The sequence below is a fragment of the Enterobacter cloacae complex sp. SHL022 genome, assembly GCF_049237785.1.
In the GTDB taxonomy this organism is placed as follows: domain Bacteria; phylum Pseudomonadota; class Gammaproteobacteria; order Enterobacterales; family Enterobacteriaceae; genus Enterobacter; species Enterobacter hormaechei_C.
Map to the genome: position 1 here is coordinate 337,929 of NZ_JBMKJH010000005.1, position 56,036 is coordinate 393,964.

Here is a 56,036-nt window from a genome sequence, read left to right on the forward strand (position 1 = left end):
GCGGTGCTGCTAAGCGCTTCAAAAAAACCGGTAAAGGTGGTTTTAAGCACAAGCACGCTAACCTGCGTCACATTCTGACTAAGAAAGCTACCAAGCGTAAACGTCACCTGCGTCCAAAAGCCATGGTTTCTAAAGGCGATCTGGGCCTGGTCATCGCGTGCCTGCCGTACGCATAAGTCGTTAACGTTTAACTTTTTTAACTTAGAATAGATACAGGAGAGCACACATGGCTCGCGTAAAACGTGGTGTAATTGCACGTGCACGTCACAAGAAAATTTTGAAACAAGCTAAAGGCTACTACGGTGCGCGTTCACGCGTATACCGCGTTGCCTTCCAGGCTGTTATCAAAGCAGGTCAGTACGCTTACCGTGACCGTCGTCAGCGTAAGCGTCAGTTCCGTCAACTGTGGATTGCGCGTATCAACGCAGCAGCACGTCAGAACGGTATTTCTTACAGCAAATTCATCAACGGCCTGAAAAAAGCCTCTGTTGAAATCGACCGTAAGATCCTGGCTGACATCGCAGTATTCGACAAAGTAGCGTTCACCGCTCTGGTCGAAAAAGCGAAAGCAGCACTGGCATAAGCCAGTTGAGAGAGGGGGCTTTGCCTCCTCTTTTCATTTAACACCATCAGAAGATTGACATTTATCCGTGCAGGCTTTTCAATAAGGTCTTAACGGTTTTTACCCTACAAGGTAACGCAAGCATGAATGCTGCTATTTTCCGCTTCTTCTTTTACTTTAGCACCTGACTTCAGGAGGCTAGCGCGTGAAAGATGAAACGAAAAACAGCGCCAGATAAGCCTCCCGATGGAGGCTTTTTTTGTGCCTGAAGTTAAGAGAATACGTCCAACAATTCGGTGTCTGCACCGACATAATGAGGAAAACCATGTCACATCTCGCAGAGCTGGTTGCCAGTGCAACGGCCGCCATTAACCAGGCCTCAGATGTTGCCGCGTTAGACAATGTCCGCGTCGAATATCTGGGCAAGAAAGGGCATTTGACCCTTCAGATGACTACCCTGCGTGAACTGCCAGCAGAGGAGCGCCCGGCAGCCGGTGCAGTGATTAACGAAGCCAAAGAGCAGGTACAGCAGGCGCTGAACGCGCGTAAAGCCGAGCTGGAAAGCGCAGTACTGAATGCGCGTCTGGCGGCAGAAACGATTGACGTTTCTCTGCCGGGTCGTCGTATTGAAAACGGCGGTCTGCATCCGGTTACCCGTACTATCGATCGTATTGAAAGTTTCTTCGGTGAGCTCGGCTTTACCGTGGCGACTGGCCCGGAAATTGAAGATGATTACCATAACTTCGATGCCCTCAACATTCCTGGCCATCATCCGGCACGTGCTGACCACGACACTTTCTGGTTTGACGCTACCCGTCTGCTGCGTACCCAGACTTCCGGCGTTCAGATCCGTACCATGAAGGAACAGGAACCGCCTATCCGCATCATCGCGCCGGGTCGCGTATACCGTAACGACTACGATCAGACCCACACCCCAATGTTCCACCAGATGGAAGGTCTGATTGTTGATAAAAACATCAGCTTCACCAACCTGAAAGGCACGCTGCACGATTTCCTGAACAACTTTTTTGAGGAAGATTTGCAGGTTCGCTTCCGTCCGTCCTACTTCCCGTTCACCGAACCGTCTGCGGAAGTTGACGTGATGGGTAAAAACGGTAAATGGCTGGAAGTGCTGGGCTGCGGCATGGTGCATCCAAACGTGCTGCGCAACGTGGGTATCGATCCAGAAGTGTATTCCGGCTTTGCGTTCGGTATGGGCATGGAGCGTCTGACCATGCTGCGCTACGGCGTAACCGATTTACGTGCGTTCTTCGAAAACGATCTGCGTTTCCTCAAACAGTTTAAATAAGGGCAGGACAGAACAATGAAATTCAGTGAACTGTGGTTACGCGAATGGGTGAACACCACGCTGGACAGCGACGCGCTTTCCAACCAGATCACCATGGCGGGTCTGGAAGTTGACGGTGTAGAGCCGGTTTCTGGCGCCTTCACCGGCGTGGTCGTGGGCGAAGTGGTTGAATGCGGTCAGCACCCTAACGCTGACAAACTGCGCGTAACAAAAGTCAATGTGGGCGGTGATCGTCTGCTGGATATCGTCTGCGGTGCGCCAAACTGCCGTCAGGGCCTGAAAGTGGCCGTGGCGACCGTCGGTGCGGTACTGCCGGGCGATTTCAAAATCAAAGCGGCTAAGCTGCGCGGTGAGCCGTCTGAAGGTATGCTGTGCTCCTTCTCCGAACTGGGTATTTCCGACGATCACTCCGGCATTATTGAACTGCCGCAGGATGCGCCAGTCGGTACCGATATCCGCGAATACCTGAAGCTTGATGACAACACCATCGAAATCAGCGTAACGCCAAACCGTGCCGACTGCTTAGGCATCATCGGTGTGGCCCGCGACGTGGCCGTGCTAAACCAGACCGAACTGAACGTGCCGGAGATCGCGCCGGTTGAGGCAACCATCAGTGACGTGCTGCCGATTCAGGTAGACGCGCCTGAGGCCTGCCCACGCTACCTCGGTCGTGTGGTGAAAGGTATTAACGTTAAAGCGCCAACCCCGCTGTGGATGAAAGAGAAACTGCGTCGCTGCGGTATCCGTTCTATCGACGCCGTGGTTGACGTCACCAACTATGTTCTGCTGGAGCTGGGCCAGCCAATGCACGCCTTTGATAAAGATCGTATCGAAGGTGGGATCGTCGTGCGCATGGCGAAAGAGGGCGAAACCCTGGTTCTGCTGGACGGCAGCGAAGCGAAACTGAACGCCGACACCCTGGTGATTGCCGATCACAACAAAGCGCTGGCGATGGGCGGTATCTTCGGCGGCGAGCACTCTGGCGTTAACGACGAGACGCAAAACGTCCTGCTGGAATGCGCGTTCTTCAGCCCACTCTCCATCACCGGCCGCGCACGCCGTCACGGTCTGCACACTGATGCTTCTCATCGCTACGAGCGTGGCGTGGATCCTGCGCTGCAATACAAAGCGATGGAGCGTGCAACTCGCCTGCTGATCGATATCTGCGGCGGTGAAGCGGGTCCGGTAATTGATGTGACCAACGAAGCGACACTGCCGAAGCGTGCGACCATTACCCTGCGCCGCAGCAAGCTGGATCGCCTGATTGGTCACCACGTTGCCGATGCGCAGGTGACCGACATTTTGACGCGTCTGGGCTGCGAAGTCACTGAAGGTCAGGACGAGTGGAAAGCCGTTGCGCCATCCTGGCGTTTCGACATGGAGATCGAAGAAGATCTGGTGGAAGAAGTGGCCCGCGTTTACGGCTACAACAACATCCCTGACGAGCCGGTGCAGGCGGGTCTGGTGATGGGCAGCCATCGCGAGGCCGATCTGTCTCTGAAGCGTGTGAAAACCATGCTGAACGACAAAGGCTACCAGGAAGTGATCACCTACAGCTTCGTTGATCCTAAGCTGCAACAGCTGATCCACCCGGGTCAGGAAGCGCTGATCCTGCCAAGTCCGATTTCCAGCGAGATGTCAGCGATGCGTCTGTCCCTGTGGACGGGACTGCTGGGCACTATCGTTTATAACCAGAACCGTCAGCAAAACCGCGTGCGTATTTTCGAAAGCGGTTTGCGCTTTGTACCGGATACTCAGGCGAATTTAGGCATCCGTCAGGATCTCATGCTGGCCGGCGCCATCAGCGGTAACCGCTATGAAGAGCATTGGGACCTGGCAAAAGGGACAGTTGATTTCTACGATATGAAGGGCGATCTGGAAGCAATTCTCGATCTGACCGGTAAATTATCCGAAATTGAATTCCGCGCAGAAGCGATTCCAGCCCTGCATCCGGGTCAGAGTGCGGCGATCTATTTAGACGGCAAACGTGTTGGTTTCATTGGGGTTGTTCACCCGGAACTGGAACGTAAGCTGGATCTGAATGGCCGTACCATCGTATTCGAACTGGAGTGGAACCCGGTTGCAGACCGCGTCATTCCTCAGGCGCAGGACGTCTCACGCTTCCCGGCAAACCGCCGTGATATCGCGGTTGTGGTCGCTGAAAATGTGCCCGCAGCAGATATTTTGGCCGAATGTAAGAAAGTTGGCGTAAATCAGGTAGTTGGCGTAAACTTATTTGACGTGTACCGCGGCAAGGGCGTAGCAGAAGGTTTCAAGAGCCTCGCTATTAGCCTTATCCTTCAGGATACCAGCCGTACACTCGAAGAAGAGGAGATTGCCGCTACCGTCGCCAAATGTGTAGAGGCATTAAAAGAGCGATTCCAGGCATCATTGAGGGATTGAACCTATGGCGCTTACAAAAGCTGAAATGTCAGAATATCTGTTTGATAAGCTTGGGCTTAGCAAACGGGATGCCAAAGAGCTGGTAGAGCTGTTTTTCGAAGAGATCCGTCGTGCTCTGGAAAATGGTGAGCAGGTTAAACTCTCCGGTTTTGGCAATTTTGATTTGCGAGACAAAAACCAACGTCCGGGCCGTAACCCGAAGACGGGGGAAGATATTCCCATTACAGCCCGCCGCGTGGTGACCTTCAGACCCGGACAGAAGTTAAAAAGCCGTGTCGAAAACGCAACGCCCAAAGCAGAGTAATATGAACTAACTAAAAAGGCCGCTCACGCGGCCTTTTTTCTTTGCGCTATTTGCTAAACCCGCCGTAAAATCAATGATATCTCAACCGGATAACCTATCGTCTATGCTTGATCTTGCCCGTCTTCAGCACCGCTCCGATCTCCGCCGCCTGTGTCTGCTCGGGGTGCTGTTGATTGTCGCCACCACCGTCAGCCTGTGTGCGGGCGATCGGTGGCTGGGGCCGGAAAGCTGGTTTACGCCTGAAGGGCAGCTCTTTGTCTGGCAGATCCGCCTGCCGCGGACGCTGGCTGTCCTTTTGGTCGGCGCTGCGCTGGCGCTGTGCGGTACGATCATGCAGGCATTATTTGAAAACCCTCTGGCGGAACCCGGGCTTCTCGGGGTCTCGAATGGTGCAGGCGTCGGGCTTATCGCCGCCGTGATGCTGGGGGGAGGCGAGCTCTCCGCCTGGGGGATTAGCCTCAGCGCCATCCTTGGCGCGCTGTTGATAACCCTTATCCTTCTGCGCTTTGCTCGTCGCCATTTATCCACCAGCCGGCTGCTGCTTGCCGGGGTAGCGTTGGGGATCATCTGTAGTGCGCTGATGACCTGGGCCGTCTACTTCTCCACCTCCTTCGATCTGCGCCAGTTAATGTACTGGATGATGGGGGGATTTGGTGGCGTCGACTGGCGTCAGGGGTGGCTGATGGTGCTCCTGATCCCGGCTATCCTGTGGATGGTTTTCCAGGCGCAGCCGCTGAATATTCTCGCGCTGGGCGAAACGTCTGCTCGCCAGCTCGGGATGCCGATTGGATTCTGGCGCAACGTGCTGGTTATCGCCATCGGCTGGATGGTGGGCGTAAGCGTGGCGCTGGCGGGGGCGATTGGCTTTATTGGGCTGGTGATCCCGCATATGCTGCGTCTGTGCGGCATGACGGACCACCGAACCCTGCTCCCGGCCTCGGCGGTTGCCGGGGCGGCAACGCTGCTGGTTGCCGATATCATCGCCCGACTCGCCCTGACGGCCGCTGAGTTGCCCATAGGCGTGGTGACCGCAACGCTGGGCGCGCCGGTCTTTATCTGGCTACTATTAAAAGCTGGACGTTAAAACACAACCTGTAAGTCAACCTGAGGGAATGCTATGCAGTCTGATATTCTGAATACCGAAGTGACGACCATTGACGGCGAGAAAACCACGCTGGAAGGCTACAAGGGCAAGGTGCTGCTCATCGTGAACGTGGCGTCGAAATGTGGCCTTACGCCGCAGTATGAACAGCTGGAAAACATTCATAAAGCCTGGGAAAAAGACGGCTTTACCGTACTCGGCTTCCCGTGCAACCAGTTCCTGGGCCAGGAGCCGGGCAGCGAAGAGGAAATTAAGACCTTTTGCAGCACAACCTATGGCGTGACGTTCCCGATGTTCAGCAAAATTGACGTGAACGGGGAAAATCGTCATCCGCTGTATGCCAAACTGGTGGCCGCGGCGCCGACCGCCGTTGCGCCTGAAGAGAGTGGTTTCTATGAACGTATGGCGAGTAAAGGCCGCGCGCCGCTCTATCCGGACGATATTCTGTGGAACTTCGAAAAATTCCTGATTGGACGTGACGGTCAGGTCGTGCAGCGTTTTTCGCCTGACATGACGCCTGAAGATCCTATCGTGATGGAATCAATCAAGCTGGCGCTGGCGAAATAATGACGCTGCTGATGCAGCTCACGAACGTTGCCGGGAAGGGACGTCTTGAGCCTGTGACTGCCGCAGTCAACGCAGGTGAAATCCTTCACCTGGTTGGGCCAAACGGCGCCGGAAAAAGCACGCTGCTGGCTCGCATGGCGGGGCTGACCACCGGGGAAGGAGAGATAACCTTTCTCGGGCAATCGCTCGTCGACTGGCTACCCGCTACACTTGCCTCCCGTCGAAGCTACCTGGTTCAGCAGCAGGTTCCGCCCTTTGCGATGCCCGTCTGGCACTACCTGACGCTGCATCTGTCTGATAAAAATCAGGTGGGCTTGCTCAACGAGGTTGCTGCGGCGCTCGGGTTAGACGATAAGCTCACCCGGCAGGCAAATCAGCTTTCCGGCGGCGAGTGGCAGCGCGTGCGTCTGGCCGCCGTTATCCTTCAGATCCATCCGGCGGGAAATCCTCACGGGCGGATGCTGCTGCTGGACGAGCCGATGAGCGGGCTGGACGTTGCCCAACAGGCAGCGCTGGATACCCTGCTCAGCGCGCTATGTCGCAAGGGGATCGCCATTGTGATGAGCAGCCATGATTTAAACCATACGTTGCGCCACGCGCATCGGGTGTGGTTGCTGGCGCGTGGCAAACTGATTGCCAGCGGAACGCGCGACAACGTGCTGACGGCCGCCAATCTTGCGAGCGCTTACCACATGTCGTTCCGGAGGCTGGATATTGAAGGCCACAAGATGCTCATTTCCACGACGCAGGAATAACCTTTCTTGCACAGTCGCATAGATGCACGCTAAATTACCGAAAGAACAAAAAAAGCAGAGGATTCGTCTGAAATGCGATTCTGGTTTCTCCTTGTTGCGGCGCTATTTCTTGCAGGATGCAGCAGCCATCGTGCACCTCCGCCCAACCCACGGCTTTCCGATTCCATTACGGTCATTGCCAGCCTGAACGATCAGCTCAGCAACTGGCGCGGCACCCCTTATCGCTACGGCGGCATGAGCCGGGGCGGGGTGGATTGCTCAGGATTCGTGCTGATGACCTTCCGCGATAAATTTGACCTCCAGCTTCCGCGAGAAACGCGTATGCAGGCGAAAATCGGCACTGAAATTGATAAAGACGAACTCCTGCCCGGCGATCTGGTCTTTTTTAAAACGGGCTCCGGTGAAAGCGGCCTTCATGTCGGCATTTATGACACCGATAATCAGTTCATTCATGCCTCGACCAGCCGTGGCGTGATGCGCTCCTCTCTGGATAATGTTTACTGGCGTAAAAACTTCTGGCAGGCCAGACGTATTTAACCGCTGCATAAAAATGCAGTGCGGAGGGCCTGGCGGTGAAAATAGACGTCAGGCTTTTCTTACGGGTTGATTAAAGTTAAATTTTTTGCCCAATTATTTATGGCGGCATGTGCCTGTTTTATCTAAAACTGGCTATTATTCAATAACCAGGATAAAATTAATTAAGATTCAGGGAAAAATCTGAAAATTAATACGGAAAGAATGAAATTAATCTTATTAAAATCAAGACAGTGGAATTGTGCCTGCAATTGCTCCAGGATGTTCTCTCTCATCTTTAATGCAGGACAAGCGCGATGATTATTACGCTAGATAATGCTTACCAGTCTGAACTTTTACTCCTTCCGGCGCGTGATAGTGCAGGTTTGCTTAAAGGTTTAGAGATTTTGGTTAACTTTACTGGCGTGGGTGCGGACGTACGGATCCCGACTGAACTGGTTATCCCCCATCTTTCTCAGGAAGATGAATTAGCGCTGTTTCAGGAGAAACTACAATTACTCGATACCTGTAAGCTATTTTTTATTCAGCATCAGTTAATTGCATGGATCAATATTACACCTGCAATTGTTGAGTTTTTATTAACTAATGAGAACGCTGTTTCAATCCTTGAACGATATCCGTTTCTTGAGTTTACTGTTAATGAGAACTATCCAGGTTTAAATAACGGGAAAGACGATCCCTGTCTGGCAAGAATGGCGATCCATTTCCCCCTAGTGCTGGCTAACTTCGGTGCAGGGGCTGCGTCCCTTAAGCCGGTTTATGATGGTCTGTTCAAGCGGGTGGTTCTGGATAAAAACTTTATCCAGCAGCGTGTCTCGGCACTCTCGTTTGAGCCTTTTATGCGCGCTATTCTCTGGCAGATCGCGCCGCACTGTCAGTCGGTCATGGTCTCGGGAATTGACGATCACGGCATCTTACAACGCGTGCTGCCATTCAATTTTGGTGCAATGCAGGGAAGCCTGTGGCCTGCCGTCCCGGCAGAGCGGGTCACGACTCTCGTACAGCAATAACCCCTTTCTTCGCCCGTGTTTACGTCCAGGGAAACCCTCTACACTTAAAGCAGGAGGACTTATGACCCTGTCTTTTACTGCTCACTGGCACGATGAATTACCCGGCTTTTACACCGCGCTTAAGCCAACGCCTTTACAAAACGCGCGTCTTATCTGGCATAACGATGCATTAGCGGATTCGCTTGGCATCCCTTCGACGCTTTTTCAGCCAGAAAAAGGCGCCGGCGTCTGGGGCGGCGAAACGCTGCTTCCGGGCATGAAGCCGCTGGCTCAGGTCTACAGCGGACATCAGTTTGGCGTCTGGGCGGGACAGCTCGGCGATGGCCGCGGTATCCTGCTGGGTGAACAAGTTCTGCCGAATGGCGAAACGCTCGACTGGCACCTGAAAGGGGCAGGGCTAACCCCATACTCACGCATGGGAGATGGCCGCGCGGTGCTGCGTTCAACCATACGTGAAGGTCTGGCTTCCGAGGCGATGCACGCTCTGGGGATCCCTACCTCACGTGCGCTGTCCATTGTCACCAGCGACACGTCGGTGGCCCGCGAAACGATGGAGCAGGGAGCGATGCTGGTCCGCGTGGCGGAAAGCCATCTGCGTTTCGGTCATTTTGAACACTTCTACTATCGCCGCGAGCCGGATAAAGTCCGCCAGCTTGCCGATTACGCTCTTCGTCGTCACTGGCCGCACCTGCAAAACGAGCCGGACCGCTATGTTCTCTGGTTCCGTGATATTGTTGCGCGCACCGCCGCAATGATTGCCCGCTGGCAGGCCGTCGGCTTTGCCCACGGGGTGATGAACACCGACAACATGTCCCTGTTAGGGCTGACGTTTGACTACGGTCCGTACGGCTTCCTTGATGACTATCAGCCGGGTTACATCTGTAACCATTCGGACTATCAGGGGCGTTACCGTTTCGACAACCAGCCTGCGGTGGGGCTGTGGAACCTTCAGCGGCTTGCACAAAGCCTGTCGCCGTTTATCGACGTCGATGCCCTGAACGATGCGCTGGACAGCTATCAGGAGGTCCTGCTGCGGGAATACGGTGTGTTAATGCGCACCAGGCTGGGGCTGATGACGCAGGAAAAAGGCGATAACGCGCTGCTGAATGGGCTGTTTGCCATCATGGCGCGTGAAGGCAGCGACTATACCCGAACCTTCCGTATGCTGAGCCAGACCGCGCAGCAGAGCGCCGCGTCACCGCTGCGCGACGAGTTCGTCGATCGACAGGCGTTTGATGACTGGTTTGCCGCTTACCGGGCGCGTTTACAGCAGGAACAAATTGATGACGATACCCGCCAGGCGCGGATGAAGGCGGTTAACCCGGCGATGGTATTGCGCAATTGGCTGGCGCAGCGGGCCATTGAGCAGGCAGAGCAGGGGGACTATACCGAGTTGCATCGGCTACATATCGCCCTGCGCACGCCGTTTGCCGACCGGGAGGATGACTATGTCAGCCGCCCGCCGGACTGGGGCAAGCGGCTGGAAGTGAGCTGCTCAAGCTAAGGGGCGAGAAAAACCTGCGGCGCGGCGTGCGCCGGATGTCTGCCGACGTGCACCTGCGCACCGTACCAGCGTGCCAGCGCGTCGGCCTGCAAAACCGTCTCCGGTATGCCCTGAGAAACAATCCTGCCGTTGTGTAACAGTAGGATCCGGTCCGACCATAATGCGGCAAGATTGAGATCGTGCAGCACCACGCAGGCGTGAAGATGACCCTGACGGGTCAGCGATTTCAACAGGCGCAGCAGATGCTGCTGGTGGTAGAGATCCAGCGCGGAAGTGGGTTCGTCGAGAAACAGCCAGCCGCGTGGCGTTCCGTCACGCCACAGCTGCGCCAGCGCGCGGGCGAGCTGGACGCGCTGTTGCTCGCCCCCCGAGAGGGCATGATAGCGCCTGCCGGCCAGCGGCAGGCAACCGGTCAGCTGCAACACCTCACGCACAATTGACGGTTCCGGGTGACGCGTCCAGGGCGCACGCCCCATTCCAACGATCTCCTCCACCTGCCAGTCAAATCCAGGCTGAGATTGCTGGCGCATCACCGCCCGATAGCGCGACAGCGTCTGCGGATGCCATTCATCCAGCGCTTTTCCCGCCAGCGAACAGCCTCCGCTGTCGGGTTTCAGATAGCCGGTCAGCAGCCGCAGCAGCGTGGATTTCCCCGCGCCGTTGGGGCCGATCAATGTAACCAGCTCTCCCTGCGACAGTGACAGCGAAACGTTATCTGTCAGCGTGCGGCCAGACCGGGTAAAAGTCAGATTTTCAGCCGTATAACGTTCAGCCATGCTGTTCTCCACGACGAAAAATGAGCCATAAGAACCAGGGAGCGCCAAGGATACTGGTGAGCAGGCCGACCGGCATTTCTGCCGGGGCGACCAGGGTGCGCGCGACCGTATCCGCCACCAGCAGCAGTAAAGCGCCCGCGAGTACCGTGCCGGGGAGGGTTGCCCGGTGATCGGCGCCCAACCACATGCGCATCAGGTGCGGCACCACGAGTCCGACAAAGCCAATCACGCCGCTGACGGCGACAGCCGCAGCGACCAGCAGGGCGCTGCATAACAGTAATATTCGCTGTACAAGAGCAACGTCCACGCCAAGGTAATGCGCTTCCTCTTCACCCAGTTGCAGTAAATTTAACGTACTGGCACAGCGCCAGATCGCCAGAGCGGCAGGCACCATCAGCGAGGTCACGGCGAGCAGCGTGGACCACTGTGCCTGACCAAGACTTCCCATTCCCCAGAGTGAAAGCTGACGCAGCTGGGCGTCATTGCTGACCCACGAAAGCACACCCACTGCCGCACCGCACAGGGCATTGATGGCGATACCCACCAGCAACAGACGTGACAGAGAGGTGTCATGCTGCTTGCTGAGCAGGAAGATCACGCCTGTGGCTGCCAGCGCCCCAAGAAATGCCGCCAGCATAGGGGCGTAAAGCATCACCAGCGCGGGCAGCGCGAGCGGGAGCACAACCCACAGGGCGACGGCCAGCGCCGCACCGCTGCTGATCCCGAGCAGGCCCGGGTCGGCAAGCGGATTGCGGAACAGCCCCTGCATGACGCAGCCGGCGAGCGCCAGCGACCCGCCAATCACCAGCGCCAGCAGCACGCGGGGCAGACGGATGGTGAGCCAGATATGGCGTAGCGTCTCATCGCTGCCGCTCCACAGCACGTTCACCGGCAGGCGTAACGCCCCAAAACCGGTAGCCATGATCGTCATGACGGTAAGCGACCCCGCCAGAAGCCATAACGATAACGTGATGCGCCGGGACATCAGGGCAGTTGCTCCGCTCTGGCACGCAGCTGTTGTATGGCTTTCGGCGTGCGGACGCTGAAGCCCAGCAGGGCCATGTCATCAATAGCCAGCACCTGCTTGCTTCGTCCCGCTGGCGTTTGCGCCAGACCGGGCAGTTTCCACAGATTTTCTTCGCCGCCCAGCGCGTTAAGGCCCTCCTGCGAAATCACCACCAGATCCGGCTGGCTGGCCATCACCCCCTCCTGGGAAAGCGGCTGATAGCGGGTAAAGCCCTGCATGGCGTTCTGCAACCCGGCGGCGCGTATTGCCGCATCCGCGCCGGTCTGTTGCCCGGCCGCCATTGCGGTCATTCCGCCGTGGCTGAGGATAAACAGCACCCGCTTGTTGAGCGGCATTGAGGGCAGTGCCGCCAGCGCCTGACGCAGCGAGCTGCGCAGGGTTTCCCCTTGCGCCTCATGATGCGTCGCCTGAGCTATCACCCTCACTTTTTCGTCAATCGCGCGCAGGTCAGGCGTGCCGGGAACGGTAACCACCCGGACGTGGCTCTGTTCAACCTGCTTCAGCGCCAGAGAGGGCTGCGCCTGGTCGCTTGCCAGCACCAGCGTCGGGCGTACGGACAAAATCCCCTCCGCATTCAGCTGGCGAAGATACCCCACGTCAGGCAGCGCGTTTGTCGCCTGCGGCCACTGGCTGGTACTGTCGCGCGCAACCAGAGAAGACTCCGCGCCGAGGGCGTAGACGATCTCCGTCACGTCGCCGCCGAGGGCGACAATTCTCTCCGGCGCGGCGACGGCAACCAGCGGCAGGGCACAGAGCAGGGCAAACCAGTTTTTCATGCCGCCAGCCCTTCTGGCGTCAGGGCGTCAATCTGGCGACGCCACTGGCTCTGCTCAGGCTCGCCTTCGGTACGCTGCCCATAGAGCTGGGCGATCTGAGTGCCATCCGCAGCAAACAGCTCCAGGCTGGTAACGTGTCCGTCCGCCGTAGGTTTACGCGTTACCCACGTCTCGGCGATAGTCTCCTCCAGCAGATGCAGGGTAAAGGTTGGGTTGAAGATGTTCAGCCAGCCTTTCATGGGCGTCAGTTTTTCCACCACACCGGTGAAAATCTGCACGCAGCCGCGGTTGCCGACGAAGATCATGATTTCGTTTCTGTCCTGTCGCGCCGTCTCCAGCAGCTGTGCCAGCGCGCTGTTATCGACCTTACAGGCCAGATCGTCACTCACCAGACGAAACGCCTGCTGGCGGCTCAGGTTATGGCGCTTCAGTAAGCTAAAGAACTGATGCACGTCGGTCATGGCGCGCCACTCTTTCTCCACCGAGCCTGCATCAGCACCGTCGGAATGCGCAGGGGCCTCGACAGCCTTTAGCGCCAGAGCGGGGTTATCGGCAATGATAAAACGGGTCAGCACGTCGCCCCAGGCGGCAACGTCGGTGTGATCCGTGGTGTAGACCTTAAGTAAAGCGTCGCCCTGATGATCGAAGAACTGAATGCTCTGACGTTCGCCGCGGGAGGTCGTTTCACTTATGTGAAACGCGCTCGCCCACTGGTTGAGGAACAAACGCAGATCCAGCGCACGCGGATTTAGCACCAGCCCGGCGTGGCCGCCGAGGTGCTGGTTAGTAAACGCTCCGATCTGTTCATGAACGGCGTATTCGTTACGGCAGATGCATTTGGTTTCCCCCACCGACTCCAGCGCCGCCAGAATCTCACGGATTTCACCGCGCAGCCGCCAGGCGTCGTGTCCAACACGCGCAAATGCCAGCTCTGCTTCGCTGATGTGCATTAATCCGGCGATATCACGGGCGTACTTACCCGGATGTTCTTCTTTAAGCTCAAGCCAGCGTGTGTAGTGACCCATAATCTTATCCTTCTGAATCGTTGCCCCGAAGGGAATTACCATTGATAACTGACGAAGATCTTGCCGTTGCGGCCATCCTGCGGGATGCCCTGCGGTGACCAGTAGGCTTTGTCGAAGGCGTTCCCCAGCACGAGGGTGGTGGTGATGCCTTTGAACTGCTGCTGACCTTTATAGCTGACGTAGAAATCATTCACTGCGTAGCCAGGCTGCTCGCTGTAGCTGCTGCTGATGTGCGTTGAACGTTCGACGAAGGTGCCGATCCAGCCCACGGAGAATCCGCTTTGCGCCACCGGGATATCCAGCTTGCTGGTGACGGTGTCCGGGTTGATGCTGGAGATGTATTCGCCCGTGTCGGTATCTTTCCCGCGCGTGCGGTTGTAGGCCACGTCCAGGTTGAACAGGCTGGTCGCGTAGGTTGCCATCATGTCCCAGCCCCAGATTTTGGCATTTGGTACGTTATAGGACATGGTGGTGGCCGCCGCAAAATCGACGGTAGTGGAGATGTAATCTTTCGCTTTGGTGTCGAAGTAGCTGGCTTTGAACTCCAGCGCGTCGTTGGCGAGCAGCAGATCGTCAAAACGTAGCCCAAAACCGAACTCCTGGGTTTCGTTAGTTTCCGGACGCAGGTTCGGGTTCGGCACCCAGTAGTTGGTGTAGAAGCTGCCGATAGAGAAGTGCTTCGAGTCGTTATACATCTCGCCCATCGTTGGCGCGCGGAAGGCCTGGGCGTAAGAGCCGAACAGCATCAGCCAGTCGGCTGGACTCACGGTTAACCCGGCGCGTGATGACCACTTATCCGCATCCACGTCATCGTAACCGCTGCTGCTGCCGCGGTAGTTGTCGTAACGCGTCCCGCCGAGAAGCGTTACCGGCAGGTCGCGCAGGGTAATCTCATCCTGCAACCAGCCGGAGCTGAAGTCGATTTTAGCGTCCGGGAAGCCGGTGGTCGCGCCGCCAGGGTGTTGCTCCTGACGATAGTATTCCCCGCCGTAGGTCAGCAGGTGCGAGGCGAAGGAGTCGCTGAACAGGCGGGTGCGGTTTTCGACTTTGCCGCCTTTGGTGGTCTGCTTACGGAACTCACCGCTGGCGTCGATGTTCTGGGCGTTGATCCGCGCTTCGGACCAGTAAATTTTCGCATCGGCGTTCAGCCAGTTGTTTCCGGCTGGCGCAATGCGGTAGCCAAGCTGGGCATCGCGCTGAATGGTGGAACGATCGGTCATCGGGTTACTGCTGCTGGCATCCGTGGTCTGCGGATTTTTCGGCTCCTGCGCGTCGTTATTGTAGTAGCGCAGAGAGCCGCTCAGCGTCTGCGCCGGATCGATTTTCCAGCTGCCTTTCGCCAGCATATTGTTGATGGATTCGTCGTTTGGCGCCCTCGCGCCGTCACTCTGGCGAATGTCGCCGCGATCGCGGCTGGACCATGAGACCAGGCCGTCCAGGGTATCGGTGCGGCCATAGGCGCTGGCGCCCATCCCGATGCTGTGATCGCCCGTTGCACCGGTAGCAAATACGCGATAGCCGCTGTTTTTACCTGCATCCAATAGATCGCTGGCGTCGACGGTGTCATACGAAATTACGCCGCCCAGCGCGCCGCTGCCGTACAGCAAGGCGGAAGGGCCACGTACCACTTCGATACGTTTGATCAGTGCCGGATCGAGGAACGTGCTGTTCAGGTGTCCGGTATCGGTGCCCTGGCGCACGCCATCCACCAGCACCAGCACGCCACGGCGGTCATAGCCACGGAGGTTAACGTCCTGACCGTTGGTGCGCCCGGTGCCGTCCAGCATCAGACCGGGCACCTTGCGCAGCAGGTCGGCGGCGGAGCTGGCGGTCTGGTTTTCCGGCGCGGTGGCGTCAATCACGCTCACCATCATGGGGGCTTCAAAGGCGCTGCGGGCATTGCCGGTGGCGGTGACGGTGATCTCGTCTGCAGCGGCAAACGTAACGCCCGGCAGGGTGCTGACAATCGCCAGCGCCAGAAGAGACGGGCGTAAAGACGCGGATTGCAGGTGTGGCATAGCAACTCTCCATAAGAATTGAAAAGCGCTGGCTGCCTGGGGATCACCTGGGTGGCTGGCGAATGTGTTGTCTGGTTTATTTAGTCAGGATCAGTTTTCCGGCATTGGTCTGGCGCAGCAGGTAGTGCTGGCCGTCATGCTCGATAATGACCCGTCCCTCCTCACCCAACAGGCTTTTACTGTCGATTCGGCGATCGGTGGGAGCAGGGGACGGCGCTGTGTGTGTTTTTGTTGGCGTTGCCGCGCTGTTATCGGTCGGTGACATAATGTTTATAAATAACAATCAATGTAACAATGATAATCATTATCAATAAACTGCAAATTCACAGCAAGCGTTTTTGTGAAAATTGTGTGACGGGATCAAATTTGGGGGAGAGATGCGGTCTGACGCCATCACCCCGACCCTCTCCCACGGGGAGAGGGAGAAGGGCACGTACCGTAGGCCGGGTAAGCGCAGCGTCACCCGGCAGGATTTTAAAAGCGCGTGTCCACGGCTGAAGCCAGCATCTCCAGCAGCCGTTCGCTGTCTTCCCAGTTCAGGCACGGGTCGGTGATTGACTGGCCGTAGACCATTTGCTGTCCGGCAACGATCTTCTGCGTGCCTTCTTTGATAAAGCTCTCCGCCATAATTCCTGCAATGGCGGTCGAGCCGCTGCGGATCTGCTGGCAAACTTCCTCGCAGACGTCCAGCTGGCGGCGGTGCTGTTTCTGACAATTGCCGTGGCTGAAATCCACCACCAGATGCTCCGGCAGGTCAAATTCCGCCAGCGTTTCGCAAGCGGCGGCAATATCTTCTGCATGGTAATTCGGTTTTTTACCGCCACGCATAATGATATGTCCGAACGGGTTGCCGCTGGTCTGGTAGATGGTCATCTGGCCGTTTTTATCCGGGGAGAGGAACATATGGCTGGCGCGTGACGCGCGGATGGCATCTACGGCAATTCGGGTATTGCCGTCCGTTCCGTTTTTGAAGCCCACCGGACAGGAGAGCGCCGACGCCATTTCACGGTGGATCTGACTTTCGGTGGTACGCGCGCCAATCGCGCCCCAGCTTATGAGGTCGGCAATAAACTGTCCGGTCACCATATCCAGAAATTCGGTGGCAGTCGGCACGCCCAGCTCGTTAACCTGTAACAGCAGCTTGCGCGCCAGCGCAATACCGTGATTCACCCGGTAGCTACCGTTCAGATCCGGATCGGAAATCAATCCTTTCCAGCCCACGACGGTACGCGGCTTTTCAAAGTAGGTACGCATCACGATCTCCAGGCGATCCTGATACCTGCCGCGCAGCGTCTGAAGGCGTTGTGCATAATCCATTGCCGCGTCCAGGTCGTGGATGGAGCAGGGGCCAATTACCACCAGAAGACGTTTGTCTTCACCATTGAGAATTTTTTCGATGCGGCGACGGGAGGCCGTCACATGGTCCGCCACCACGGCGGAAACGGGATGCAGCCTGGCCAGTTCAGCCGGTGTGACCAGGCTATCAATGCGCGCGGTGCGCAGTTCGTCGGTTTTGTTCATGGAATGTCTCAGAAATTTTTTGCTTCATCGGCAGACTACCGGGAAGTGATGGGCATCACCTTAAACCAATCCCTGCTGATTTCAAGTTCGGGGCACGTCGCCCCGAGGATGGCATGATAATAACTGAAACTGGATTAATGTACTAGCATATTAGTACATGCGGCGATTTAGCCCCATGATATCGAGGATCTTGGTGGCAATTTCTTCTACTGAATAGTTGGTACTGTTCAGCCAGGGAATTTGATTTTTCCGGTACAGCGCTTCGACTTCAGAGACTTCCATTCGGCACTGGCGCATCGAGGCGTAGCGGCTGTTCTCGCGACGTTCTTCGCGGATCGCCGCCAGTCGTTCCGGGTTGATGGTCAGCCCAAACAGCTTATGCTGGAGCGGCTTGAGCGCGGCGGGCAGCACCAGGTTATCCATATCATCGGCAATAAAGGGGTAGTTGGCGGCGCGAATGCCAAACTGCATTGCCAGGTATAGGCTGGTGGGAGTTTTACCGCAGCGCGACACGCCGAGCAAAATCACCTGCGCCTGGTCGAGATTGCGCAGCGAGATCCCGTCGTCGTGCGCCAGGGTGTAGTCAATAGCGGCAATACGCGCATCGTATTTGGTCAGGTTACCGGGGTTCAGCCCGTGGGTACGGTGGGCGATCGGCGTCGGATCGAGCTTCAGTTCGCTTTGCAAGGGGGCAACCAGCGCCTGCACGATGTCCTGACAGAAGCCCTCGCTTTGCAGAATGATATTGCGGATCTCAGGGATCACAATGGAATAGAACACCAGCGGACGAACGCCGGTCTGCTGGTAAATAGCGTCGATCTGGTCCTTGACCGCTTTGGCCCGGCTCTCATTTTCCACGAACGGCAGCGTGATGCTGTTTATCGATACCGGAAACTGCGACATCACCGCGTGTCCCAGCACCTCGGCGGTAATCGCCGTCCCATCAGAAATATAAAAAACGTGGCGATCGACAGCATTATCCATTTTATCCACCCTGAATAGCGTACGTAATTGCCTGAAAGCATAAATTAAAAAAGTTAATTTCACAGCAAAGAACTTATCTGAATTTAAAATGAAATGGTGTTTTTGATTTTCCTGAAAAGTGGATTTCATTTTCCGAATAGCGGCTTTATTTCTATGGTTTTTGCCGGAATCTATAGGAATCATCGGGTTAGCGAATGCCGGGAAACTGTCCGAAAAGTTGAAAATTTAAATTGCTTACACGATTCACCGTTTTTTTAGCGGAAATAAATATGCCAGTATAAATACGTAGTCAGGTGTTTCTTACTCCGATCAAATATCACAAAAGGATTGTTTCGATGTCCAACAATGGCTCGTCACCGCTGGTGCTTTGGTATAACCAACTCGGCATGAATGATGTAGACAGAGTTGGGGGCAAAAATGCCTCCCTGGGTGAAATGATTACAAATCTGTCCGGTATGGGTGTCTCCGTACCTAACGGGTTTGCCACAACCGCCGATGCGTTTAACCTGTTTTTAGACCAGAGCGGTGTAAACCAGCGCATTTACGACCTGCTGGATAAAACGGATATTGATGATGTCACCGAGCTTGCCAAAGCCGGCGCGCAAATCCGCCAGTGGATTATCGACACACCTTTCCAGCCGGAACTGGAAAAAGCCATCCATGACGCCTACAACCAGCTCTCCGCTGACGACGCGCAGGCCTCCTTTGCCGTGCGCTCTTCCGCTACCGCAGAAGATATGCCGGATGCCTCTTTCGCCGGGCAGCAGGAAACCTTCCTCAACGTCCAGGGTTACGAGGCGGTACTGGTGGCGGTGAAGCATGTGTTTGCTTCCCTGTTCAACGACCGCGCCATCTCCTATCGCGTCCATCAGGGCTATGACCACCGCGGCGTCGCGCTCTCCGCAGGCGTACAGCGCATGGTGCGCTCCGACGTGGGCTCTTCCGGCGTGATGTTCTCTATCGACACTGAATCCGGCTTCGACCAGGTGGTGTTTATCACCTCCGCATGGGGTCTGGGCGAGATGGTGGTGCAGGGGGCGGTGAACCCTGACGAATTCTATGTGCACAAGCCTACGCTGGCGGCTAACCGTCCGGCAGTGGTACGCCGCACCATGGGCTCGAAAAAAATCCGCATGATCTATGCCCCGACGCAAGAACATGGCAAGCAGGTCACCATTGAAGATGTGCCGCAGGAGCAGCGGGATCGCTTCTCCCTGACCGACGCCGAAGTGGAAGAGCTGGCGAAGCAGGCGGTGCAGATTGAAAAACACTATGGCCGTCCGATGGACATCGAGTGGGCCAAAGACGGACACACCGGCAAGCTGTTTATCGTGCAGGCGCGTCCGGAAACCGTCCGTTCACGCGGTCAGGTCATGGAGCGCTACACCCTGCACGCGCAGGGCAAAATTGTCGCGGAAGGCCGCGCAATCGGCCACCGCATCGGTGCCGGTCCGGTGAAAGTGATCCACGACATTAGCGAGATGAACCGCATTCAGCCCGGCGACGTGCTGGTGACCGACATGACCGACCCGGACTGGGAACCGATCATGAAGAAAGCGGCTGCCATCGTCACGAACCGCGGCGGCCGTACCTGTCACGCGGCTATCATTGCCCGTGAGTTGGGGATCCCGGCGGTAGTCGGCTGCGGTGACGCGACCGAACGCATGAAGGACGACCAGAAGGTGACGGTCTCCTGTGCCGAAGGCGATACCGGTTACGTGTATGCCGATATCCTCGACTTCAGCGTGAAAAGCTCCAGCGTGGATACCATGCCGGATCTGCCGCTGAAGATCATGATGAACGTCGGCAACCCGGACCGCGCGTTTGACTTCGCCTGCCTGCCGAACGAAGGCGTGGGCCTGGCGCGTCTGGAATTTATCATTAACCGTATGATCGGGGTGCACCCGCGTGCGCTGCTGGAGTTCGACGACCAGGACGCAAAACTGCAAAACGAAATCCGCGAGATGATGAAGGGTTACGACTCGCCGAGAGAGTTCTATGTTGGTCGTCTGACGGAAGGGATCGCCACGCTCGGCGCGGCCTTCTACCCGAAACGCGTGATCGTGCGTCTGTCGGACTTTAAGTCCAACGAATACGCCAACCTGGTGGGCGGCGAACGCTACGAGCCGGAAGAAGAGAACCCGATGCTGGGCTTCCGCGGCGCCGGACGCTACGTGTCGGAAAGCTTCCGCGACTGCTTCGCGCTGGAGTGCGAGGCGGTAAAACGCGTGCGCAACGACATGGGGCTGACCAACGTGGAAATCATGATCCCGTTCGTCCGTACCGTGGATCAGGCGAAGGCAGTGGTAGATGAGCTGGCGCGTCAGGGGCTGAAGCGCGGCGAGAACGGGCTGAAGATCATCATGATGTGTGAAATTCCGTCCAACGCCCTGCTGGCAGAGCAGTTCCTGGAGCACTTCGACGGCTTCTCCATTGGCTCGAATGACATGACGCAGCTGGCGCTCGGCCTGGACCGCGACTCCGGCGTTGTCTCTGAGCTGTTCGATGAGCGTAACGAGGCGGTGAAAGCGCTGCTCTCCATGGCCATCCGCGCGGCGAAGAAACAGGGTAAATATGTCGGGATTTGCGGCCAGGGTCCTTCTGACCATGAAGACTTTGCGGCCTGGCTGATGGACGAGGGAATTGATAGCCTCTCCCTGAACCCGGACACCGTGGTGCAGACCTGGCTGAGCCTGGCAGAGCTGAACAAGTAAAACCTGCATAATCTGAAAAAGGCGAGGATATCTGTCCTCGCCTTTTTTATTTTCCTGCGAATATGCTCACCATCACAAATAAAGCAAAAAACCAAATATCATAATTTATCTGTTAATTTAGACAATTGTTAGCGGGCAGGGCGTTGCTAATACTTGAGCCTTACCGCGTACATCCGTCGGGATGATGCGCGACTGGTTGAAATACGTTTTAACCTGATAAAAAGGCAAATAACAATGACAATCTCCTCTGTATTACGTACCAAAGATAAAATAGGTTATGGCCTCGGCGATATGGCCAGCGCGCTGGTCTGGCAAACGGCAACGTTATTTCTCGCTTATTTCTATACGGACGTATTCGGTTTGCCTGCCGCCATTATGGGCACCATGTTTTTAGTGGTGCGCGTGGTCGATGCGTTTGTCGACCCGTGCATTGGCGCGCTGGTGGACCGCACTCAGACCCGCCACGGTCGTTTTCGTCCCTGGCTGCTCTGGTTTGCCATTCCGTTTGGCGTGAGCTGCCTGATTACCTTCTACGTACCGGATGCCGGGCAGACGGCGAAAATTGTCTATGCCTGCGTAACCTATGCCATCCTGAGTCTGATCTATTCTGCGATTAACGTCCCTTACTGTGCCATGCCCGGCGCGCTGACGCTCGACCCGCGCGAACGTCACTCGCTGCAATCCTGGCGCTTTGGCCTGTCGTTTATCGGCGGGTTGATTGTAACGGTCATCGCGCTGCCGCTGGTCTCATTATTAGGCCAGGGGAATGTGCAAAAAGGCTATTTCTATGCCATGAGCCTGATGGGGCTGCTGGGCATTGTTTTATTCTTCTGCTGCTTCTTTATGACCCGGGAGCGTTACTCGCCGCGCAATGACACCTCCGGTTCGATGCTGACGGATTTAAAACTGCTGGCCGCCAATAGCCAGTGGCGAATAGTTTTCCTGTTTAATATTTTACTGTTAACCGCCGTCGTGACGCGTGGCTCTGCGACCATGTATTACGTTAACTATGTTCTGTTACGTCCGGAACTGGTTTTTGCCTTTATTGTTTCCGGCATGGTGGCCTCCTTAAGCGGCGCATTATTATCTGAACGCCTGCTGGGGAAATTTGACCGGGTGCGTGCCTATCAGTGGACCATTATTTCTTTCGTTATTTTTGGCGCGCTGATTTTCTTCATTCCGCCTTCGCAGGTGTGGCTGATATTCGGTCTGAATATTGTGTTTAGCTTTATTCAGAACCTGACCACGCCGCTGCAATGGACCATGTTCTCCGATGTGGTGGACTACGAAGAACACCGTAGCGGCCGCCGCCTGGACGGGCTGGTCTTTTCAACCGCCCTGTTTGCCATCAAGTTTGGGCTGGCGCTGGGTGGGGCGGTGGTCGGTTGGGTGCTTGGCATGGTGGATTACGCTCCGGGTCAGGCAAACCAGGCGCCTCATGTTCTTGCAACCATCAATGCCCTGTTCACCCTGATCCCCTGCGTGCTGTTCCTCTGCATGGTGGCGCTCCTTGCCATCTACAAACTTAACAGCCGGCTGGTGGACAGCATCGCCCGCGAGCTGGCCAGCAAACGCGATAGTCGAAACGATGCGGGGCAGCTCAGCCCGGCAACCCAATCCGCACTACAGGAGTAAACCATGACTGCGATCTACAAGGACGCGGGACGTCCCGTACACGAGCGTGTCGCTGATTTACTGGCGCGTATGACGCCGGAAGAGAAATTTGCCCAGATGCACGCGTACTGGCTGATCCTCGATGAACACGGCAACCACCGCGAGCGCAGCGATCTGAGCGATGAATTCGCTGGCGTGAGCGAACAGGCGTCCCTCAACGAAAGGCTGAAGCTCGGCGTCGGGCAGATCACCCGTCCGCTCGGCACGCACATTGTTGATGCAAAAACCGGCGTGCGTGCCGCCAACCGCCTGCAACGCATGATGATGGAGGAAACCCGGCTCGGCATTCCGGCGCTGTTTCATGAGGAGTGTCTGGTGGGGCTGCTGTGCAAAGATGCAACCCTGTTCCCGTCGTCGCTGAACTACGGTTCCACCTGGGACCCGGCGCTGGTGCAGCGCGCGGCGGAGCAGATTGGTAAAGAGGCCCGATCCGTCGGTTGCCAGCAGGGGCTGGCCCCGGTGCTGGATGTCTCGCGCGATGTGCGCTGGGGACGGACGGAAGAGACATTTGGGGAAGATCCGTGGCTGGTAGGGGTGATGGCGACGGCGTACGTGAAGGGGTTGCAGGGCGATAAGCGCGATCTGCTGGCGACCCTGAAACACTACGTCGGCCACTCCTTCAGCGAAGGGGCGCGCAACCATGCGCCGGTCCATCTCGGTTTCAGCGAGCTAAACGATACCTTCCTGCTGCCGTTTGAGATGGCGGTGAAGCTGGCCAACGCCGGTTCGGTGATGCCAGCCTATCACGACATTGATAATCAGCCAGGGCACAGCGACCATTTCCTGCTCACTACCGTGCTGCGTGAACAGTGGGGCTTCGACGGCATTATCGTGGCGGATTACGGCGGCGTCAGCCTGCTGCACCAGCACCACGGAATTTCTCACGATCCAGCGGAATCGGCGGCGCTGGCGTTTAACGCCGGGCTGGACGTGGAATTGCCGAAGGATGACTGCGCGCGTCATCTGGCAGAAGCGGTAGAGCGTGGGCTTATCTCAATGGCGAAAGTGGATGAGATTGTGGCGCGCGTGCTAAGTGAAAAATTCCGTCTCGGGCTGTTTGAAAAACCGTACGCCGCCGAAGACGGTATCGATTTGCAGAATGAGGCGACCCGGCAGGTGGCGCGCGAGGTGGCAACAAAATCGATCACGCTGCTGGAAAATAACGGCATATTACCTCTCGGCGGAAAACCCCGTGTAGCGGTGGTGGGGCCGACGGCTGACGATCCGCTGGCGCTGCTGAGCGGCTACAGCTTCCCGGTTCACCTGATCATCAGCGATATGGTTGAAGAGACCTCGCAGGTGACCACCCCGCGCGCGGCGCTGGAACAGTACCTTGGCGCATCGCTGATACGTTACGCCAAAGGGTGTCACATTATCGAAAAACGGATGGCGGGGGCGCCGGTATTTCCGGGCGACAGCGGCGGTAAACCGATGCAGCAATCGCCGGTTTCACAACGTATGGATCTGATCCCCGACGCCGTGAGCGCGGCAAAAGAGAGTGACGTGGTGGTGGCCTGCGTGGGCGACCTCGCCGGGCTGTTCCAGAGCGGCACCGTGGGGGAAGGATCTGATACCGACTCGCTGGATCTGCCAGGCGTGCAGCAACAGCTGCTGGAGGCGCTGGTAGCAACCGGTAAGCCGGTGATTGTCGTCATGACGGGCGGGCGTCCTTATAACCTTCAGGGGCTGGAAGAGAAGGTGGCCGCGCTGATGATGGCCTGGGCGCCGGGGCAGGAAGGGGGCTGGGCGATTGCAGATGTCTTAACCGGCCGCGCGGAGCCGCAGGGCAGGCTGGTAGTGAGCGTGCCGAAAAACGCCGGGGCGATGCCGTACTACTATAACCACAAGCTGAAAAGCGGCGGCACGCCGTTTGCGTTCCATTTCGGCGCACTTTACCCGTTCGGTTACGGTCTCGGCTGGACGCAGTTTCGCTGGGGCGCGGCCCGCCTGGCTGAAAGCCGCGTCCCGATCGACGGAGAGGTGGCGTTAAGCGTCGATATCACCAACACCGGCGAGCGCAGCGGCAGCGAAGTGGTACAGGTGTACGTACGCGATAAGGTCGCCACGCAGGTGCGTCCGCTTCAGGAGCTGAAAGCGTTCCAGCGCGTGACGCTTTCACCGGGAGAAACCGCCACGCTGACCTTTACCCTGCCGGTGGAGATGTTTAATTTCACCCGCCGGGACGGAAAGCGAATTGTCGAGCCAGGGGAATTTGAGTTACAGGTTGGCGCGTCCTCGGCGGATATTCGCGCGGTGGTGAACGTGCAGGTAAGCGGAAAGACGCGGGTACTGGCGGGGGATTGGCGGATGCTTAGTCGCTGTGACATTACACTGGCGTAAAAAGGATAAAAAAAAGCCCATCGTGGGAGATGGGCAAAGACTACACACAGCAATTCGTTGTTTCACTCAGGGGATTTCCATGCTTATAAATCAAGGTGTTGATTTATAACCGTGTCTTAATAGTAGGCATGCCAGGATTTTGAGTCGATCGGATTCGTCTCAATAGTTAAAGGCAGGTAAAGATTTCTTGAAGAGAATGACGGTTTTAGGCAGGAAAAGGCGGGTCTGACCAGTGTGCAGAGAATAAATAGTTTAGCAACGTTTAAGTATTGCTGTGGAGAGTGTAGGCCGGGTAAGCGTTAGCGCCACCCGGCATCCGTTCTTACTGCGCGTTCTTATCTTCCAGCTCTTCAAGTTCGCTTAAGATGACGTCTGGATCGGTTCCCGGCGGCGGTACTTCATGCACCCAGGCGGAGAAGAGACGCCAGGTCACCGCTAGCAGAACCGGACCGATGAACAGGCCAATCATGCCGAAGGCAATTAACCCCCCGATTACCCCGGACAGGATCAGAATCAGCGGCAGGTCAGCGCCCATGCGGATGAGGAGGGGACGGATCACGTTATCCATGGTGCCCACCACGCAACTCCAGACCAGCAGCACCGTGCCCCAGGTCGTATCCCCCGTCCAGTAAAGCCAGATAATGCAGGGAACCAGCACCAGCAGCGGACCGAGCTGCGCCAGACAGGTCATCAGCATGACGACGGTGAAAATGGTGGCATAAGGTACGCCGGAAATCGCCAGCCCGATTCCGCCAAGTACAGCCTGCACCAGCGCTGTGACCACCACACCGAGCGCCACCGCGCGGACGGCCTGGGCTGCCAGCAGCACGGCCGCATCGCCGCGTTTACCTGCCAGTCGGGTGGCGAAATGACGTACCCCCAGCGCAACCTGCTCGCCGCGCCAGTACAGCAGGGCGCTGAAGACCAGCATCAACGTACAGTGCATCATGAAGCGACCGATGTGCGCAGCCTGCCCCACAAACCAGGTGGTGGTTGTGCCGATGTACGGACGCACTTTGGCCATCAGGGCGCTACCGCCCATCTCCAGCAGGCTGTGCCAGCCGCTGTACAGTTTTGCGCCCACAACAGGAATACTGTTCAGCCACGCGAGATCCGGCAGCGTCATATCACCGCTGGTGACCGCGCGAATAACCGGGCCGCTACTGTCAACCAGGCTGTTAACCAGTAGTGCAATGGGAATAATAAACAGCAGGAACAACAGCAACGTCATCACCAGCACGGCCAGGCCGCGGCGACCAAACAGCAGTTTCTGCAAACGCAAGAGTAAAGGCCAGGTGGCGACGACGACGGTCGCGGCCCAGGCAAATCCGAGCACGAAAGGACGAACGATCCACAGACACGCAATAATCATAATGGCTAAGAACAGCACCGACAGCAGTATCTGCGCGACATCCCTGGGCTGACGAAGATTGACCATAAACGAAACTTTCCTTAAATGAACACCAGCAAGGCTGATGGGAATATAAACCGCATCTCTCTAATCATTAGTGATTTCAGCGATTTTTGACAGGCGGATTTTGCCCGTAATTCTACGAAGCACATAAGAAAAAAATGTGATAAAACTTTCCAGACACAACGCAAACGATTTCACACTATTCTCATTAGGGTCGACAGCAATGATCCCACAGATTTCTCAGGCACCGGGCGTCGTTCAGCTGGTGCTTAATTTTTTGCAGGCACTGGAGCAACAGGGTTTTACAGGTGACACCGCTACCGATTATGCCGACAGGCTGACGATGGCGACCGATAACAGTATTTACCAGCTTCTTCCCGATGCCGTCGTTTTCCCGCGCTCTACCGCCGATGTGGCGCTCATCGCCCGTCTGGCATCGCAGGAGCGTTTCAGCTCCCTGGTCTTCACCCCGCGTGGCGGCGGGACGGGTACCAATGGGCAGGCGCTGAACCAGGGCATCATCATTGATATGTCCCGCTATATGAACCGCATCATTGAGATCAACCCGGAAGAGGGGTGGGTGCGTGTGGAAGCGGGGGTGATCAAAGATCAGTTGAATCAGTTTTTGAAACCTTACGGCTATTTTTTTGCGCCGGAGCTTTCCACCAGTAACCGCGCGACCATTGGCGGGATGATCAACACCGATGCCTCGGGGCAGGGCTCACTGGTGTACGGCAAAACCTCCGACCACGTTATGGGTGTGCGGGCGGTGCTGCTGGGGGGCGATATCCTCGATACCCAACCGATGCCGATCGAGCTGGCCGAAACGCTGGCAGCAGAGAGCACCACCAGCGGACGGATTTATCGCACCGTGCTGGAGCGCTGCCGCGAAAATCGCGAGCTGATCCTTGACAAATTCCCGAAGCTAAACCGCTTCCTGACGGGCTACGATCTGCGACATGTCTTCAATGACGATATGAGCCAGTTTGATCTTACCCGCGTACTGACCGGGTCAGAAGGGACGCTGGCCTTCATCACCGAAGCGCGTCTGGATATCACCCGGTTGCCAAAGGTGCGCCGTCTGGTGAACGTCAAATACAACTCCTTTGACTCGGCGCTGCGTAATGCACCGTTTATGGTGGAGGCGCGGGCGCTGTCGGTGGAAACCGTCGATTCAAAAGTCCTGAACCTGGCCCGGGAGGATATTGTCTGGCATTCGGTGAGCGAACTGATTACCGACGTGCCGGATAAAGAGATGCTCGGCCTGAACATCGTCGAGTTCGCCGGGGATGACGCAGAGCTGATTGAGAGCCAGGTAAGCACGCTCTGCCAGCGTCTGGACGAGCTGATTGCGCAGGGGGAAGGCGGCGTCATTGGCTGGCAGCTGTGTAACGATCTCTCCGGCATCGAGCGAATCTACGCGATGCGTAAAAAGGCGGTGGGGCTGCTCGGCAACGCGAAAGGGGCGGCGAAGCCGATTCCGTTTGCGGAAGATACCTGCGTGCCGCCGGAACATCTGGCGGATTATATCGTGGAGTTTCGCGCGCTGCTCGACAGCCATGGTCTGAGCTATGGCATGTTCGGGCACGTTGACGCGGGCGTGCTGCACGTGCGCCCGGCGCTGGACATGTGCGATCCGCAGCAGGAGATCCTGATGAAGGCGATCTCCGACGAGGTCGTGGCCCTCACGGCCAAATACGGCGGTTTGCTGTGGGGCGAGCACGGCAAGGGGTTCCGCGCCGAGTACAGCCCGGCCTTTTTTGGCGAACAGCTCTACGCCGAGCTGCGTAAGGTGAAGGCCGCGTTCGATCCTGATAACCGCCTCAATCCGGGAAAAATCTGCCCGCCGGAGGGCGTTGATGCGCCGATGTTGCAGGTGGATGCCGTTAAGCGCGGCACCTATGACCGCCAAATTCCGATTGCGGTACGCGCTTCCTGGCGCGGCGCGATGGAGTGTAACGGCAACGGGCTGTGCTTTAACTTCGATGTGAAAAGCCCGATGTGTCCGTCGATGAAAATCACCAGCAACCGCATCCACTCCCCAAAAGGGCGTGCCACGCTGGTGCGCGAATGGCTGCGCCTGCTGGCCGACCGCGGCGTTGACCCGCTCAAGCTGGAACAGGAGCTGCCGGAAAAACGCGCGAGCCTGCGCGGGCTTATCGAACGCACCCGCAACAGCTGGCATGCGAACAAAGGCGAATACGATTTCTCGCATGAGGTGAAAGAGGCGATGTCCGGCTGCCTGGCGTGTAAGGCGTGTTCAACCCAGTGCCCAATTAAAATTGACGTACCGGAATTCCGTTCCCGCTTCCTCCAGCTGTACCACACGCGTTATCTGCGCCCGATGCGCGATCATCTGGTAGCAACGGTGGAGAGTTACGCGCCGCTGATGGCCCGTGCGCCAAAAACCTTTAACTTCTTTATCAACCAGCCACTGGTGCGAAAACTGTCTGAAAAACATATCGGCATGGTGGATCTGCCGCTGCTGTCGGTGCCATCGCTCCAGCGTCGGCTGGTGGGGCACCGCTCGGCGAATATGACCCTGGAACAACTGGAAGCATTAAGCCCTGAGCAGAAAGCGAAGGTGGTGCTGGTGGTGCAGGATCCATTTACTAGCTATTACGATGCGCAGGTGGTGGCCGATTTTGTCCGACTGGCCGAGAAAATCGGCTACCAGCCGGTGGTGCTGCCGTTCTCGCCGAACGGCAAGGCGCAGCACATTAAAGGCTTCCTCACCCGCTTTGCGAAAACCGCGCAGAAAACTTCAGATTTTCTGAATCGCGTGGCGCAGCTCGGCATGCCGATGGTGGGCGTCGATCCGGCGCTGGTGCTCTGTTACCGGGACGAATATAAGCAGACTCTCGGCGATAAGCGCGGTGATTTTCAGGTCTTACTGGTACACGAGTGGCTGCCTGCGGTGCTGACGCAAACGCCCCCTCAGGAGGTCAGCGGAGAATCCTGGTACCTGTTTGGGCACTGCACCGAAGTGACGGCGCTGCCGACGGCGCCTGCCCAGTGGGCTTCTATCTTCTCCCGGTTTGGCGCGAAGCTGGAAAGCGTCAACGTGGGCTGCTGCGGTATGGCCGGAACCTACGGCCATGAAGTCAAAAACCACGCTAATTCGCTCGGCATTTACGAGCTGTCATGGCATCAGGCGATGCAGCGCCTGCCACGCAACCGCTGTCTGGCGACGGGCTACTCCTGCCGCAGCCAGGTGAAACGGGTGGAAGGTAACGGCGTCCGCCATCCATTGCAGGCTTTACTGGAGATTATCGGATGATCTGGAAACGTGCGGTCACGCTGGAGGCCTTAAATGCCATGGGCGCGGAGAACATGGTCGGTTTGCTGGACATCCAGTTCACGCGCATTGGCGACAACGAACTGGAAGCGACGATGCCGGTAGACTGCCGTACTCATCAACCGTTTGGCCTGTTACACGGCGGCGCGTCCGTCGTGCTGGCCGAAACGCTGGGATCGGTGGCGGGCTACCTGTGTACGGAAGGAGAGCAGAAGGTGGTGGGTCTGGAGGTCAATGCCAACCACATCCGCTCCGTTCGCAGCGGGCGCGTGCGCGGCGTCTGCCGGGCGCTGCATGCTGGAAGCCGCCATCAGGTGTGGCAGATTGATATCCTGGACGAGCAGGATCGCCTGTGTTGTTCATCAAGGCTGACGACGGCCGTTGTGTAAAGTTTCCGGATGTCTTGCTTTTGGTCAAAAATTAGCCGCCTGATTGTGATATACTGGTCACGTTTTGAACATAAGCGAGGACATCATGGATACTGAAATAACCCCAACACAGCTGGCAATTGAATATTTACGTCGCGATAAAAGCAATCTGTCTCCAGCGCAGTACCTGAAAAAGCTGAAACAGCTTGAGCTGGAATTTACGGATTTGCTGGCGCTCTCTTCAAACGAACTGAAAGAAGAGATCTACTTTGCCTGGCGGTTGGGCGTTCACGTCCATTAAGCAGTGAAGAAAAGGCCGCAAGCGCGGCCTTTTTTGTGTCTGACAGTCAGTATCTGGCAGGCAGTTTGTTAATTTTAATCAGCCGGCCTTCTTCCATTTCGATGAACCCGCCCGTTTTCAGGTCAGCCAGGATCCGCATTACGCCGCTGCGGGAAAGCTGGGTTTTATCCCTGATATACCTTTCCGCCGTCACGCTACGTCGGTAGCTGTCATCTTCCTGCATCAGCAGCACGAGCTGCTGGCGAATCATCTCGTACGCGGTTGGCGCGCCTTTCGGCATGACGTTGTGATAAAGCCGGTTATAGACAAACATCAGATGATTAGAAAGCAGCCCCCACAGCGCCTTCTCTTTGATAATTTCAGCCACCCGCTCGGTCGTGAGCACACCAATCAGGCAAGGCGTTACCGTTCGAAGGTAGTCGGTAAAATAGATGTCCGTCAGGTTAGCGAGGCCAAACAGGGCGGGACTGCGCGCCGTCGAAAGCATCATGTCGTCGCTTCTTCTGTATATGGCGACCGTGCCGTCAAGAATTAAATAACACATGCTCTGCCCGTTTACCTGGAGATCAAGTTGCTCGCAGGGATCGGTTTTATGCGTGGTGCAGTGCGGCTGTAAATGAGAAATCAGTTCCTGAGCATAGGGAGATCCGCGATGCGATGGTTTGTCAGAAGACATAGCGTTAACCTGGAAAGAGACTGTACTCTCTATAGTGTCGCTCTTCTTTTCCACCTTCTCCAGAGATAAATACAGCCTCAGTATTTACGGGGTAAGTGATGGATCTCTACTAGAACGCCACGCTCCATGGTGATGTATTTCCCCGTCCGCAACTCCGCGAGGATCCGCATAATGCCACTGCGTGAAAGATAGGTGCGGCTTTTGATATAGGCTGCGGCGGTAATGTTTTGTCTAATGGCTTCCGGCTCCTGCATCAACTCAACCAGCTGAAAGCGGATAATGTCATAAGCCGACATTTGCGATATCTGGGCGCAATGTTCGTAAACGCGCGATGCGGTATAGATCAGCAGGTTTGAGAAGTGCTCCCATAAATTCTGTTGTGCGACAACATGATTGAAACGCGCCAGCGAAACGCTGGCCACCTCTGAGGTTTCCAGCGCTCTGACGTACAGGTGCTCAGACGATAACTGGCTGCTCACGCCGAGTATAAATGGCGCAGATTCAGAATTTAAGACGATACCGTCCCCGCGACGGTGCAACGCCACGCTGCCATGCAACAGTAAAAAGCATTGACGGGTATCGCCGGAGCAATAATGGATAATTTCTCCTCTGGCAATAATGCCTCTCTCCGCATGCGGCAAAACATTATCGATTATTTTTTCAATGTGCTTAAAAGGCTTAGCGCCGAGCACTGTTGATTTATCAATTTCTGACTCAGGCGCGAATCGGGTATTCATTTGAGACCTCACTGACTGATGCGATCATTTTTTGATCGGCATAAAGAATTATCTTAAAAAACAGCAGGTCAGGGAATGTTAGCAGCGAGTCTAATTATAGACTTATCTTTTTTTAAGTGTTAATTAATTGAAATTGCAACTTTTTTTGTTCAGGTCTAAAAGTAGACTGTGGACATTATTCTTAAGCTATTCCCGAGTGAATATGTTTTTTATTTGTTAAAAGAGGGTCTACAGCTAGACCTCAAAATTGATTGTATGCGGAAAAGGAGTTGTATAAATTTTGACTCGTCGGAAGGGGTTTAATTTCTGCAACTGAATGTCGGTAATAAATAGAGTAATACGGGATATAAAATTATGAATAAAAAATTGATGATGGCAATGTTAGCGGCAGGTTCTGTACTCACTATGACCAATGCATTGGCAGCGGCCGGTACCGTTAATTTTAACGGAAATATTCTGGATTCTGCCTGCGACGTTGATGTGGCATCCCAGCATCAGGTGGTGGTATTGGGCGATTATTATAAAACGGAATTCCCGACAACCGGGGCGAGAACGGCTGCGACGCAGTTTAATATTATTTTGAAAAACTGTCCGGTAACGGTCACCAATGCAAAAGTCCGTTTTGATGGCACGCCGGATTTAACCAACGCCAGCCTGCTGGCGATTGATACGTCCGTGGCGGGAGCGGCTACCGGGGTGGCGATTAACCTGATGACGGCAGATAAAGCCGATCTGCCGCTGCACGGCAGCAACAGCTATACCTACGCACTCAGCAGTACGGCTGATAATACGTTGAGCTTCTACGCGCAGTATATTTCCACCGCGGCATCCGTTACCGCGGGCCCGGCTAACTCGGTCGCGAACTTCTCTGTGGTGTACAACTAAGTCAATGGCAGTAATTAGCAGGGGGCCGCCTGGCCCCTTGTTTTATGAGGTAAAAAAATGCGTTTTATCACCACAACGGGCCTGGTTATGGCGCTGTTACCGCTGACGTTAACATCCGCCAGTGCAGGAGTAATTATTGGCGGCACCCGTGTTATTTTTGATGGGGCTAAAAAAGAAGCGTCAATAAATATTACGAATCCTGATAACGGTCCTTATTTAATTCAGTCGTGGATAGATGTTCAGGATGAACAATCGGGTAAAGCGCCTTTTATTATTACTCCTCCGCTGTATCGGCTGGACGGCGGACAAAAAAACCTCGAGCGTATTGTCATGACAGGCTCTCTGCCTCAAGGGCAGGAGAGTTTATTCTGGCTGAACATCAAAGCTATTCCGTCAGCCTCTAAGCAGATGAACTCGCTGCAAATTGCCGTCAAAACGCGCATCAAATTAATTTATCGACCAGAGGCTCTTCGTGCGTCTACCCCCGAGGAGCAGGCCAATAAATTAACCTGGCGTCGTGCGGGAAATACCCTTCTGGTTAATAATCCAACGCCGTACGTTATCAATTTCAATGAAATTACGTTGGGTAATAAGAAACTTGACGATGTCACGTATGTGATGCCTTCGGGCACAGCCCGTTTCCCGTTACCGAATGGAACCAGTGGCAATACGCTGACGTTTAAAGTCATTAACGATTATGGCAGCCCTGGTGAATTACACCGGGCCAGTTTGTGATCCTTACGCGTTAATCAGGTGCTCGTCATGACAACGGCATTGAATACAATGCAGCCTGCGCGCCTGGCAATATTTATTGCCCTCGCGCTTGCTGGTGTCTCTCCCACACTGTATGCCAGTGAGACGTTTAATACGGAACTGGTAGAGCTGGATAATCCCGGAATGGGGAAAGCGGATTTATCTGCCTTTGAATCCGGCTCGCAGGCGCCCGGGACATACCATGTTGATATTATTCTTGACGATCGGCTGCTGGAAACGCGGGATATTCGTTTCATGGCAGTGAAGGATGCTAACGGCAGTGAAACGTTGCAGCCGTGCCTGAGTATCGGGCAGTTAAAAGCGTGGGGCGTGAAAACGGCGCTTTTCCCGCAGCTCGACGCCGGGGAAGGAGAATGCGCCGATCTCAGGGCGATTCCACAGGCCAGCGCGGATTTCCAGTTTGGCGCCCAGCGCCTGGCGATCAGCATCCCACAGGCGGCCATAGACCTGCCAGCGAGAGGTTACGTTCCGCCGGATATGTGGGATGAAGGCATTACCGCGGCCATGCTCAACTACAGCCTGAGCGGGGCAAACAGCCGGGCAAGAAGCGGGGCAGGCACCCGCAGCGACAGCCAGTATGCAAACCTGCGGCCGGGGATCAACGTCGGTCCCTGGCGGTTACGCAACTACACCACCTGGTCCCGCGATGCGTCCGGCCAGGATAAGTGGGACAACGTCTACACCTTGATGCAGCGCGCGATTATTCCCCTGCAAGCCCAGCTTACGCTCGGAGACAGTTCCGCGCCTGCCGATGTCTTTGACAGCATGCCGTTTCGCGGCGTCCAGCTGGCGTCCGACGACGATATGCTGCCGGATTCCCTGAAAGGCTATGCGCCGGTGGTGCGCGGTATTGCGCGAACTAACGCGCAGGTCGTGGTGCGTCAGAATGGCTATCAAATCTACCAAAGCTACGTGGCGCCGGGCGCGTTTGAGATCGCGGATATGTATCCCACCGGCGGCGCGGGCGATCTTGATGTCACGATCGTCGAAGCCGATGGCAGTGAGCAACATTTCACCCTGCCGTACGCTTCGCTGCCGGTCCTGCAACGGGAGGGGCGACTGAAATATGCCCTTACCGCCGGGCAATATCGCTCGTATAACCGTAGCGTGGAGAAAACCCCCTTCGGGCAACTGACCGGAATTTACGGCCTCCCTCACGGGATCACGCTCTATGGCGGCGTCCAGGGGGCAGATAAGTACCAGTCGGCGGCTCTGGGGATGGGCAAGAACATGGGCGATCTCGGGGCTGTATCCGCAGACGTCACTCAGGGCTGGTCAACGCCGGAGCATACCGCGAAAACAAGCGGTCAGTCGTGGCGGGCCAGATACAGCAAGAATTTTATCACTACCGGGACCAACTTTTCGATTGCCGGGTATCGCTACTCGACCCGCGGCTATTACGGGATGCAGGACGTCCTCGGTTCGTACGGAGACAGCAGCGCGCTTCAGGACAGGCGACGTAACCGTGCCGAGCTGACGATGAGCCAGACGCTGGGGGACAACCTGGGCGCGCTTACCCTCAGTGCGGCGCGGGAAGATTACTGGAATGACGGTAAGTCGATGGCTTCGTGGAGCGTCGGCTATAGCAACTACTGGCACAACATCAGCTATGGCCTGACATGGACCTACAGCAAAAATGTCCGCTCAGCGTCAGAAAACCGCAAAAGCCAAAAAAACGCTGACCACGACCAGCTTCTGTCGTTCAACGTCAGCATTCCGCTGGATAAATTTTTGCCGCAGACATGGGCTAACTATGGCATGAACGCCAGCAGCAATAACGGGACGACGCATAACGTCGGCCTGAACGGGGTGGCACTCGAGAACCGTGCCCTGAGCTGGAACGTTCAGCAGGGATATGGCACAGAGGGCGTGGGGAATATCGGCAACGTGAACGCGGACTATAAAGGCACCTATGGCGAAGTCACGGCAGGTTATGGTTATGATAAAAACAGTGAACGCCTGAATTACGGGCTGCAAGGCGGCATTCTCGCCCATGCTGACGGCATCACGCTTTCCCAGCCGCTGGGGGAGACCAGCGTCTTAATCAAAGCCCCAGGCGCCCACGACGTGGATATCCGCAATCAGCCCGGTGTACGGACAGATTTTCGCGGATATACGGTCGTGAGCAACCTTTCTGTCTACCGGAAAAACGATCTCACCCTCGACCCGGAAACGATGCCGGACGATGTCGAGCTGGAGATCAACACCCGCACGGTGACGCCGACGCGGGGAGCGGTGGTGAGAGCCGATTATCTGCCGAAGTCAGGTCGCCGGGTGCTGATGACCTTGACCGACAACGACCGCGCCGTTCCGTTTGGGGCGGTGGTCACCCTTGTGGGTGATGACAGCGGCAGTTTTATTGTCGGCGATCGCGGTCAGGTCTATTTAACCGGGATGCGCGAGCAGGGAACGTTAGTCGCCACATGGGGAAGTCAATCCAGCCAGCAATGCCGCGCTGATTTCACGCTGCCGAATCACTCAATGTACGGTGGGATCGCTGATATGCGCGCCACCTGCCGTCAGGAACGCTAACATGAAATGTCTTAACTCGATGCTGCTGCTCTGTTTGCTCGCGGCGGGAAGTATCGCTCGTGCCGGTACCTGCACCACCATCATCCCGCAGCTTTCCACCCTGTCCGTGGGGACGATCAACGTGCAGCGCGATGCGCCTGTCGGCACGGTGGTATTTTCCGGCGCGGCGTCAGCCACAGGCTCCTATCTTACCGGGTGTACGAATCCGCTGATGCTGGGATTCAGCATGCGCTACAACAGCGCCACGTTGAGCAGCTACGGCAACCATGTTTACAACACGAACGTCAGCGGGATAGGGATACGCTTTTCCTCCAACGGCTATTTTGAAAACCCGAGCAATACGTTCTCGTACAATGCGCAGACCTCCTATGTGGACTGGTACGGCGGGAGGATTGAGCTGGTGGTGACCGGCCCGGTCTCATCGGGGGCATTAACCCCGGGGGTGATTGGCGTCGTGACGCTTCAGGGAAGCGACGGCCTCTACCGTGACGGTCTGACCACGCAGCTCACCTCCGGCAACATCAATGCCCTGGCGTGCACGGTGAATACGGCCCAGCTGACGTTTCCGATAGGGGATATTCCCGCTTCGGCGTTCGGCACCGTGGTGGGCACCACGCCAGCGGGAGCACAGAACACGCAAAACCTGGGCTTAACCTGCGCCGCCGGAACCAATATTACGGTCTCGCTCAGTGGAATACAGAATCCGGACAGCGCCAATACCAGCGTGATGGCCTTAACCGGGCAGGGAAATGCCGGCACTGCAAAAGGGGTGGGGGTGCAGCTAATCTATAACGGTGCACCGCTGGCGATGAACAGCCGACTATTTTTGCGACAGTCTGCCGGGGGGCAAGAGACGTTGCCATTAACGGCCCGATATTACCAGACGTTAACCCGCGTGGAGTCAGGTTCAGCGAATGCCTCCGCCACCCTGAATTTGACCTACCAGTAGCAGGTAAGAAGATGAAAATAAGATGCAGGACACTGCTGTTACTTGCCTTACTCAGCGGGAAGGTATGCTCCGCTGATAGCGTCAACATCGGTGTGACGGGAAATATCGTGGCGTCGCCATGCATATTCAATGGCGGCAATAACAATCTCGATGTCAATCTGGGCAATATTCAGGCAACCAATATGGCGACGCCGGGCTCAACATCGGATCCGGTGCCTTTCAGTCTGCTGTTTACCCAGTGCCCAACGGGAACGCAGAGTGTGACCGTCGCTTTCACCGGCAGCCCCGATCCTGAGGCGGGCGCGGACTATTTTATGAACAGCGGTTCGGCCACACATGTGGCGATAGCCATGCGCGATGCCCAAACCGGTGCGCTTAAAGGAACAGGCTCCAGCATGACCCAGACCATTGCCGCGGACAGAACCGCGACATTAGCTATGCTGGCCTCGGTAAAATCCATGACGGGGGGCGCCACGCCGGGAAGCATCCGCGCGGTTGTGGTGATGACGATGCAGTACAACTGAATGCCGGTGATAAGCCTTTTTTAAAGACGTTGGTGTGAACTATGTTAAATATTCTGATTCAGGAAACGGATCTGTTTTTTCAGGCTGGGCTACAGAGCTTTTTCGAAGATTTTTTTAAGCATAACTTTCATCGCTCCATCACTTTTCACCTGGCGCTGACCAATGAAAACGTCAGCCAGGCCGATATTATTGTTCTTTCATTATGTCAGGGGGAAACGCTGACCTGTTTTCCGGAGTTACTGGCCCGACAAAAAGGAATTGTGATAGGTCTCGTCGACGATGAGCTGCGCTTTTCGGCGCTGCCTTCCTGCTTTCAGGACATTATTTTTCTTCCTCGCCGGGCATCGCTTGATCGTATTAGCGGCGTTCTGTTTATTGCGTGGTTCACGACGCAATTACCGGGTTACACCTGGAATAAAAAGACCTGTTTCGACTGCCAGCATAAAGGGTTATCCCGGCAACAAATTCGTATTCTGGTCAATTTTTACCGAGGGCTGTCGGTAGTGCAGACCGCTCAGGCGCTGGAGATGAGCGAAAAAACGGTCTTTACCCATAAATATATGATGATGCAAAAATTTAATCTGCGAAGCGATTACGAGCTGATCGTACTGTTGAGAAGGCTGATGGAGAAAAAGAGCCGGCCGAACCTGCTTCGCGATTACCTGGAAAATAATTATGCACAACAAATAGCCTGAAACGGCAGCGGATAGCTGGCCGGGCAGCGATAGCCGCCACCCGGCAAGCATTTAAACGTTAACCGCAGCGATCAACCGCGTCTTCATGGTCTGGTACGTGGAAGCCGCAAAATCCTCCGCCCAGCGCTGGTCCTCGATTGCCTCAAGCTGCACGGCGCAATACTTCGTTTCCGGCGTTCTGGAGATCGGGTCGAGATTATCCTGCGTCAGCTCATTACAGGCGCCAATCCACCACTGGTAGGTCATATAGATTGCTCCCGCATTGATGCGCTCGCTGATGCTGGCGCGGGTGATCACTTTACCCCGGCGTGAACGTACCCAGACCAGCTGGCCTTCGGCAATCCCCCGTTCATCCGCGTCGGCCGGGTTAATTTGCACCCGGCCCGGCTCGTCGGCCAGGCTTTGCAGCGCCGCGCAGTTCCCGGTCATGGAGCGGCAGGAGTAGTGGCCCACCTCGCGGACCGTACAGAGCACCAGCGGGAAATCCGCATCCGGAATTTCCGCTGGCGCGCGCCACGGTGCGGCAAAGAGCTGCCCTTTACCGCTCGGGGTATCGAACTGATTATCTTTGTACAGGTACGGCGTACCGGGATGATCCAGCGTCGGGCACGGCCATTGAACGTGACCCATCTCGCCCATTTTTTCGTAGGTCACGCCGTAGAAGAGGGGGCACAGCTCGCGCATTTCGTCCCAGATCTGCTGGTTATCCTCGTAATGCATGGGATAGCCCATTTCCGTGGCCAGCAGGCTGATGATCTCCCAGTCGCGCCTGACATTGCCGCTGGACTCAATGGCTTTGCCGAAACGCTGAAAGCCGCGATCGGCACAGGTGAACACACCGGCGTGTTCTCCCCATGAGGTGGCAGGGAGCAGCACGTCAGCCAGCTCTGCCGTTTTGGTCATAAAGATGTCCTGAACCACCACAAAATCGAGCGCCTCAAAGCCGCGGCGGACCAGACCCAGATCGGCTTCTGTCTGAAGCGGATCTTCCCCCATGATGTAATACGCTTTGATCTTACCTTCCAGCGCGAGATGCGGCACTTCGGTGATGCGCGTTCCGACGCGATCGTCCATCCGGTTGACATTGATTTTCCACGCATCGGCAAATTTCAGTCTGACCGCCGGATCAGTGACGTCCTGGTAGCCGGGGAACATATTGGGCAGAACACCCATATCGCAGGCGCCCTGAACGTTATTTTGCCCGCGAACCGGCCCCACGCCGACGGCAGGGCGGCCCAGATTGCCGGTCAGCAGTGCCAGGCTGGAGAGACCTTTCACCACATCGACCGCCTGACCAAACTGCGTGACGCCCATACCCCACATCACCGTTGCTGAAGGCGCCGCTGCGAACATGCGAATTGCCTGACGAACATCCCGCGCGGGGATCCCCGTCAGATGTTCAACCTGCTCGGGTGCGTAATCTTTTACCGTCAGTCGGTACGCCTCAAGCCCTTCTGTAAAGCGAGCAACGTAGTTTTTGTCGTACAATTCCTCTTCAAGCAGGACATAGCCAAAGGCATTGACCAGCGCCATGTTACTGCCATTTTTTAACTGAAGATGAAGATCGGCAATGCGTGCCGTTTCAATATGACGCGGATCGCAGACAATGATTTTAGCGCCATTTTCACGTGCTTTAAGCACGCGTCGGGCGACGATGGGGTGAGAGTCGGCGCAGTTATAGCCGAATACCAGCAGGCATTTTGAGTTTTCAATATCGTTAATGGAATTGCTCATGGCGCCGTTGCCGAGGGTCTCCTGTAAACCGGCAACGGACGGACCGTGACAGACGCGGGCGCAGCAGTCGACGTTGTTAGTATTCAACACCGCACGGGCAAATTTTTGCATCACATAGTTGGTCTCATTGCCCGTTCCCCGCGAGGAACCCGTGGTCATAATGGACCGAGGGCCGTACTGTTCTTTGATGCTTTTAAGCCTGTAAGCGGTATAGCGAATGGCCTCTTCCCAGGTAACAGGGGTAAAGGCCTCGCCTTTGCTGTAGCGGATCATGGGCTGCGTCAGGCGGGGGGTAAGCAGCCGTGTATCATTAAGAAAGTCCCAGCCGTAGTACCCTTTCAGGCAAAGCGTGCCCTGATTAGTTACGCCATTAGCGGCTTCGGCACGGATAATCCGGTTATTTTTAACGACGAGGTTAAGTTTGCAGCCTGCACCGCAGTAGGGGCAGACGCTGGCGATTTTTTTCATCAATAACAGACCTGTTAAGAAATGAAGCAATGTTTACTGGAAAGCCCAGTCCCTTAGCGGACTAAGCAGGAACCATGCCACATTCGGCGTGCTTGATTAACAGGGCATTAGGGGAGAGAGGGCGTGTCATCGTCAGTCCGTTCGTCAGAATTGACGATGACACGCTGTCCGAAGAGATGGGAAGAGTGAGGCGTTAAAGATCGTCCATGGTGTAACCGACGACAATTTCCAGCGTCTTGCGGATCACATCCGCCTTAACGACATCGTCGGTGGATTCCAGCGTCTGGATCAGCCAGAGAATGATCGCTTTGTTGGTCAGATGACCTTCGGAAGCAAGAACACAACGAACCGCAGTCGAAAAAATGGCAGACTCTTCAGCAAAGCGATCGCCTGCGTGACGGAAATACTCCGACAACGCGCTATCTAAAAAGGCGGAGTGGTATTCGGGTTGAAGCTGAATATTTTGTCTCATTTGTTCTCACCGTAGCTGTAAAGTTGTAGTCAATGTATCTTTTTGGGATCGGACGGTTTTCCATTTCCAAATAACGGCACTACATTGTCTCGGTTATTTTTGAGAGATCCCTCTCTCTGAATTCGTCCTTGTGCGGTTCTGCGACCTTTAAAAGCGACTGTGCCAGAGCTGATTTCAGCTATCACCCTCGCTAATGTCTCCCGCCGCTGGGGATCCGTCTCACAGGCTTGCATGTTACGCAGACGCAGAACCAATCCCTCGGTCGTTACAGGACCGCGCTCCTTCAAAAGTGAAAGAGCGGCTTCTCCAATAAGCTGGTCGATCAGTCTGTCCGCATCACTGCTGTTCATAACATTAACGTTCGAAGAGCAGGCCAAGAAGCATGTGATAATGATGCTCCTCTTCCGGGCCATTGGCCTTTTCAAGGCGACTTAACAGTTTTGTGCAGAGCGATTTGCGATTCAGATTCCGCCCGTCGCTAAGGATTTCAACAACAACCTGACCCAATGTTTCCTGTTGGGTTGGAAGCGCGGCTTTTTCGAAGTACTGCGCAATTGCTGTTGCTGTGTCTGCGAGGTGTCCGTTCTGCTGCATGTTTCGCTCCTGTAAATTTTCGTAATCAGTAACGTTACATTTAAGGTATACATAATTTTCAAATCTGTACATTAAAAATGTACAATTTTTTAAATATTTTATTATATATTTGATAAAGTATCTATTTATCATATGGTTAAATGTATACAGTTTACTGCGAAATTCACAAAATATATTGTACAATTCGAAGTGGCGTTGCAGAGTTGTACAAGCCCGGAAAAGGCGCAAAGAAGTCATGTAAATTGTTGAGATGTAAATTATTTATTGGGTAATTAATGTGCTATAACAGAGTTCTCCCCACGTGTTTTCGTGGTCACCCCCTCAATCTTCAGGATTAGCATGCTCACAACCATTATTTACCGCAGTCATATCTGCGAGGACGTTCCAGTGAAAGCGCTGGAAGACATGGTCGCTGCTGCAAATTGTAGAAATCGGCAGTTCGATGTGACGGGGATTTTGCTGTTTAACGGCACACACTTCTTTCAGTTACTTGAAGGGCCCGCTGATAACGTTAAGGAGATCTATCAGCTCATCTGCCGTGACCCACGGCATCACAACGTGGTCGAATTGTTAAGCGATCACGGGCCTTCAAGACGTTTTGGCAACGTAGGTATGGAGCTCTTTGACCTTCGTCAGTACGACACCGACGAAGTGCTACAACAGGTACTTGATAAAGGCACAACCCGCTATCAGCTGACCTATAACGATCGCGCCCTGCAATTTTTCCGCACCTTCGTTGAGGCCACTGAAAAAGCCAACTACTTTGAGCTGCCTCCGGCTGACGCCTGGGAGTTTGTCACCGAAAACACGCCATTATCCTCCCAGCCAACGGTAGTGGCAAAGGGCGCGGACTGTAGTTTCGCATTTCAACCTATCGTCGATCCGTTTATGCAGCAGGTGGTTTCCTGGGAAGCCCTGATCCGCACGCCGTCCGGTGAGTCCCCGGAAAGCTACTTTGCCAACCTGTCGCGTGAGGCGCTGTACGAATCGGATCTGAAGAGTAAGCAGGTGGCTTTGTCGATGGCCAGCGCGCTGGGCCTACAGACTCAAACGTTGTCCATTAATCTGTTGCCGATGACGCTGGTCAATGTTCCTGGCGCCGTCGATTTTTTACTGACGGCAATTGAGGCGAACGGTTTTGTGCCGGAGCAAATTGTGGTCGAGTTCACCGAGAGCGAGGCGATCTCGCGCTTCGAAGAGTTCACCAGCGCGGTCAGACAGCTTAAAAGCGCCGGGATCAGCGTGGCCATCGATCACTTTGGCGCGGGATTCGCCGGTCTGCAACTGCTGGCCCAGTTCCAGCCGGACAGAATCAAGATCAACCGTGATTTGATTGCTAACGTGCACAAGAGCGGCCCGCGTCAGGCAATCATTCAGTCAATCATTAAATGCTGCGCCTCCCTGGAAATTCTGTTCTGTGCGGTAGGCGTAGAGCTGGCTGAAGAGTGGATGTGGCTGGAATCTGCCGGGATTTCTCAGTTCCAGGGTCACCTTTTCGCCAGCCCGCGTCTGGGGGGCATTCCGGCGATTGCCTGGCCCGAGAAAAAGTACGATTTATAAAAAACCTGTACGTAACTGTTAAAAGTGACCTGTACGTACGGCTAAATTTATACAACAATATATTAACGAGTGAGTGGTTCTTTGAGCCATTCACTTGTCTCAGAACGAGGAGTTAGTTATACAAATGATTTGTACAATCTGATAAGGTTGGTTTGGTTAGGTATGGAAGTATTGTGCGTGAGGGAGTTAATGGCCTATTACAGTATCGGCGAAGTGGCCGAACGATGCGGTATCAACCCCGTTACGTTGCGTGCCTGGCAGCGCCGTTATGGATTGTTGAAGCCGCAGCGAAGCGAAGGGGGCCATCGTCAGTTTGACGATGAAGATATCCTGCGTATCGAAGAGATCAAACGCCTGATGAAAACGGGTGTTTCGGTCGGTAAAGTAAAAGCGCTTCTTGAAAATACAGAAGTGATGACTCAGGGGAACTGGGCATCGTTTCAGGAAGAGATGTTAACCGTTCTGCGCTATGCCAGCCCGGCAAAACTGCGCGCCAAAATCGGCGAGTTCCGCCGTGACCATGCGATGGATGTTCTGATAGATAACATCATCACCCCTGTGCGGCAGCGAATGAACCAGGACCAGAATACGGTGCGTCACATGGCGAGCCTGCTGGACGGTGTCCTGATTGAGTTTGCCGTTGCAAGCCTGGGTGAGTCGCGAAAAAAAGCAGGTAAGGATGCGCTGCTGATTGGGTGGGAGTGCGACGACCGTACGCATTTGTGGCTGGAAGCGGCCCGTCTTGCCTACAAAGGCTGGCATATCGACGTGCTGGCTGAGCCGATTGATTCTCCACGTCCTGAACTCTTCCCCGGGCAAAAAATCTTCGTCTGGACCGGTAAAGCGCCTACGCCTCGTCAACAGGAGCAGCTCGACCACTGGCGTGAACAGGGTTTCGCCGTTTCGATCCATCACTGATGTTAAGGGGGCCAACGGTAAACCGCCAGTGCGGGATTTTGCCTTCTGGCGATACGACAGGGGTATCCGCGAAGATGCATAGCATCAGTACCCCTGTCATATCGTCGGTTTATTCCATCATCAGGTTGTCTGAAATATTCATACTGGCCACGGATTCAACTTTCCACACGCCATCTTCCTTGACCATGCAGTCAATCACGGTGTGATCCCGCTTTTTGCCGAATGAGATATAAACCTGCATACAGGCGGCATCGTAATCCAGCGCCCGCGCACTGACGATGCCCCAGTCATCTTCATATCCCTGAGCCTTGATGAACATATCGACGTCAGGCACGTCATATTCATCTGGATCCAGCTTATCCATGGCTTTGAGTTTGCTGATAGTTTCGCGGGTTACATATGGCCTCAGCGCTTCATAGTTTTTCAGGGGCTCTTTCCCGATAATAATTTGCGAGATGTACCACTTATTAAACTGAAGGGCAGCGGATACCTCAGGGGAGAACTTCTGTGCAGCGGATGCGAGAGTGGGCAGAAGCAGGATCGCCAGAATTATTTTTTTCATGTCAGTCATGCCTGTAAATTGCATATGCTGGCTTTAATTCCCGGTATTCCTTTCCCGGATACATTGTTCGCTGAACAAAATCAGAGTACCAGACGCCGTTCCCACCATAGATGCAAGCGTGGCCATATGGGTGGTGCGCAGTGGGCTGGATCACCGCCACATCGCCCTCAACAGGCTCACCGTAAACCTGGTGGAAACCCGCCAGAATTAAATTGCTTTTCATATCCTTAGCATAATGCGTGTTCTGTAGATTAGCACCGCCGGCGCGAATGGATTTCGAAACAAATTCTGCACATCTTTTCTGGCTATACTGACCTGCATGCTGGCGAGCATGAACTGCGGCTTTATGGGCACTCCACATAATTTAATCCCTTATTGAATAAATGGTTAACAAGGGAAACATTACGCCGAAAAGGGATGAGTTTATGTAATTAATCATGATCGGAATTTAACCACTATCAGACTGATAAATAATGGTTAACTTATCCATCAAACGTCTTTATGCGCGCCTAGGTAAGGCAAAAAAGGATTAAAAAGAACCTGTCTTAAGGGGGAGGCATACGTAAAAAATGTATATGGCGCCTGGGTGTACTTTAGCTATCTTAAAAATAGGTATTTCCAATACAATTTTTATCATTGCCCGCTACCTCACCGCCTTTCTTATGAAATGCATTATTTATCAATGCATTGAACAAATCTAACCATCCCATCCGCATCCCGTCACAGGGTCTATGCTTAATGAAAGTAGCCAAAAAGGGCGGTTTAGCCCAAAGCCCCTGCTCGCAGGGGGTTGAAGTGATAATCGTTATCACTAACATGGTGTTATGCCCTGGTGGCTTATCAGATGAGGTGGACCTATGGAACTGCATTCAGAAACCTTCAATCCGGCCGATTTTGCCTGGCGTGGCTTAACGCTCACGCCCGCGGCGGCGGCGCATATTCATGAGCTGGTGGCAAAAAATCCCGACATCCTCGGCGTACGCTTAGGCGTTAAGCAGACTGGCTGCGCGGGATTTGGCTACGTGCTGGATACCGTAACCGAACCTGAAAAGGACGATCTGGTCTTTGAAACCGACGGTGCAAAGTTATACGTCGCACTACAGGCGATGCCTTTTATCGATGGAACCGAAGTCGACTACGTTCGGGAAGGTTTAAACCAGTTATTCAAATTTCATAACCCGAAAGCCCAGAACGAATGCGGCTGCGGCGAAAGCTTTGGGGTATAGGCGGTACTATGTCTCGTAATACTGAAGCAACGAGTGATGTAAACACCTGGAGCGGCGGACGCCTCAACTATAAAGAGGGTTTCTTCACGCAGCTGCAAACCGATGAACTGGCGAAAGGCATCAACGAAGAGGTCGTGCGCGCCATTTCGGCGAAACGTAACGAGCCGGAGTGGATGCTGGAGTTTCGCCTGAGCGCATTCCGCGCGTGGCTGGAGATGGAAGAACCCCACTGGCTGAAAGCGCATTACGATAAGCTGAACTATCAGGATTATAGCTATTACTCTGCGCCCTCCTGCGGCAGCTGTGATGATACCTGCGCCTCGCAACCCGGTGCGGTACAGCAAACCGGTGCCGAGAACAGCTTCCTGAGTAAAGAGGTGGAAGAGGCGTTCAATCAGCTCGGCGTGCCTGTGCGCGAAGGCAAAGAGGTGGCGGTAGACGCCATTTTTGACTCCGTCTCGGTGGCAACCACCTACCGTGAAAAACTGGCGGAGCAGGGGATTATTTTCTGCTCCTTCGGGGAAGCCATCCACGATCACCCGGAGCTGGTGAAAAAGTACATTGGCACCGTGGTACCCAGTAACGATAACTTCTTCGCGGCACTGAATGCGGCGGTGGCGTCAGACGGTACCTTTATCTACGTGCCGAAAGGCGTGCGCTGCCCGATGGAGCTCTCGACTTATTTCCGCATCAACGCGGAAAAAACCGGCCAGTTTGAACGCACCATCCTGGTGGCCGATGAAGGCAGCTACGTTAGCTACATCGAAGGGTGCTCCGCTCCTGTGCGCGACAGCTACCAGCTGCACGCAGCGGTGGTGGAGGTCATCATCCATAAAGATGCGGAAGTGAAGTACTCTACGGTACAGAACTGGTTCCCGGGCGACGGTAACACCGGCGGTATCCTGAACTTCGTCACCAAGCGTGCGCTGTGCGAAGGCGAAAACAGCAAAATGTCCTGGACGCAGTCAGAAACCGGCTCCGCCATTACCTGGAAATACCCGAGCTGTATTCTGCGCGGCGACAACTCCATCGGTGAGTTTTACTCCGTGGCACTGACCAGCGGTCATCAGCAGGCCGATACCGGCACCAAGATGATCCACATCGGTAAAAACACCAAATCGACCATCATCTCCAAAGGGATCTCTGCCGGTCACAGCCAGAACAGCTATCGCGGGCTGGTGAAAATCATGCCGACGGCAACCAACGCGCGTAACTTCACCCAATGTGACTCCATGCTGATTGGCGCGGACTGCGGGGCGCATACCTTCCCGTATGTCGAATGCCGCAATAACAGCGCCCAGCTTGAGCATGAGGCAACTACGTCACGTATTGGTGAAGATCAGCTTTTCTACTGCCTGCAACGCGGGATCAGTGAAGAAGATGCGATTTCAATGATCGTTAACGGCTTCTGTAAGGACGTGTTCTCTGAACTGCCGCTGGAATTTGCCGTTGAAGCCCAGAAACTCCTCGCCATTAGTCTTGAACACAGCGTCGGTTAAGGAAAGCACATGTTAAGCATTAAAGATTTACAGGTTAGCGTGGAAGAGAAAGAGATCCTGCGTGGCCTCAATTTTGACGTCAAACCGGGTGAAGTTCACGCCATCATGGGGCCAAACGGCTCCGGGAAAAGTACGCTTTCAGCGACGCTGGCAGGACGCGAAGATTATGAAGTTACCAGCGGCTCCGTTGAGTTTAACGGCAAAGATCTGCTGGAGATGTCGCCGGAAGAGCGTGCCGGCGAGGGCATCTTTATGGCCTTCCAGTATCCGGTGGAAATTCCGGGCGTCAGCAACCAGTTCTTCCTGCAAACCGCGCTGAACGCGGTGCGCAAGTATCGCGGCCTTGAGGCGCTGGATCGCTTTGACTTCCAGGATCTGATGGAAGAGAAGATTAAGCTGCTGAAAATGCCGGAAGATCTGCTGACCCGCTCGGTAAACGTGGGTTTCTCCGGCGGTGAGAAGAAACGTAACGATATTCTGCAAATGGCGGTTCTGGAGCCAGCGCTGTGCATTCTCGATGAGACCGATTCAGGGCTGGATATCGATGCCCTGAAGATCGTTGCCGACGGGGTGAACTCCCTGCGTGACGGCAACCGCTCATTTATCATCGTGACACATTACCAGCGAATTCTGGACTACATCAAGCCGGACTATGTCCACGTGCTTTACCAGGGACGCATTGTGAAATCCGGTGACTTTACGCTGGTTAAACAACTGGAGGAGCAGGGTTATGGCTGGCTTACCGAACAGCAGTAATGCACTTCAGCAGTGGCACCGGCTGTTTGAAGCGCAGGCTGGAGCGCGCTCTGAACAGGCTCAGCACCATCTCCAGCAGATGCTGCGTCTCGGTTTACCGACGCGTAAACATGAGAACTGGAAATATACCCCGCTGGATGGCCTGCTGAACGGCGAGTTTGTCACCCGTCTGGCGCAGGTCAGCCCCGATCAGCGCGACATGCTGGCGCTGAGCGTGGATGCCGTGCGTCTGGTGTTTGTCGACGGTCTGTTCCGTGCGGAGCTGAGCGACAGCGTGCAGGAGAGCGGGTTCGATATCGTCATTAACGATGAACGTCAGTCGCTGAACGCGCCTGTTCAGCCTGAAGTCTTCCTGCACCTGACAGAGAGCCTGTCACAATCTGTCACCCATATTCGCGTTAAGCGTAACCAGCGCCCGGCGAAACCGCTGCTGCTGATGCATATCACCCAGGGCGTTGCGGGTGATGAGATTAACACCGCCCACTATCGCCACCATCTTGAGCTGGCAGAAGGGGCGGAGGCGACGGTGATCGAGCATTACGTCAGCCTTAACGACACCCGTCATTTTACCGGTTCGCGTCTGACGATGAACGTGGCGGCCAATGCCCAGCTGCACCACATCAAGCTGGCGTTTGAGAATCCGCTCAGTCACCACTTCGCCCACAACGATATTCTGCTGGGCCAGGATGCCGCGGCGTACAGCCATAGCTTCCTGCTTGGCGGCGCGGTGCTGCGCCACAATACCAGCACCCAGCTGAACGGTGAAAACACTACGTTGCGTATTAACAGCCTGGCGATGCCGGTGAAGTCAGAAGTGTGCGACACGCGCACCTGGCTTGAGCATAACAAAGGCTACTGCAACAGCCGTCAGCTGCACAAAACCATCGTCAGCGACAAAGGACGTGCGGTGTTCAACGGCCTGATCAACGTGGCGCAGCACGCCATCAAAACTGACGGGCAGATGACCAACAACAACCTCTTGCTGGGACGTCTGGCAGAGGTGGACACCAAACCACAGCTGGAAATCTATGCGGACGACGTGAAATGCAGTCACGGTGCGACGGTCGGGCGTATTGACGATGAGCAGATGTTCTACTTGCGCTCGCGCGGGATAGACCAGCAGGCCGCGCAAAAGATGATTATTTACGCCTTTGCGGCTGAGCTGACGGAAGCGCTGCCCGATGGCGGACTCAAACAGCAGGTGCTGGCCCGTATCGGTCAGCGACTGCCTGGAGGCGAAGCATGACATTTCCCGTAGAGAAAGTCCGGGCAGATTTTCCGGTACTGACCCGTGAAGTGAACGGTCTGCCGCTGGCCTATCTCGACAGTGCGGCCAGCGCGCAAAAACCGAATCAGGTGGTGGATGCGGAAGCCGAGTTTTACCGCCACGGTTATGCGGCGGTACATCGTGGGATCCACACCCTGAGCGCCGAGGCGACCCAGCGCATGGAAAACGTGCGCACGCAGGTTGCGGCCTTCCTCAACGCGCGTTCGCCGGAAGAGCTGGTGTTCGTGCGCGGCACCACCGAAGGGATCAACCTGGTGGCTAACAGCTGGGGCAATGCGCAGGTGCACGCGGGGGATAACATCATCATCACCCAGATGGAGCACCATGCCAACATCGTGCCCTGGCAGATGCTCTGCGAGCGTGTGGGGGCGCAACTGCGGGTGATCCCCCTGAATGAAGACGGCACGCTCCAGCTGGAAAAGCTGGACGCTCTGCTGGACGACAGAACGCGGCTGGTGGCGGTGACCCACGTTTCAAACGTGCTGGGCACGGAAAATCCGGTGGCGCTGATCGTCGACAAAGCCCATCAGGCCGGTGCGAAAGTGTTGATTGATGGTGCCCAGGCGGTGATGCACCATGCGGTTGACGTTCAGGCCCTGGACTGCGATTTCTACGTCTTCTCCGGGCACAAGCTGTATGGCCCGACGGGCATCGGCGTGTTGTATGTGAAAGAGGACATTCTCCAGGCCATGCCGCCGTGGGAAGGGGGCGGGTCAATGATCGCCACCGTCAGCCTGACGGACGGCACAACATACGCCCGTGCGCCCTGGCGCTTCGAGGCGGGTACGCCCAACACGGGCGGGATCATCGGGCTGGGCGCGGCCATTAGCTACGTCTCTGAAACGGGGCTGGCGGCGATTCAGGAGTACGAACAGCTGCTGATGCATTACGCCTTGCAGGAGCTGGTCAGCGTCCCGGACCTGACCTTATATGGTCCTGCTGACCGTCTGGGTGTGATAGCCTTCAACCTCGGCAAGCATCACGCCTATGATGTGGGCAGTTTCCTTGATAATTACGGCGTCGCTGTGCGTACCGGGCATCACTGCGCGATGCCGCTGATGGCGTATTATGAGGTACCGGCCATGTGCCGCGCATCGCTGGTGATGTACAACACAACGGAAGAGGTCGACAGACTGGTGGCGGGATTAAAACGTATTCATCAGCTGCTTGGCTAACGGAGAGGCGAGAGATGGCAGATTTGCCGGACAGAGATAAATTGCTGCGCAACTTTGGGCGTTGCGCGAACTGGGAAGAGAAATACCTTTATATCATCGAACTGGGTCAGCGCCTGCCGCCGCTCAGCGAAGAGGCGCATAACCCGGACAACATCATTCAGGGCTGCCAGAGCCAGGTCTGGATCCTGATGCAGCAGACGGATGAAGGCGTAATTCATTTACAGGGCGACAGCGATGCCGCCATTGTGAAGGGGCTTATTGCCGTCGTATTTATTCTTTATCACCAGATGTCGGCGCAGGATATTGTCGCCTTTGACGTTCGCCCGTGGTTTGAAAAAATGGCCTTAACCCAACACCTCACCCCGTCCCGATCCCAGGGACTGGAAGCGATGATCCGCGCCATACGCGCCAAAGCCGCAATCCTTAGCTAAACTGACAGAACAGCATTCATTCTGTTTCGCGGGGTGGTTTCCACCTCGCTGGTTTTTCAGCTTTCTGACGTTTGGTCAGTGAATAAGGAATCTCAGCATGAAGCGCGCGTCTCTAATAACTCTATTACTCCTTGGTTCGCTCAGTGCTGTTAATTCAGCCAGGGCGGTTGATTATCCTTTACCGCCCGCAGGCAGCCGCCTGATTGGGCAAAACCAGACATACACCATTCAGGAAGGGGACAATAAACTTCAGTCTATCGCTCGTCGGTTTAATACCGCCGCACAGCTCATCCTTGAAACCAATAATACCATTGCACCGGTGAATCCTGCGCCAGGAACGGTCATTACGATCCCTTCCCAGATGCTACTGCCGGACACCGAGCGCGAGGGCATTGTGGTGAATCTGGCGGAGCTGCGTCTTTACTTCTATCCGCCAGGCGAAAATATCGTGCAGGTCTATCCGCTGGGTATTGGTCAGCTTGGGCTGGAAACACCGGTCAGCACCACCCGTGTGAGTCAGAAAATCCCTAACCCTACCTGGACCCCCACAGCGGGCATCAGAGCGCGCTCACTGGCCCAGGGAATTAAACTGCCGCCTGTGGTACCCGCAGGGCCAAATAACCCGCTGGGGCGCTTTGCGCTTCGTCTGGGTATCGGGAATGGGGAATATCTTATTCACGGCACCAGCGCGCCGGACAGCGTAGGGCTGCGGGTCAGCTCGGGCTGTATGCGGATGAACGCGCCGGATATCAAAGCGTTGTTTGAGCAAGTGCGCGTCGGCACGCGGGTGCAGATTATCAATGAGCCGGTGAAGTTCTCCATCGAGCCGGACGGCAAACGTTATATTGAGGTGCACAGGCCGCTGGCGCAGGCAGAGGGCGAAAACCCACAGACGGTGCCGTTCACGCACTCGGCGGCGTTTACCGCTTTTGCAGCGGAGTCAGGTAGCGATAAAACGCTTATCGATAAAGCCCTGGCGCGCAGAGCCGGGATCCCGGTTGCCGTTTCAACAGGCAATGGTTCGTCAGCCAGCAATTCTGTCCTGTCGGTTCAGAATAGTCGTGTCTCAGCGGCGGTGGCGGAAGACGAGGGAGAGAAAGCGCTTCAGTAGAGGTTTGACTAAGGCAAAAAAAATGGCGCACAATGTGCGCCATTTTATTAACAGGTACTATTACTTACGGTATTTAGTAGCCTGGTTGTCCAGACGCTGGTTAGCGCGAGCTGCGTCGTCTTTAGCAGCCTGAACGTCGGAACGCATTGCGTTCACGTCGTTGCTCAGCTGGTCAACTTTAGCGTTCAGAGTCTGAACGTCAGAAGACAGCTGATCGATTTTAGCGTTGCTGGAGCAACCTGCCAGCAGAGTAGAACCCAGGATTACCGCGCCCAGTACCAGTTTAGTACGATTCATTATTAATACCCTCTAGATTGAGTTAATCTCCATGTAGCGTTACAAGTATTACACAAAGTTTTTTGGGTTGAGAATATTTTTTTGATGGGATTACGCCTATTTTTGATCGTTCGCTCAAAGAAGCAACGAAATCGGCAATTTTGACGAAAAAGCTATGTTAAAAAAGGCATTTTTCATCGGATTCATCTTAGATAAATCGCGATTAAATAGAAAAACCCGATTTGCTTTTTGAATAGTTCTGGTTAAAGGCGGGAATAAAAAAAGCGCCCCGAAGGACGCTTTTTAACAAAACTATAATTTGTTCGTGAAATATTACAGCACGTGGACAGATGCCGTGTTGGTGGTGCCGCTTGGAACCAGCGCGCCAGAAACCATAACCACCACGTCGCCTTTCTGAGCCAGGCCACAATCAACCAGTTCCAGAGCCACTTCTTTACCCAGACGATAGAAATCATCGGTAGAGGCAATCTCTTTCACCAGGTGTGGGATTACGCCTTTGCTCAGCACCAGCTGACGCGCGGTGGTTTCGTTGGTGGTCAGCGCCAGAATGGTCGCATCCGGGAAGTATTTACGCACGGCACGCGCAGATTTACCGCCCTGGGTCGCCACGACAATCAGCGGGGCTTCCAGTTTCTCGGCGGTTTCTACCGCACCACGGCACACGGCTTCGGTGATGCGCAGTTTACGGCTGTCGTTGTTGTAATCCAGACGGCTTTTCATCACGCGGTCGGTACGCTCACAGATGGTCGCCATGATGCTGACCGCTTCCAGAGGGTATTTCCCTTTTGCAGATTCGCCAGACAGCATAACGGCATCGGTACCGTCGAGGATGGCGTTCGCAACGTCGCCTGCTTCAGCGCGGGTAGGGCGTGGGTTTTTGATCATGGAGTCCAGCATCTGCGTTGCGGTGATAACCACTTTACGCGCGCGAACACATTTCTCGATCATCATCTTCTGCGCGAAGATCACTTCTTCAACCGGGATTTCAACGCCCAGGTCGCCACGCGCTACCATGATACCGTCAGACGCTTCGAGGATTTCGTCGAAGTTGTTCAGGCCTTCCTGGTTTTCGATCTTGGAGATGATCTGGATGTTCTCGCCGCCGTGCGCTTTCAGGTGCTCACGGATCTCAACCACGTCAGAACGTTTACGGATAAAGGAGGCAGCAACGAAGTCCACGCCTTGTTCGCAGCCGAAGATCAGGTCTTGTTTGTCTTTTTCAGCCAGCGCTGGCAGAGCAATGGACACACCCGGCAGGTTGACGCCTTTGTTTTCGCCCAGATCGCCGTTGTTCAGCACTTTACAGATAACTTTGTTACCTTCGATAGCGGTCACTTCCATGCCGATCAGGCCGTCATCTACCAGCACGGTGTTGCCAACAGACAGGTCGCTGGTGAAGCCTTCGTAGGTCACGGCAACGATTTCGTTATTACCCACAACGGATTTGTCGGTGGTGAAGGTGAAGGTCTGGCCCGCTTTCAGGGAAACGTCGTTACCGCCTTCCAGTTTGATGGTGCGGATTTCAGGACCTTTGGTGTCGAGCAGGATTGCCGCTTTTTTCCCGGTCTTGCTCATCACGTTGCGCAAGTTCTGGATACGCTGACCGTGTTCAGCATAGTCGCCGTGGGAGAAGTTCAGACGCATCACGTTCATGCCGGCATCCAGCATTTTGCTCAGCATCTCTTCGGATTCGGTTTTCGGGCCGATAGTACAAACAATTTTCGTCTTTTTCATGACAGTCTTAGTCTTTAAGTTGGGAAGGATATGGAAATCTCGCTCCGGGGGCGCACCGCCGCGGAGTCAAACCTGTGTTGCGAAAGAGTATATGACACGCACTAAGAATAGGTGACATCAAATGAGCGTGCAGAAGAAAGTGTGCCTGAGTGCCAGCCCAACGAAGGAGAGGAGAAGTTGTACGTTGTTTTTTGTATTCCAAGCGCTGAAACCATTCACCAGGGATTTGGCGCGCATTATACGCTGATTTACAGTAAAAAGGAAAATGGAAACAGCGTTTCAAAAACAATCTGTGCAGATTCACATAAGTTTGTTATCAAGGCGTTAAGGCCTAATGTCATCTTATGACGGCAGGCGCAACGCCCGCCGTTTTTTGCTCACTTTTTCAGCGCTTGTTTAAGGTCGGCGATCAAATCCTTCGCATCTTCAATCCCCACCGACAGGCGGATAAGCTGCGGCACAATGCCGTTTGCAAGACGCTGCGCCAGTGGAATGGAGGCGTGGGTCATGCTGTAGGGCTGGCTCACCAGACTCTCCACACCGCCAAGGCTTTCCGCCAGGGTAAAGAGCGTAAGATGACGGATCACCTCTGTCGCGCGCTGCGCATCGCCTTTAATCACAACGGAGATCATGCCGCCCGGCAGCGCCATTTGTCTGCGGGCCAGCGCATACTGGGGATGTGACGCCAGCCCGGGATAGAACACGCTGTCTACCTGCGGATGCTGCTCCAGCCATTGCGCAATCGCCAGCGCATTGGCGCTGTGCTTCTCAACGCGCAGTGAGAGGGTGCGAATGCCCCGCAGCGTCAGGAAGCTGCTGAACGGATCCAGAACGCCGCCAATCGCGTTTTGCAGATAGCCCAGACGCTCCGCCAGATCCTTATTCGCCCCCACAACAGCCAGCCCGGCAACCACGTCTGAATGACCGTTGAGATATTTGGTGGCGGAGTGGACCACTATGTCGAACCCCGCCTCCAGCGGCCGGTGAATGACCGGGGAGGCGAAGGTATTATCCGCCACGCTGATCGCATTATGGCGCCGGGCAATGTCCGCGATGGTCTCCAGGTCGGCCAGTTTCAGCAGCGGGTTCGTTGGCGTTTCCACCCAGATCATGCGCGTGTCCGGGCGAATGGCGGCCTCAAGTCCGGCTACATCGTCCGGCTTAACCCAGCTCACCTGTAACCCGGTGCTGCGCTTGCGCACGTTTTCGATCAGGCGATACGTACCGCCATACACGTCGTCAATGGCGACGATATGGCTGTCTTTATCCAGCAGTTCGAGCACGGTGGAAATGGCCGCCAGCCCTGACGCGAAGGCGTACCCGCGCGTGCCGCCTTCCAGTTCGGCGATGGCGGTCTCCAGCGCGTGGCGGGTTGGGTTGCCGCTCCGGGAGTATTCGTAGCCGGTATGTTCACCCGGTGCCGGTTGCGCAAACGTCGACGTGGCGTAAATTGGCGGCATCACGGCGCCGTGCGGGTCGTGATACTCACCACTGTGAACGCTGAGGGTGGCCAGGTTTTTCATCTTTTGCTCCTTTTATTTTGTCAGGCGGTTACGCCAGGCGGTGAGTACGTCACTGCGTGTGATCAAACCCAGAAAGCGGTTTTCGTCATAAATAATCGCCACCAGGCCACGGTCAAAGATGGCGTACAGGGCGCTCTCCGGGGCCTGCTTATCCAGATATTCGACCTGACGCGTCATGGCCGCCGTCACGGGGAGGGAGAAGCGATCGGCATCTCCCCCGATGTGTCGCAGCAGGTCCCACTCGTCGATGATGCCGACGACCTTGTTGTTATCGAGCACCGGCAGCTGAGAGATGTCGTACAGGCGCATGCGGGCCAGCACGGTGGAAAGCGTGTCGTCCGGGGCGGCAGTCACCGTCGCGCCTTCATCGTGGCGCAGGGCAATATAGTCCGAGAGATCGCCTGCCTGCGGACGCGAAATCAGCCCCTGCTGGCGCATCCAGTCGTCGTTGAACATCTTCGAGAGGTATTTATTGCCGCTGTCGCAGGCGAAGGTGACCACACGTTTTGGCGTAGTCTGCGCCTGGCAATATTTCAGCGCTGTCGCCAGCAGCGTGCCGGTGGAGGAGCCTGCCAGGATCCCTTCCGTTTTTAGCAGATCGCGGGCGGTGGTGAACGCCTCGCGATCGGT

55 protein-coding genes, 1 other RNA gene and 1 other annotated feature (2 of these 57 cut by a window edge) are annotated in these 56,036 nt (G+C 55.4%); of the genes, 33 read left to right on the top strand and 23 right to left on the bottom strand.

Translation table 11 applies throughout. The features are described from left to right. The 12 genes from rpmI to selO form a co-directional block, all read left to right on the top strand. Nucleotides 1–176, top strand: partial view of a 50S ribosomal protein L35 gene (gene rpmI, locus ACOTZD_RS13060; protein WP_001124225.1) — the 3' portion only. The gene continues 22 nt to the left of window position 1, outside the view; the window shows 176 of its 198 coding nt (coding positions 23–198); its start codon lies beyond the left edge, outside the window; it ends in the stop codon at nucleotides 174–176. Between the two features lie 50 nt (nucleotides 177–226). Next, complete coding sequence (gene rplT, locus ACOTZD_RS13065; protein WP_000124850.1) at nucleotides 227–583, top strand: 50S ribosomal protein L20; 357 nt, start codon at nucleotides 227–229, stop codon at nucleotides 581–583. 117 nt (nucleotides 584–700) lie between these two features. Further along, nucleotides 701–825: a sequence feature (Phe leader region), on the top strand. Continuing rightward, on the top strand, nucleotides 706–750 hold the full coding sequence (gene pheM, locus ACOTZD_RS13070) for a pheST operon leader peptide PheM (RefSeq protein ID WP_001386830.1): 45 nt from the start codon (nucleotides 706–708) through the stop codon (nucleotides 748–750). (Overlaps the previous feature by 45 nt.) 62 nt (nucleotides 826–887) lie before the next feature. After that, nucleotides 888–1,871: a phenylalanine--tRNA ligase subunit alpha gene (gene pheS / locus ACOTZD_RS13075; RefSeq protein WP_003857809.1), complete on the top strand. Its 984-nt coding sequence runs from the start codon at nucleotides 888–890 to the stop codon at nucleotides 1,869–1,871. Nucleotides 1,872–1,886: 15 nt separating this feature from the next. Next, the gene (gene pheT, locus ACOTZD_RS13080; RefSeq protein ID WP_022650903.1) at nucleotides 1,887–4,274 is read left to right on the top strand and encodes a phenylalanine--tRNA ligase subunit beta; all 2,388 of its coding nucleotides are present in this window, start codon (nucleotides 1,887–1,889) and stop codon (nucleotides 4,272–4,274) included. Between the two features lie 4 nt (nucleotides 4,275–4,278). Continuing rightward, on the top strand, nucleotides 4,279–4,578 hold the full coding sequence (ihfA, locus tag ACOTZD_RS13085) for an integration host factor subunit alpha (RefSeq protein WP_003857805.1): 300 nt from the start codon (nucleotides 4,279–4,281) through the stop codon (nucleotides 4,576–4,578). 103 nt (nucleotides 4,579–4,681) lie between these two features. Further along, nucleotides 4,682–5,662 carry a vitamin B12 ABC transporter permease BtuC gene (btuC, locus tag ACOTZD_RS13090; RefSeq protein ID WP_032609032.1) on the top strand — a complete coding sequence of 327 codons (981 nt, stop codon included), beginning with the start codon at nucleotides 4,682–4,684 and terminating at the stop codon, nucleotides 5,660–5,662. 33 nt (nucleotides 5,663–5,695) lie between these two features. After that, nucleotides 5,696–6,247 (top strand): glutathione peroxidase, encoded by a 552-nt coding sequence (locus ACOTZD_RS13095; protein WP_022650905.1) that lies wholly within the window; start codon nucleotides 5,696–5,698, stop codon nucleotides 6,245–6,247. After that, nucleotides 6,247–7,002 carry a vitamin B12 ABC transporter ATP-binding protein BtuD gene (btuD, locus tag ACOTZD_RS13100; RefSeq protein WP_421636305.1) on the top strand — a complete coding sequence of 252 codons (756 nt, stop codon included), beginning with the start codon at nucleotides 6,247–6,249 and terminating at the stop codon, nucleotides 7,000–7,002. Before ACOTZD_RS13095 ends, btuD begins: the two co-directional genes overlap by 1 nt. A 72-nt stretch (nucleotides 7,003–7,074) precedes the next feature. Continuing rightward, entirely contained in the window at nucleotides 7,075–7,539 is a 465-nt protein-coding gene (locus tag ACOTZD_RS13105) for an NlpC/P60 family protein (protein WP_015570730.1), read from the top strand. Between the two features lie 293 nt (nucleotides 7,540–7,832). Then, nucleotides 7,833–8,546 carry an EAL domain-containing protein gene (locus ACOTZD_RS13110; RefSeq protein WP_003857794.1) on the top strand — a complete coding sequence of 238 codons (714 nt, stop codon included), beginning with the start codon at nucleotides 7,833–7,835 and terminating at the stop codon, nucleotides 8,544–8,546. A gap of 61 nt (nucleotides 8,547–8,607) precedes the next feature. Beyond that, on the top strand, nucleotides 8,608–10,050 hold the full coding sequence (gene selO / locus ACOTZD_RS13115; RefSeq protein ID WP_174402041.1) for a protein adenylyltransferase SelO: 1,443 nt from the start codon (nucleotides 8,608–8,610) through the stop codon (nucleotides 10,048–10,050). On the opposite strand, the gene ACOTZD_RS13120 is transcribed toward selO, so the two are convergent. The 8 genes from ACOTZD_RS13120 to ppsR form a co-directional block, all read right to left on the bottom strand. After that, the gene (locus ACOTZD_RS13120; RefSeq protein WP_022650908.1) at nucleotides 10,047–10,826 is read right to left on the bottom strand and encodes a heme ABC transporter ATP-binding protein; all 780 of its coding nucleotides are present in this window, start codon (nucleotides 10,824–10,826) and stop codon (nucleotides 10,047–10,049) included. The genes selO and ACOTZD_RS13120 overlap by 4 nt on opposite strands. After that, entirely contained in the window at nucleotides 10,819–11,811 is a 993-nt protein-coding gene (locus ACOTZD_RS13125) for a FecCD family ABC transporter permease (protein WP_047054493.1), read from the bottom strand. The genes ACOTZD_RS13120 and ACOTZD_RS13125 overlap by 8 nt, the downstream gene beginning before the upstream one ends. Next, nucleotides 11,811–12,629, bottom strand: coding sequence for a heme/hemin ABC transporter substrate-binding protein (locus tag ACOTZD_RS13130; RefSeq protein ID WP_032609037.1), 819 nt, complete (start codon nucleotides 12,627–12,629; stop codon nucleotides 11,811–11,813). Before ACOTZD_RS13130 ends, ACOTZD_RS13125 begins: the two co-directional genes overlap by 1 nt. Then, nucleotides 12,626–13,654: a hematinate-forming heme oxygenase ChuS gene (chuS, locus tag ACOTZD_RS13135; protein ID WP_045895394.1), complete on the bottom strand. Its 1,029-nt coding sequence runs from the start codon at nucleotides 13,652–13,654 to the stop codon at nucleotides 12,626–12,628. Before chuS ends, ACOTZD_RS13130 begins: the two co-directional genes overlap by 4 nt. A 35-nt stretch (nucleotides 13,655–13,689) precedes the next feature. Further along, entirely contained in the window at nucleotides 13,690–15,672 is a 1,983-nt protein-coding gene (locus tag ACOTZD_RS13140) for a TonB-dependent hemoglobin/transferrin/lactoferrin family receptor (RefSeq protein ID WP_174402040.1), read from the bottom strand. A 76-nt stretch (nucleotides 15,673–15,748) separates the two neighbouring features. Next, complete coding sequence (gene hemP, locus ACOTZD_RS13145; RefSeq protein WP_015570723.1) at nucleotides 15,749–15,937, bottom strand: hemin uptake protein HemP; 189 nt, start codon at nucleotides 15,935–15,937, stop codon at nucleotides 15,749–15,751. 209 nt (nucleotides 15,938–16,146) lie between these two features. Beyond that, the gene (gene aroH, locus ACOTZD_RS13150) at nucleotides 16,147–17,193 is read right to left on the bottom strand and encodes a 3-deoxy-7-phosphoheptulonate synthase AroH (protein WP_174402039.1); all 1,047 of its coding nucleotides are present in this window, start codon (nucleotides 17,191–17,193) and stop codon (nucleotides 16,147–16,149) included. A 150-nt stretch (nucleotides 17,194–17,343) separates the two neighbouring features. Then, nucleotides 17,344–18,177, bottom strand: a complete 834-nt coding sequence (ppsR, locus tag ACOTZD_RS13155) for a posphoenolpyruvate synthetase regulatory kinase/phosphorylase PpsR (protein WP_017384644.1) — start codon at nucleotides 18,175–18,177, stop codon at nucleotides 17,344–17,346. Between the two features lie 335 nt (nucleotides 18,178–18,512). Between ppsR and ppsA the strand changes: the two genes are divergently transcribed. The 3 genes from ppsA to ACOTZD_RS13170 all read left to right on the top strand — a co-directional run bounded on the left by ppsA (nucleotide 18,513) and on the right by ACOTZD_RS13170 (nucleotide 24,905). Next, a complete protein-coding gene (gene ppsA / locus ACOTZD_RS13160; RefSeq protein WP_023296353.1) occupies nucleotides 18,513–20,891 on the top strand; it encodes a phosphoenolpyruvate synthase in 2,379 nt (792 codons plus the stop codon). A 234-nt stretch (nucleotides 20,892–21,125) separates the two neighbouring features. Further along, nucleotides 21,126–22,526: an MFS transporter gene (locus ACOTZD_RS13165; RefSeq protein ID WP_045346434.1), complete on the top strand. Its 1,401-nt coding sequence runs from the start codon at nucleotides 21,126–21,128 to the stop codon at nucleotides 22,524–22,526. Nucleotides 22,527–22,529: 3 nt separating this feature from the next. Next, the gene (locus ACOTZD_RS13170; RefSeq protein WP_174402038.1) at nucleotides 22,530–24,905 is read left to right on the top strand and encodes a glycoside hydrolase family 3 N-terminal domain-containing protein; all 2,376 of its coding nucleotides are present in this window, start codon (nucleotides 22,530–22,532) and stop codon (nucleotides 24,903–24,905) included. 5 nt (nucleotides 24,906–24,910) lie between these two features. On the opposite strand, the gene rprA is transcribed toward ACOTZD_RS13170, so the two are convergent. Continuing rightward, nucleotides 24,911–25,018, bottom strand: an RNA gene (gene rprA / locus ACOTZD_RS13175) — antisense sRNA RprA. 209 nt (nucleotides 25,019–25,227) lie between these two features. Further along, nucleotides 25,228–26,343, bottom strand: a complete 1,116-nt coding sequence (ydiK, locus tag ACOTZD_RS13180) for an AI-2E family transporter YdiK (RefSeq protein WP_015570721.1) — start codon at nucleotides 26,341–26,343, stop codon at nucleotides 25,228–25,230. Nucleotides 26,344–26,542: 199 nt separating this feature from the next. On the opposite strand from ydiK, the gene ydiJ reads away from it, so the two are divergent. The 3 genes from ydiJ (at nucleotide 26,543) to ACOTZD_RS13195 (ending at nucleotide 30,286) form a co-directional block, all read left to right on the top strand. Further along, complete coding sequence (ydiJ, locus tag ACOTZD_RS13185; protein WP_023324518.1) at nucleotides 26,543–29,599, top strand: D-2-hydroxyglutarate dehydrogenase YdiJ; 3,057 nt, start codon at nucleotides 26,543–26,545, stop codon at nucleotides 29,597–29,599. Further along, nucleotides 29,596–30,006, top strand: coding sequence for a 1,4-dihydroxy-2-naphthoyl-CoA hydrolase (menI, locus tag ACOTZD_RS13190; RefSeq protein ID WP_003857767.1), 411 nt, complete (start codon nucleotides 29,596–29,598; stop codon nucleotides 30,004–30,006). Before ydiJ ends, menI begins: the two co-directional genes overlap by 4 nt. Nucleotides 30,007–30,091: 85 nt before the next feature. Beyond that, entirely contained in the window at nucleotides 30,092–30,286 is a 195-nt protein-coding gene (locus ACOTZD_RS13195; protein WP_003857766.1) for a YdiH family protein, read from the top strand. 46 nt (nucleotides 30,287–30,332) lie between these two features. On the opposite strand, the gene ACOTZD_RS13200 is transcribed toward ACOTZD_RS13195, so the two are convergent. Together ACOTZD_RS13200 and ACOTZD_RS13205 are read right to left on the bottom strand one after the other, a co-directional pair. Further along, entirely contained in the window at nucleotides 30,333–30,962 is a 630-nt protein-coding gene (locus ACOTZD_RS13200; RefSeq protein ID WP_023324519.1) for a helix-turn-helix domain-containing protein, read from the bottom strand. Nucleotides 30,963–31,039: 77 nt separating this feature from the next. After that, nucleotides 31,040–31,699, bottom strand: a complete 660-nt coding sequence (locus ACOTZD_RS13205; protein ID WP_003857763.1) for a winged helix-turn-helix transcriptional regulator — start codon at nucleotides 31,697–31,699, stop codon at nucleotides 31,040–31,042. Nucleotides 31,700–32,053: 354 nt separating this feature from the next. On the opposite strand from ACOTZD_RS13205, the gene ACOTZD_RS13210 reads away from it, so the two are divergent. From ACOTZD_RS13210 to ACOTZD_RS13235, 6 genes are read left to right on the top strand one after another with little or no spacing between them, the layout of a single operon-like run. Continuing rightward, nucleotides 32,054–32,584, top strand: a complete 531-nt coding sequence (locus ACOTZD_RS13210) for a fimbrial protein (RefSeq protein WP_174402037.1) — start codon at nucleotides 32,054–32,056, stop codon at nucleotides 32,582–32,584. A gap of 57 nt (nucleotides 32,585–32,641) precedes the next feature. After that, nucleotides 32,642–33,319, top strand: a complete 678-nt coding sequence (locus ACOTZD_RS13215) for a fimbrial biogenesis chaperone (RefSeq protein WP_023315939.1) — start codon at nucleotides 32,642–32,644, stop codon at nucleotides 33,317–33,319. A gap of 27 nt (nucleotides 33,320–33,346) precedes the next feature. After that, nucleotides 33,347–35,890 (top strand): fimbria/pilus outer membrane usher protein, encoded by a 2,544-nt coding sequence (locus tag ACOTZD_RS13220; protein ID WP_048210407.1) that lies wholly within the window; start codon nucleotides 33,347–33,349, stop codon nucleotides 35,888–35,890. A gap of 1 nt (nucleotide 35,891) precedes the next feature. Next, on the top strand, nucleotides 35,892–36,839 hold the full coding sequence (locus ACOTZD_RS13225) for a fimbrial protein (RefSeq protein ID WP_045342734.1): 948 nt from the start codon (nucleotides 35,892–35,894) through the stop codon (nucleotides 36,837–36,839). A gap of 11 nt (nucleotides 36,840–36,850) precedes the next feature. Then, on the top strand, nucleotides 36,851–37,363 hold the full coding sequence (locus ACOTZD_RS13230; RefSeq protein ID WP_022650916.1) for a fimbrial protein: 513 nt from the start codon (nucleotides 36,851–36,853) through the stop codon (nucleotides 37,361–37,363). A 41-nt stretch (nucleotides 37,364–37,404) separates the two neighbouring features. Continuing rightward, nucleotides 37,405–38,058 carry a helix-turn-helix transcriptional regulator gene (locus ACOTZD_RS13235; RefSeq protein WP_023324523.1) on the top strand — a complete coding sequence of 218 codons (654 nt, stop codon included), beginning with the start codon at nucleotides 37,405–37,407 and terminating at the stop codon, nucleotides 38,056–38,058. Nucleotides 38,059–38,109: 51 nt separating this feature from the next. On the opposite strand, the gene fdhF is transcribed toward ACOTZD_RS13235, so the two are convergent. The 4 genes from fdhF to ycgZ form a co-directional block, all read right to left on the bottom strand. Then, on the bottom strand, nucleotides 38,110–40,260 hold the full coding sequence (gene fdhF / locus ACOTZD_RS13240; protein ID WP_421636306.1) for a formate dehydrogenase subunit alpha: 2,151 nt from the start codon (nucleotides 40,258–40,260) through the stop codon (nucleotides 38,110–38,112). 193 nt (nucleotides 40,261–40,453) lie between these two features. Next, nucleotides 40,454–40,732, bottom strand: coding sequence for a biofilm/acid-resistance regulator YmgB/AriR (locus ACOTZD_RS13245; protein ID WP_003857748.1), 279 nt, complete (start codon nucleotides 40,730–40,732; stop codon nucleotides 40,454–40,456). A 29-nt stretch (nucleotides 40,733–40,761) separates the two neighbouring features. Next, entirely contained in the window at nucleotides 40,762–41,082 is a 321-nt protein-coding gene (locus tag ACOTZD_RS13250) for a hypothetical protein (protein WP_045350525.1), read from the bottom strand. Nucleotides 41,083–41,086: 4 nt separating this feature from the next. Next, nucleotides 41,087–41,326 carry a regulatory protein YcgZ gene (gene ycgZ, locus ACOTZD_RS13255; RefSeq protein ID WP_003857747.1) on the bottom strand — a complete coding sequence of 80 codons (240 nt, stop codon included), beginning with the start codon at nucleotides 41,324–41,326 and terminating at the stop codon, nucleotides 41,087–41,089. Nucleotides 41,327–41,665: 339 nt separating this feature from the next. On the opposite strand from ycgZ, the gene ACOTZD_RS13260 reads away from it, so the two are divergent. Then, the gene (locus ACOTZD_RS13260) at nucleotides 41,666–42,886 is read left to right on the top strand and encodes a diguanylate phosphodiesterase (protein WP_045342731.1); all 1,221 of its coding nucleotides are present in this window, start codon (nucleotides 41,666–41,668) and stop codon (nucleotides 42,884–42,886) included. 189 nt (nucleotides 42,887–43,075) lie between these two features. Beyond that, complete coding sequence (locus ACOTZD_RS13265; RefSeq protein WP_003857744.1) at nucleotides 43,076–43,804, top strand: MerR family transcriptional regulator; 729 nt, start codon at nucleotides 43,076–43,078, stop codon at nucleotides 43,802–43,804. Nucleotides 43,805–43,913: 109 nt separating this feature from the next. Here ACOTZD_RS13265 and ACOTZD_RS13270 read toward each other — a convergent pair whose 3' ends face one another. Both ACOTZD_RS13270 and ACOTZD_RS13275 read right to left on the bottom strand, forming a co-directional pair. Further along, nucleotides 43,914–44,366: a DUF3828 domain-containing protein gene (locus ACOTZD_RS13270; protein WP_174402035.1), complete on the bottom strand. Its 453-nt coding sequence runs from the start codon at nucleotides 44,364–44,366 to the stop codon at nucleotides 43,914–43,916. 1 nt (nucleotide 44,367) lies between these two features. After that, nucleotides 44,368–44,727 (bottom strand): hypothetical protein, encoded by a 360-nt coding sequence (locus ACOTZD_RS13275; protein WP_017693570.1) that lies wholly within the window; start codon nucleotides 44,725–44,727, stop codon nucleotides 44,368–44,370. Nucleotides 44,728–45,223: 496 nt separating this feature from the next. Between ACOTZD_RS13275 and sufA the strand changes: the two genes are divergently transcribed. The 7 genes from sufA to ldtE all read left to right on the top strand — a co-directional run bounded on the left by sufA (nucleotide 45,224) and on the right by ldtE (nucleotide 51,852). Beyond that, nucleotides 45,224–45,592, top strand: coding sequence for a Fe-S cluster assembly scaffold SufA (gene sufA / locus ACOTZD_RS13280; RefSeq protein WP_003857741.1), 369 nt, complete (start codon nucleotides 45,224–45,226; stop codon nucleotides 45,590–45,592). An 8-nt stretch (nucleotides 45,593–45,600) separates the two neighbouring features. After that, nucleotides 45,601–47,091, top strand: coding sequence for a Fe-S cluster assembly protein SufB (sufB, locus tag ACOTZD_RS13285; protein ID WP_174402034.1), 1,491 nt, complete (start codon nucleotides 45,601–45,603; stop codon nucleotides 47,089–47,091). A 9-nt stretch (nucleotides 47,092–47,100) separates the two neighbouring features. Next, nucleotides 47,101–47,847, top strand: a complete 747-nt coding sequence (gene sufC / locus ACOTZD_RS13290) for a Fe-S cluster assembly ATPase SufC (protein ID WP_003857736.1) — start codon at nucleotides 47,101–47,103, stop codon at nucleotides 47,845–47,847. Beyond that, nucleotides 47,822–49,093, top strand: coding sequence for a Fe-S cluster assembly protein SufD (gene sufD / locus ACOTZD_RS13295; RefSeq protein ID WP_022650922.1), 1,272 nt, complete (start codon nucleotides 47,822–47,824; stop codon nucleotides 49,091–49,093). The genes sufC and sufD overlap by 26 nt, the downstream gene beginning before the upstream one ends. Beyond that, nucleotides 49,090–50,310 carry a cysteine desulfurase SufS gene (sufS, locus tag ACOTZD_RS13300; protein ID WP_003857731.1) on the top strand — a complete coding sequence of 407 codons (1,221 nt, stop codon included), beginning with the start codon at nucleotides 49,090–49,092 and terminating at the stop codon, nucleotides 50,308–50,310. The genes sufD and sufS overlap by 4 nt, the downstream gene beginning before the upstream one ends. A gap of 14 nt (nucleotides 50,311–50,324) precedes the next feature. Continuing rightward, complete coding sequence (gene sufE / locus ACOTZD_RS13305; protein ID WP_174402033.1) at nucleotides 50,325–50,741, top strand: cysteine desulfuration protein SufE; 417 nt, start codon at nucleotides 50,325–50,327, stop codon at nucleotides 50,739–50,741. Nucleotides 50,742–50,838: 97 nt separating this feature from the next. Further along, on the top strand, nucleotides 50,839–51,852 hold the full coding sequence (ldtE, locus tag ACOTZD_RS13310) for a L,D-transpeptidase LdtE (RefSeq protein WP_003857729.1): 1,014 nt from the start codon (nucleotides 50,839–50,841) through the stop codon (nucleotides 51,850–51,852). Between the two features lie 60 nt (nucleotides 51,853–51,912). On the opposite strand, the gene lpp is transcribed toward ldtE, so the two are convergent. From lpp to ACOTZD_RS13335, 5 genes are all read right to left on the bottom strand, one after another. Further along, nucleotides 51,913–52,149, bottom strand: a complete 237-nt coding sequence (lpp, locus tag ACOTZD_RS13315; RefSeq protein ID WP_001082307.1) for a murein lipoprotein Lpp — start codon at nucleotides 52,147–52,149, stop codon at nucleotides 51,913–51,915. A 312-nt stretch (nucleotides 52,150–52,461) separates the two neighbouring features. Further along, on the bottom strand, nucleotides 52,462–53,883 hold the full coding sequence (gene pykF, locus ACOTZD_RS13320; protein ID WP_003857687.1) for a pyruvate kinase PykF: 1,422 nt from the start codon (nucleotides 53,881–53,883) through the stop codon (nucleotides 52,462–52,464). A 7-nt stretch (nucleotides 53,884–53,890) separates the two neighbouring features. Continuing rightward, nucleotides 53,891–54,187: a hypothetical protein gene (locus tag ACOTZD_RS13325; protein WP_418249985.1), complete on the bottom strand. Its 297-nt coding sequence runs from the start codon at nucleotides 54,185–54,187 to the stop codon at nucleotides 53,891–53,893. A 73-nt stretch (nucleotides 54,188–54,260) separates the two neighbouring features. Next, entirely contained in the window at nucleotides 54,261–55,406 is a 1,146-nt protein-coding gene (locus tag ACOTZD_RS13330; RefSeq protein ID WP_045332079.1) for a trans-sulfuration enzyme family protein, read from the bottom strand. 12 nt (nucleotides 55,407–55,418) lie between these two features. Then, a protein-coding gene (locus ACOTZD_RS13335; protein ID WP_045336582.1) for a pyridoxal-phosphate dependent enzyme crosses the window boundary here: on the bottom strand, nucleotides 55,419–56,036 show its 3' portion. 753 nt of this gene lie beyond the right edge of the window; only the last 618 of its 1,371 coding nucleotides appear in the window; its start codon lies beyond the right edge, outside the window; it ends in the stop codon at nucleotides 55,419–55,421.

What these genes read in the sequence shown, in the direction of transcription:
- fdhF (WP_421636306.1), bottom strand. Translation starts at nt 40,260, where the DNA reads ATGAAAAAAATCGCCAGCGTCTGCCCCTACTGCGGTGCAGGCTGCAAA.
- pheS (WP_003857809.1), top strand. Translation starts at nt 888, where the DNA reads ATGTCACATCTCGCAGAGCTGGTTGCCAGTGCAACGGCCGCCATTAAC.
- selO (WP_174402041.1), top strand. Translation starts at nt 8,608, where the DNA reads ATGACCCTGTCTTTTACTGCTCACTGGCACGATGAATTACCCGGCTTT.
- ACOTZD_RS13260 (WP_045342731.1), top strand. Translation starts at nt 41,666, where the DNA reads ATGCTCACAACCATTATTTACCGCAGTCATATCTGCGAGGACGTTCCA.
- ycgZ (WP_003857747.1), bottom strand. Translation starts at nt 41,326, where the DNA reads ATGCAGCAGAACGGACACCTCGCAGACACAGCAACAGCAATTGCGCAG.
- ACOTZD_RS13105 (WP_015570730.1), top strand. Translation starts at nt 7,075, where the DNA reads ATGCGATTCTGGTTTCTCCTTGTTGCGGCGCTATTTCTTGCAGGATGC.
- ACOTZD_RS13205 (WP_003857763.1), bottom strand. Translation starts at nt 31,699, where the DNA reads ATGAATACCCGATTCGCGCCTGAGTCAGAAATTGATAAATCAACAGTG.
- btuC (WP_032609032.1), top strand. Translation starts at nt 4,682, where the DNA reads ATGCTTGATCTTGCCCGTCTTCAGCACCGCTCCGATCTCCGCCGCCTG.
- pykF (WP_003857687.1), bottom strand. Translation starts at nt 53,883, where the DNA reads ATGAAAAAGACGAAAATTGTTTGTACTATCGGCCCGAAAACCGAATCC.
- lpp (WP_001082307.1), bottom strand. Translation starts at nt 52,149, where the DNA reads ATGAATCGTACTAAACTGGTACTGGGCGCGGTAATCCTGGGTTCTACT.
- ACOTZD_RS13095 (WP_022650905.1), top strand. Translation starts at nt 5,696, where the DNA reads ATGCAGTCTGATATTCTGAATACCGAAGTGACGACCATTGACGGCGAG.
- ACOTZD_RS13195 (WP_003857766.1), top strand. Translation starts at nt 30,092, where the DNA reads ATGGATACTGAAATAACCCCAACACAGCTGGCAATTGAATATTTACGT.
- ydiK (WP_015570721.1), bottom strand. Translation starts at nt 26,343, where the DNA reads ATGGTCAATCTTCGTCAGCCCAGGGATGTCGCGCAGATACTGCTGTCG.
- chuS (WP_045895394.1), bottom strand. Translation starts at nt 13,654, where the DNA reads ATGGGTCACTACACACGCTGGCTTGAGCTTAAAGAAGAACATCCGGGT.
- pheT (WP_022650903.1), top strand. Translation starts at nt 1,887, where the DNA reads ATGAAATTCAGTGAACTGTGGTTACGCGAATGGGTGAACACCACGCTG.
- ACOTZD_RS13230 (WP_022650916.1), top strand. Translation starts at nt 36,851, where the DNA reads ATGAAAATAAGATGCAGGACACTGCTGTTACTTGCCTTACTCAGCGGG.
- btuD (WP_421636305.1), top strand. Translation starts at nt 6,247, where the DNA reads ATGACGCTGCTGATGCAGCTCACGAACGTTGCCGGGAAGGGACGTCTT.
- hemP (WP_015570723.1), bottom strand. Translation starts at nt 15,937, where the DNA reads ATGTCACCGACCGATAACAGCGCGGCAACGCCAACAAAAACACACACA.
- ldtE (WP_003857729.1), top strand. Translation starts at nt 50,839, where the DNA reads ATGAAGCGCGCGTCTCTAATAACTCTATTACTCCTTGGTTCGCTCAGT.
- aroH (WP_174402039.1), bottom strand. Translation starts at nt 17,193, where the DNA reads ATGAACAAAACCGACGAACTGCGCACCGCGCGCATTGATAGCCTGGTC.
- rplT (WP_000124850.1), top strand. Translation starts at nt 227, where the DNA reads ATGGCTCGCGTAAAACGTGGTGTAATTGCACGTGCACGTCACAAGAAA.
- ACOTZD_RS13215 (WP_023315939.1), top strand. Translation starts at nt 32,642, where the DNA reads ATGCGTTTTATCACCACAACGGGCCTGGTTATGGCGCTGTTACCGCTG.
- ACOTZD_RS13110 (WP_003857794.1), top strand. Translation starts at nt 7,833, where the DNA reads ATGATTATTACGCTAGATAATGCTTACCAGTCTGAACTTTTACTCCTT.
- ACOTZD_RS13210 (WP_174402037.1), top strand. Translation starts at nt 32,054, where the DNA reads ATGAATAAAAAATTGATGATGGCAATGTTAGCGGCAGGTTCTGTACTC.
- ACOTZD_RS13270 (WP_174402035.1), bottom strand. Translation starts at nt 44,366, where the DNA reads ATGAAAAAAATAATTCTGGCGATCCTGCTTCTGCCCACTCTCGCATCC.
- ACOTZD_RS13165 (WP_045346434.1), top strand. Translation starts at nt 21,126, where the DNA reads ATGACAATCTCCTCTGTATTACGTACCAAAGATAAAATAGGTTATGGC.
- sufB (WP_174402034.1), top strand. Translation starts at nt 45,601, where the DNA reads ATGTCTCGTAATACTGAAGCAACGAGTGATGTAAACACCTGGAGCGGC.
- ACOTZD_RS13235 (WP_023324523.1), top strand. Translation starts at nt 37,405, where the DNA reads ATGTTAAATATTCTGATTCAGGAAACGGATCTGTTTTTTCAGGCTGGG.
- sufC (WP_003857736.1), top strand. Translation starts at nt 47,101, where the DNA reads ATGTTAAGCATTAAAGATTTACAGGTTAGCGTGGAAGAGAAAGAGATC.
- ACOTZD_RS13130 (WP_032609037.1), bottom strand. Translation starts at nt 12,629, where the DNA reads ATGAAAAACTGGTTTGCCCTGCTCTGTGCCCTGCCGCTGGTTGCCGTC.
- ACOTZD_RS13120 (WP_022650908.1), bottom strand. Translation starts at nt 10,826, where the DNA reads ATGGCTGAACGTTATACGGCTGAAAATCTGACTTTTACCCGGTCTGGC.
- ppsA (WP_023296353.1), top strand. Translation starts at nt 18,513, where the DNA reads ATGTCCAACAATGGCTCGTCACCGCTGGTGCTTTGGTATAACCAACTC.
- ihfA (WP_003857805.1), top strand. Translation starts at nt 4,279, where the DNA reads ATGGCGCTTACAAAAGCTGAAATGTCAGAATATCTGTTTGATAAGCTT.
- ACOTZD_RS13170 (WP_174402038.1), top strand. Translation starts at nt 22,530, where the DNA reads ATGACTGCGATCTACAAGGACGCGGGACGTCCCGTACACGAGCGTGTC.
- ACOTZD_RS13225 (WP_045342734.1), top strand. Translation starts at nt 35,892, where the DNA reads ATGAAATGTCTTAACTCGATGCTGCTGCTCTGTTTGCTCGCGGCGGGA.
- ACOTZD_RS13250 (WP_045350525.1), bottom strand. Translation starts at nt 41,082, where the DNA reads ATGAACAGCAGTGATGCGGACAGACTGATCGACCAGCTTATTGGAGAA.
- ACOTZD_RS13330 (WP_045332079.1), bottom strand. Translation starts at nt 55,406, where the DNA reads ATGAAAAACCTGGCCACCCTCAGCGTTCACAGTGGTGAGTATCACGAC.
- ACOTZD_RS13275 (WP_017693570.1), bottom strand. Translation starts at nt 44,727, where the DNA reads ATGTGGAGTGCCCATAAAGCCGCAGTTCATGCTCGCCAGCATGCAGGT.
- sufE (WP_174402033.1), top strand. Translation starts at nt 50,325, where the DNA reads ATGGCAGATTTGCCGGACAGAGATAAATTGCTGCGCAACTTTGGGCGT.
- menI (WP_003857767.1), top strand. Translation starts at nt 29,596, where the DNA reads ATGATCTGGAAACGTGCGGTCACGCTGGAGGCCTTAAATGCCATGGGC.
- ACOTZD_RS13125 (WP_047054493.1), bottom strand. Translation starts at nt 11,811, where the DNA reads ATGTCCCGGCGCATCACGTTATCGTTATGGCTTCTGGCGGGGTCGCTT.
- ACOTZD_RS13140 (WP_174402040.1), bottom strand. Translation starts at nt 15,672, where the DNA reads ATGCCACACCTGCAATCCGCGTCTTTACGCCCGTCTCTTCTGGCGCTG.
- ACOTZD_RS13220 (WP_048210407.1), top strand. Translation starts at nt 33,347, where the DNA reads ATGACAACGGCATTGAATACAATGCAGCCTGCGCGCCTGGCAATATTT.
- ppsR (WP_017384644.1), bottom strand. Translation starts at nt 18,177, where the DNA reads ATGGATAATGCTGTCGATCGCCACGTTTTTTATATTTCTGATGGGACG.
- ydiJ (WP_023324518.1), top strand. Translation starts at nt 26,543, where the DNA reads ATGATCCCACAGATTTCTCAGGCACCGGGCGTCGTTCAGCTGGTGCTT.
- sufD (WP_022650922.1), top strand. Translation starts at nt 47,822, where the DNA reads ATGGCTGGCTTACCGAACAGCAGTAATGCACTTCAGCAGTGGCACCGG.
- sufS (WP_003857731.1), top strand. Translation starts at nt 49,090, where the DNA reads ATGACATTTCCCGTAGAGAAAGTCCGGGCAGATTTTCCGGTACTGACC.
- sufA (WP_003857741.1), top strand. Translation starts at nt 45,224, where the DNA reads ATGGAACTGCATTCAGAAACCTTCAATCCGGCCGATTTTGCCTGGCGT.
- ACOTZD_RS13200 (WP_023324519.1), bottom strand. Translation starts at nt 30,962, where the DNA reads ATGTCTTCTGACAAACCATCGCATCGCGGATCTCCCTATGCTCAGGAA.
- ACOTZD_RS13245 (WP_003857748.1), bottom strand. Translation starts at nt 40,732, where the DNA reads ATGAGACAAAATATTCAGCTTCAACCCGAATACCACTCCGCCTTTTTA.
- ACOTZD_RS13265 (WP_003857744.1), top strand. Translation starts at nt 43,076, where the DNA reads ATGGCCTATTACAGTATCGGCGAAGTGGCCGAACGATGCGGTATCAAC.